Genomic DNA, 55,702 nt, shown 5'->3' with positions numbered 1-55,702 from the left:
GCCGCGACCCTGCGGCGACTTCGGCACGTTCACCCAGGTGTCCCGGGGGATCGAGATGAGCTGGGCGCTGGAGTGGTCCTTCGGAATGTGGGCCAGGATGATCGTGTCGGTACGGGAGCCCGCGTCGCTCTCCGGGTCCCGCGAGTCGCTGCCCAGGATCATGATGTTCAGGGCGCCCTTGGCCTTCTCGACCACCGGCGGGCGCTCGGCCTCCGGTACGCCGTCGAAGGCGTCCACACGCTCGATCCCGTTGTTCACCGAACGGTAGTAGAGCCCTCCGGCGAGCACGCCGCCCCCGGCGAGCAGCACCAGAACCGCAAGGGTGATCAGCAGGGCCTTCTTCCACCGGCGACGCTTCGGTGGCGCCTCAGGCGTCGGCTCCGATGGTGGCTGTGCCTCGATGAACTGGGTCTCGGGCTCCGCGTGCCCCTGGCGATACCGCATGAACTCCGATGCTACTGATCGCGGGTTACGCTCACGTACCCCAAAGGCGGTCCACATGGGTCCGTTTGACGACTGAAATCTTTTTCCGGCACGTGGTGCCCCGGAACTGGTATGAAACAGCCGTGGACCCATCGAAGCTGCGCCGGGCCATCGCCCGTACGCCTTTCGCGCCCGTCGCCGCCTTCCCCAAGCGGTTCGCCCGGGTCGCCCGCCACGACGCGCGCGTGCTCCGCGTCTCCGCCCGCTGGCTGGTGACGTCCCGCGAGCACCACAACTACACGTACGAGCTGACCAAGCTCAGCCGCCAGCACCTGGCCTGGTTCGTCAGCGTGGTCTGCGACCAGCCGGTCAAGCAGGTCCGCGCGTGGATCGACGAGATCGAGTCCGACCAGGCGCTGCGCGAGCACATCGAGCGGGCCACCGCAGGCGCCGCCCGCCGCGGCCTCGCCGACAGGCGCGTGCGCTACGCCCGCCGGGTCGGCTGGTACGCGATCGTCCGGGCCACCCGACCCGCGCACGTGGTCGAGACAGGCGTCGACAAGGGGCTGGGCACCTGCGTCCTGGCCGCCGCCCTGCTGCGCAACGCGCAGGAGGGCCACCCCGGTCGGGTCACCTCGCTGGACATCAACCCGGAGGCCGGCTACCTCGCCGCCGGCGCGCCCTGGTCCGAGGTCGTCGACCTGGTGATCGGCGACTCGATCACCTCGATCGGGGCACTCGACCGGCAGGTCGACCTGTTCCTGCACGACAGCGACCACAGCCGCGCCCACGAGAAGCGTGAGTTCGACGCGGTGGAACCGAAGCTCGCCTCCGGCGCGATCCTGCTCACCGACAACGTCACAAGCACCAACGTGCTCGCCGAGCACGCCGAGCGCACCGGCCGACGGTTCCTCGCCTACCGGGAGAGCCCGGCAGACCACTGGTATCCGGGCGACGGCATCGGCGTGGCATGGTAGCCGGGTGCGGCTGAGCTCGATCCACACGTACCCGGTCAAGGGTTGTCACCGGGTCGACCACGACGGCGCGTCGGTGCAGGCGTGGGGCCTGGCCGGCGACCGGCGCTGGATGGTGGTGGACGCCGACGGCGTCGGCGTCACCCAGCGGGAGACGACCCGGCTGGTCGACCTGCGCGCAGGCGTGCGCCCGGGTGGTCTGACGCTGCGCGCCGACGGGCGGCCCGACCTCGACGTGCCCGAGCCGGCCGGTGGCGAGCAGGTGCTGGTGCGGACCTTCCGCGGACGCGAGCTGTCCGTCCCCGCCGTGGCGGCTGGTCCGGTGGCCGACGCCTGGCTCGGCGCGCTGCTCGGCCGGCAGGTCCGGCTGGTCTGGCTGGCCCGACCGACCCGCCACCTGGCCGCCGGGAGCCGTGAGTACGACACCGGCGACCAGGTCAGCTTCGCCGACGCCTACCCGCTGCTGCTGACGAACACCGCCTCGCTCGACGCGCTCAACGGCTGGCTGGCCGAGGCGGGGGAGGAGCCGGTGCCGATGACCCGGTTCCGGCCCAACCTGGTGGTCGACGGAGCGCCGGCCTGGGCCGAGGACGGCTGGGCCGGCCTGTCGCTGCGCGTCGGCGGCCTGCTGATGCGCGCCGCCGGGCCGTGCGACCGCTGCGTGGTGACCACCACCGACCAGGAGACGGGGGTACGCGCGAAGGAGCCCCTGCGCACCCTCGCGCGCCACCGCAGAATCGACAAAAAGCTCCTGTTCGGACTGCACCTCGTGCCTGTCGACGGTGGACCACTGGCGGTGGGCGACCGGGTCGTCGTCGAGCCCTGACCGGCCGGCCTGTCGCCGCCGGCACGTCCCGGTCACCGTCCGTCGACGCTGTCTTAGCTTTGGCTTAGCCCGCTTGTCCGGCTGCTCACACCTCCGGCACCATCGCCGTCGTGACGGACGGAAGCGCTCCCGCGGTCGTCGACATCGACATCGACCTGGACCGGGTTCCCGACGACCGGCCCGCGACCTCGTCCGGTCCGCTGTCCTGGCTGGTCGCCACCGGCGTCACGGTCCTCGCGGCGACGCTCGGGCTCAGCCTGGCGCTGCGCTCCGGTTCGGCCCCGGCCTGCGCGGCCGGCCGCACACTCGGCGCCGCGCCGCCCACCGGCACCGCCACGCACAGCGGCAAGGCCACCTTCTACGACTCCAACGGCGCCGGCGGCAACTGCTCGAACCCGGCCGCGCCCGCCAACCGGCTCTACGTCGCGCTCGGCCCGAGCGAGTACGCGGCGGGTGCCGCCTGCGGCGGATTCCTCGACGTCACCGGCCCGAAGGGCACCGTCCGGGTGCTCGTCATGGACCAGTGCCCGGAGTGCGAACCCGGGCATCTCGACCTGTCCCGGGAGGCGTTCGCCCGGATCGCCAACCCGGTCCAGGGCCTCGTACCGGTCACCTACCGCGCGGTGGTCAACCCGCCGCTACCCGGCCCTCTCACCTTCCGGATCAAGGAGGGCGCGTCGCAGTTCTGGTTCGCCGTCCGGGTCGGCAACCACGGCAACCCGTTGCGTTCCGTCGAGGTCCGCCAGGGCGACAGCGGCCCGTGGCGGTCGACAGCCCGGCAGGACTACAACTACTGGCTGATTCCGTCAGGCGCCGGCGCCGGGCCGTTCAGCGTCCGGGTCAGCGACGTGTACGGCAACCGGGTCACCGCCTCGGGGATCCGGATGGCGCCCGGCCAGGTCCAGACGAGCGTGATCCGCATGTACGGGCCCGGCGCGCCGACCAGTTCGCGGAAGCCCGCCTCGGCCCGGCCGTCTGCCACCCGGGCCGGCGGCACGCCGACACCGGCCCGCCCGGTCGAGGTCGCGAGGGCGAGCGCACCGGCCGCCGCGACGCCCTCGGCCCGTCCGGCCGGCGCGACGGCCCGCTGGTGTGGCTGACCGGTCAGCCGGTCGGTGTCAGGTCGAGCCACATCAGGATTTCGTGCCGATCCGGGGGTATGCCGCGCCAGCAACCGCGCGACAGTGACGCGTCGACGACGGTCGCCGACCGAACTTGTGGTGGGGCCGGCGGGATTCGAACCCGCACTGGTACGGACCTAAACCGCATGCCTCCTGCCGTTGGGCTACGGCCCCATGAAGCTGTACTCCACAAGCATCCACGGCCATTCTTGCCGACGAGGCAGCCGTCTGCCTATTCGAAAGCCTGTGGGAGTAACCGCGTCAGGATCGTAGACCACCTCGGCGTCGACGCGGACAGGCCTTCGCTGCCCGGCGTACGTGGAGGTCTGGCTGTGGCAGTTGGGGCACAGCAGACGGAGATTGCGCGGTCGGTTGTCGAGAAAATCGCCGTTGATGTGGTCGACATGCAGCGTCAGCTTGGCCCCTTGCCATGTCGACCCGGTGCCGCACACCTCGCAGTTCTCGGGAAGGCCGATTGCTGCCAGGGCACGTTTGAGTCGAAGGCCTGGGATCCGACGGGAGTCGGCGGGCAGCACCACCAGCAGGTCTTCGGGGGATTTGCGCCGCCAACGTACGCCTCGGTTGTGCGCCTGCCCGGTGAAGTGCGACGTGTCGATGCCGAATCTCTTGAGCTGACGGCTGATGTGGGCGTGTGAGCCACCACTGACGCGTACGCCGGCAATCGCATCACCTCGGTGATGTTGCGTGCTGCGGCGGCCGCTTGCGCAAGCGACTCGGGCGTGTACTTGTACCGAACCATCAACGGACGGTAGCGGCCTGGTGTGACAGGTCAGTCCAGGCCGAGGTCGCGGCGGAGTTTGGCGACGTGGCCGGTGGCCTTGACGTTGTAGAGCGCCCGTTCGATCTTTCCGTCGCCGTCGATGACGAAGGTGGAGCGGATCACCCCGGTCACGGTCTTGCCGTAGAGCTGCTTCTCGCCGTACGCGCCGTACGCGGTGAGCACCGCCTTGTCGACGTCCGACACCAGCGGGAAGGTGATCGCGTCCCGGTCGCGGAACTTCGCAAGCTTCTCCGGCTTGTCCGGGGAGATGCCGACGACCTCGTAGCCGGCCGCCTGGAGGGAGGCGAGCGAGTCGCGGAAGTCGCACGCCTGCTTGGTGCAGCCGGGGGTCATGGCCGCCGGGTAGGCGTACAGGACGACCTTGCGGCCGCGCAGGTCGGCGAGGGAGAGCTGGTCGCCGGTGTCGGTGGGCAGGGTCCACTCGGGGGCGGGGTCACCGGGGGAGAGGCGGTCGGGCGTGGTCATGGCCCGACCCTACCGCCGGGGTCGGGCGGTGCCGTCGCCACCGGCGCGAGCGGCTGCGGCCCCGGGCAGCCCGAGGTGATCAACACCATGCCTTGTTGCCAGAGTCTGGCAACAACGAGGTTGGGGAAATAGGCTGACCCGGTCGGCCCCGCACGGGTCCGCTGACGCGTGGGAGGTCGCGTGGAAACACTGGCGATGCACATCTCGAACGGGATCATCGACGGTCCCGTCGCGGGGGTCTTCGCGGCACTCGCACTTGCCGCGCTCACCTTCTGTGTCCTGCGCGCCCGGCGCGACCTGGACGACCGGCTGGCACCGATGGCGGGCCTGGTGGCAGCGTTCATCTTCGCCGTCCAGATGCTCAACTTCCCGATCTTCACGGCCGGGGTCAGCGGTCACCTGCTCGGTGGCGCGCTCGCCGCCATGCTCGTCGGCCCGTGGGTCGGCGCGCTCTGCGTGGCAGTCGTCCTCGTCGTCCAGGCGCTGATCTTCGGCGACGGCGGCGTGGCGATGCTCGGCCTCAACATCACCAACATGGCGCTGCTCGGCACCGCGGCGGCGTACCTGCTCATCGCCCTGCTGCTGCGGGTGCTTCCCCGTACGCCCGCCGGCCTGGCGGTGACCGCCTTCGTCGCCGCCATGCTCAGCGTGGTCGTCGCGTCCCAGGGCTTCGTCGTGCAGTACTGGCTCGGCGGCACCACCGACCTCGGCGGCAACCTGGCCGGGCTGGCCGGCACGATGGCCGGCGTCCACCTGCTCATCGGCATCGGCGAGGGCCTGATCACCGCGACCACCGTGCTCACCGTCGCGAAGGTGCGCCCCGACCTGGTGTACGCGCTGCGCTCCCTGCGTACGCCCGCCGCTCCCGTCGTCCCGGTCGCCGGAGGTGTCCGATGAAGAACCGTTCCTGGGCCTTCCTGGCCGGCGGCCTGCTGGTCGCCCTGCTGCTCGCCGGAGTGGTGAGCAACTACGCCTCGTCCCACCCGGACGGGCTCGATTCGTCCCTGCTCAAGGGCTGCACGGTCGACGCCGACGACAACATCGTCGCCGGCAGCTGCCCCGCCCAGCAGGCGAAGGACCACGAGTTGGGGGACAGCCCGCTCGCCGACTACGGCGTACGCGGCGTGGAGAACAGCTTCCTCTCCACGGGCCTGTCCGGGGTCCTCGGTGTGCTGGTGACCTTCGCGATCGGCGGTGGCCTCTTCTGGCTGCTGCGCCGCCGGGGCGGCACGCCTACCGACGGCGACCCGACGCCCGCCGACGGCGACGCGACGGCGACCCGCGCCGAAGCGACGAACTGAGCAGGGGTACGCGGATGGGTGCCGGTCACGGGCACGTGCTGTACCGCGAGTCGGACTCGCCTGTGCACCGGCTCCCGCCCGAGGTCAAGATCGTGGCGATGGTGGTCTTCACCATCGCCGTGGTGGCCACCCCGCGCGAGGCGTTCTGGGCGTTCGGCGCGTACGCCCTGCTGGTGGCCCTGGTGGGGGCGCTGGCCCGGGTGGGGCCGCGGTGGCTGCTCAGCCGGGCGCTGATCGAGCTGCCGTTCGTGCTGTTCGCCGTGGCGCTGCCGTTCCTGGGCACCGGTGAGCGGGTCGAGGTGCTGGGCCTGCGGCTGTCCGAGGACGGGCTGCACGGCGCGTGGAACATCCTGGCCAAGGGCACTCTCGGCGTCCTCGCCTCGCTGCTGCTCGCCGCGACCACCACCACCCGCGACCTGATCGTGGGGCTGGACCGGCTGCACTGCCCGCAGGTGCTCACCCAGATCGCCACGTTCATGCTTCGCTACCTCGACGTGCTCGTCGGCGAGGCGCGGCGGATGCGGGTGGCCCGGATCTCCCGGGGCGACGACCCGCGTTTCCTGTGGCAGTTGCGCGGCTTCGCCGCCGGGATCGGCGCGTTGTTCCTGCGCGCCTTCGAGCGCGGGGAGCGGGTCTACCTGGCGATGCTGTCCCGGGGCTACACCGGGCGGATGCCGGCCGTGTGGCAGGGCGACGGCGCGGCGACCGCCGGTCAGTGGCTGGTCGCGGCAACAGTGCCTGTGGTGGCGGCCTCCATCGCCGCCACCGCCGTCGTGCTGACATGATCGGAGTCGTGCCTACCGCTGTCTCGCTGGACGTTCGTGGTGTCCGGTACGCGTACCCGGACGGGCACGTCGCCCTGCACGGCGTCGACCTGACGGTGCCGCGCGGCGACCGGGTGGCGCTGCTCGGGCCCAACGGCGCCGGCAAGACCACACTGGTGCTGCACCTCAACGGCATCCTCACGCCTACCGAGGGCAGCGTGAGCGTCGGCGGGCTGACCGTCACACCGGACCGGGCCACCCTGTCCGAGGTGCGCCGTCGGGTGGGCATCGTCTTTCAGGACCCGGACGACCAGCTGTTCCTGCCCACCGTGGCCGAGGATGTGGCGTTCGGGCCGGCCAACCTGGGCCTGCGCGGGGCGGAGCTGTCCGCCCGGGTCGACGAGGCACTGGCCGCGGTGGGGATGGGCGAGCACCGGGACCGGTCGCCGCAGCACCTCTCGTTCGGGCAGCGCCGCCGGGTGGCGGTGGCCACCGTCCTCGCCATGCACCCGGAGATCCTGGTGCTGGACGAGCCGTCGTCGAACCTGGATCCGGCGGCCCGCCGCGAGCTGGCCGAGATCCTGCACGGCCTGCCGGTGACGCTGCTGATGGTGACCCACGACCTGCCGTACGCGGCGGAACTGTGCGAACGCTCGGTGATCCTGGACGGTGGCCGGATCGTCGCCGACGCCCCCACCCGCGACCTGCTGGGCGATGAGACCCTGCTGGCGAAGCACCGCCTGGAACTCCCCCACGGCTTCACCCCGCCGGCGTAGCCCCAGCCCCAGCCCCAGCCCCAGCCCCAGCCCCGTCGATCTTGCAGTTTCTGCCCCGACAATTGGGGTCCAGAGCCGCAAAACACACTCAGAAACTGCAAGGTCGCGGTGGTCAGGGGGTGGGGGCCGGTGCGGCGGCGCGGGAGGTGGCGTGCAGGCGCAGGACGCCGGCGGCCGTCGCGCCGGCGCCGGTGATGAGCACCGCCGCGACCATCACGCGTGCTGCTTCGGGCGCCCACGGCACCGGGGCGATGGACCTGGCGAACACGGCGGCGTTCGCCGTGCCGGCGAGGAGGGCCAGGCAGGCCCCGCCCAGCGCGACCACGAAGTCGGCTCCCGGCCGGCGGGCCAGCGCGTACCAGCCGGCGGCGATCGCGCCGAGGCCGGTGAGCAGCGACCAGACCTGCCCGGACAGCAGCCCGACCAGCACGCCCCCGACACCGTGGGCGCCGGCGTCCAGCTCCCGGCCGACCGGGTACACCACGGCCACCGCCCCGCCGACGATCAGCAGCACACCGAGGGCGGACAGCGCCCGCGCGCCGGCGGGGGAGGCGGCCGCGAGCAGGCCGAGCGCCCCCACGGCGAGCAGTCCCACGATGGTCACCGCCCACCAGGTGTACGCGTCGGGCGGCGGCACCCAGTCCAACGTGCCGTCGATCCGCAGCGGGGCGGTGCCGTCGCGCAGCGGCACCGTCCAGTCCCGGACCCGGTGTTCGCGTTCCGGCGCGGCGCGTACCGCCTCCGGCGGAGCCGACTCCTGCCACAGGGCGCGCTGGTCGTGCCAGCGCGCCGTCTCCCCGTCGGCGATCCGCCGCCAGGACGCGGGCGCAGCCGGGTCGGCGTCGGCGGGGAGCGCCGTGTCCCCGGCGAGGGTGCGGTTCAGGTAGGTGGCCGGGGAGCGGCTGTTCTCGTACACCCCGTCCGGGCCGATCCGCAGGTACGGCTCACCTGAGTAGCCGAGCACCTCGATCGGGCGGCCGGTGCGGTTGGTCAGCTCCAGGCGGGCGCCCGCCTCGACGACGCGTACCTCAAGACCGGGCCGGGCCGGGGTGACGCCGGCGGCCCGGGTGCGGTAGTCGGTGCCGTTCGGGGCGTCCGCGCCGTGCGCGGAGGCGGGCGCCGCGGTGACCAGTGTGGCCACGCAGGCGGCGGCGGCGACCAGGCCGGCACGGGCCAGCAGGGTACGGATCACTTGCCGGCCGCCGCCACGGCCGCGGTGAGACCCTGCGGGCTGCGGTCGGCAAGCGGCTGGCCGTTGACCAGGATGGTCGGCGTGCCTGTGACGTCGCTGCGGCTTGCCTCGTCGGTGACGTGCGCGGTCCACGTCCGGTAGGTGCCGTCCTTGACGCAGCCCCCGAACGAGCCCCGGTCGAGCCCCACCCCGGCGCCGATGTCGATCAGCTCGTCGTTGCTGAGCCCGGCGCTGCCCTCCGGTGGCTGCTTCGCGAAGAGCGCCTTGGCGTACTCCCGGAACTTGCCGCCGGCCGCCGCGCAGCCGGAGGCGGCCGAAGAGCGGGTCGAGTACTCGGTGGTGGAGAAGCGGTTGAGGTACGCCACCGGGTGGTAGACCACCTTCGCCTTGTTCTCGGCCACCAACTGTTCCAGGGTGGGCCCGCTGGTCTGCTCGAACTGGTTGCAGGCCGGGCAGAGGAAGTCCTCGTAGACGTCGACGGTGACCGGCCCGCCGCCGGTGACGATGCCGGTGCCGTCGGCGTTCGCCCCGGGCGGGGTGGTGAAGGTGTCCGACTTCTGGCTGGACCAGACGCCCCAGCCGATCACGCCGGCGATGATCAGCACGGCGACGGCGGCGACGGACACCCAGATCGTGCGGCGGCGGCGCCGTTCGCGGGCCAGCTGCTCGCGGACCACCCGGGCGGCGTCCCGCTGCCCCTTGCGACTACTCATCCTCGTCCTCCACAGCGGGTTCGCCGGACAGCCACCCGTCCACCGATACGGGCGTACGCGGCCAGATCAGCAAAAATCCGGCCAGTACCAAGAATCCCAGGTCGCGCAGGATCTCCGGGAGGTAACTGGGTGCCTGTCCCTCGGCGAGCTGCCCGCCGCTGCCGAAGCAGCCGCAGTCGATGGAGAGGCCACGCGCCCACGCCGAGGCGATTCCCGCGATGAAGACCACCAGCAGCACGGCCGACACCCCCGCGCCGAGCCGGGTGGCCAATCCGAGCAGCAGGAGCACGCCGAGCGCCAGCTCGACGAAGGGCAGCGCGGCGCCGATCACCGTCGCCACGTCGTACGGCAGCACCTGGTACGCGTTGACGGCCCGCCCGGACGCGGCCAGGTCGCCGACCTTCGACGCGCCGGCGATCAGCCAGACGGCGGCGAGGCCGAGCCGGGCCGCGACGCCGAGCCAGGGGCGGACGACGGGCCAGCGGCCGGCCCGGGTGGGGGGTGCTGTCACGCTCATTTGTCGTCCTGTCTCCGCCGGAAGTTCCGCGTTCAGCCGGCCAGGGCGTCGCCGACCGCCTCGACCAGCTCGTCACGGGCGCGCGCGACCCGGGAACGGATGGTGCCCACCGGCACCCCCTCGATCGCGGCGGCCTCCGCGTACGACAGGCCGAGCAGTTGCGTCAGCACGAACGCGGCACGCCGCTCGGCGCTCAACCGACGAACCAGGTCGCTGGCGCCGAACTGCCCGGCCGGGTCGGGATGCGGCCTGTCGGTGTACGCGTTCGCCGTCAACCGCTCGTCGAGCCGGCGACGGCGTACCACTGTCCGCAGGTGGTCGGCACAGGCCCGCCGGGCGATGCCGAGCAGCCAGGTGCGGACGGTGGAGCGACCCTCGAACGCCGGCAGCGCCCGGAACGCCCGCAGGTAGGTCTCCTGGGTCAGATCGTCGGCGCTGTCGGTGTCGACCAGGGCCGCGGCGAAGCGCCAGACCTCGGCCTGGGTCAGCCGGACGAAGGCGGCCTGAGCGGCCGGATCACCGTCACGGGCGGTCAACGCCCACTCGGTCGCCGGATCCCGGACGGCGTCACCTGTCGGCTCGGTCGGACCGGAGGCGCCGGTGTCACGCGGGACAGGGATCACGACAACCCAGGTTACGCGGCGCCCGGCGGAGCGTCAGGGTCCTTCGGCCCTTGGATGGTCTGCGCCACGTCGGGAACTTTTCCCCGCGCCGCGCCGACTACCTGCTCATGACACGCGACCAGGTACGCGCGGCGCTGGTGGCTGGGCGCAGGTGAGCCGTTCACCCGCCTCGGGTCGCCGAGAGCCACGTCGGTCGGCGACCATGGCCGGCATGACTGTCGCCCCCCGCCGTTGGATCGCCCGGCTGGCCGCAGCCGCCGGTCTCCTGGTCACCGTCGTCGCCCTGTTGATCGCACCGGCCACCCCCGCCAGCGCCCACGCGGTGTTGTCGAGCAGCAGCCCGGCGGCCTCCGCGGTGGTGCCGAGCGGGCCGTCCGAGGTGGTCCTCACGTTCACCGAGTCGGTCCGCAAGGTCCCCGACAAGGTGCGGGTGATCGCGCCGGACGGTTCCCGGGCCGACCGGGGTGAGCCGTCGTTCGACGGCGCCGTGGTGACCATCCCGGTGGATCCGTCCGGCGGGCGCGGCACCTACCTGGTCACCTTCCGGGTGATCTCCGCCGACAGCCACCCGGTCTCCGGCGCCTTCACCTACTCGGTGGGCGCGCCCTCGACCCCGCCTGTCGACGCCGGCAACGACAGCCGCGCCAACCCGGTGGTGGTCAACGCGGTGAAGGTCGCCCGTTTCCTCGGCTACGCCGGCCTGGTGCTGCTGGTCGGGCCGGTGCTGGTGCTGGCCGCGCTGTGGCCGCGGCGGCTCTCCCGGCGGGGGCCGAGCCGGCTGGCCTGGACCGGCCTCGGGTTGGTGGCACTGGCCACCATCGCCGACCTGTGGTTGCAGGTGCCCTACACCGCAGGTGGTGGCATCTTCGCGGTGACCGGCGAGGGGTTCGGCAGCGTGTTCGGCAGTGCCTTCGGCGCCGCCCATCTGGTCCGGCTCGGCCTGCTGGCGGCCTCGGCGTTCCTGCTCCGGCCGATGCTGGCCCGCCCGGCCGGCCGCGCGGACGCCATCATCCTGGCCGTGCTGGGCGCGGCCGCGCTGCTGACCTGGCCGCTGGCCGGGCACCCGGCGGCGTCCCCGGCGCCGGCGGTGTCGGTGGTCGTCGACGCGGTCCACCTCGGCAGCATGGCGGTCTGGCTGGGCGGTCTGCTGATGCTCGCCGGTTTCCTGCTGCGCCAGGCCGACGAGCGGGAGCTGGGCGCGATCCTGCCGATCTGGTCCCGGTGGGCGGCGCTCGCCGTCTCGGCGCTGCTGCTGGCCGGCACCGTCCAGGCGTTGATCGAGGTGGCCACCCTCGACGCCCTGGTCAGCACCACCTACGGGCGCCTGCTGCTGGCCAAGATCGGACTGTTCGCGATCGTCATCGCCGTGGCCGCGTACTCCCGGCAGATGGTGCGTCGACGCGTCGCCGCGCAGCGGCCGGTGCCGGTGCGCCGGGCGGTCTGGGTGGAGTTGGCAGTCACCGCCGTGGTGCTGGGCCTGTCCGCGACGTTGGTGCAGACCACACCCGCCCGGACCGCCGTAGAGGAGCCCTCCGGCACCCAGGCCGGCCTGTTCACCACCACCCTGTCCAGCCCGCTCTACTCCCTGCGTGTCGAACTGGACCCGGCGCAGCGCGGCAACAACTCGATCCACCTGTACGCGTACGCCCCGGACAACCAGTCGCAGCCGCTGCCCGTCGCGGAGTGGAAGGCCACCGCGGCGCTGCCGTCGGCCGGGATCGAGCCGATCGACGTCCCGCTGCTGCCGCTCGTCGACAACCACGCGTACGGCGACGTCAGCCTGCCGGCAGCCGGCGACTGGCAGTTGAAGATCACTGTCCGGACGACGGACATCGACCAGGCCACGGTGACCGCCACCGTGCCCATCCGTTAGAGAGGTTCGCGAAACCCATGACCCGACTCCGGCGTACCGCAACCGCCGCTGCCGCCCTGGCGTTCACCGCCGTCGCTGTCCTCGGCTTCGCCGGGGCCGCGTCCGCCCACGTCACGGTGAACCCGAAGGAGGCCACCCAGGGCGGCTACGCCCGGGTGGCGTTCCGGGTGCCGAACGAGAGCGACACCGCGTCGACCACCAAGCTGGAGGTGGTGCTGCCGGAGAACGCCCCGGTCGGCTCGGTGTCGACGCAGCCGGTGCCCGGATGGACCGTGGCGGTGGAGAAGCGCAAGGTGGATCCGCCGATCGACGTGCACGGCAGCCAGATCACCGAGGCGGTCTCCAAGATCACCTGGACGGCCGCCGGGGACGCCGCGGTCAAGCCGGGCCAGTTCCAGGAGTTCGGGGTCTCGATGGGTCCGCTGCCGAAGGTCGAGTCGATGGTCTTCAAGACCCTCCAGACGTACTCCGACGGCAACGTGTCTCGGTGGATCGACGAGCCGCAGCCGGGCGGCGAGGAGCCGGAGAAGCCGGCGCCGGTGCTCACCCTGACGGCCGCCGCGCCGTCGGCGTCGGCCGCGCCGTCCGCCGCCGTGGCGTCGCGCGACGACGATGACGACGAGGAGAGCGACGGCCTCGCGGTCGGCCTCGCGATCGCCGGTCTCGTCGCCGGGCTGGCCGGTCTGGCGCTGGGCGGGCTGGCGTTCGCCCGGACCCGCCGGGAGCCGGTCGCCAGGTCCTGACCCACCGCGCAGCCACTGGCCCGCCGGACATCCGGCGGGCCAGTGCTTTCCGCTGCCGGGACTGGCCGTGCCGTGGATATCCCCTGATCAGACGGTCGACGTCGGTAAGGTCGGCCGGGTATCTGGCTACGGAGGGGGACGGTGCGAATGCGTTTCGTGCGGGTGATCGCCGGAGTGCTGCTGTTGGTCGTCGGGATTCCGGTGCTGTTCGCCGGTGGAGCGCTCTGGCTGGTGACCCGGCACGCCGACCCGGGCGGGTCCTTCGCCGCCCGCTTCGAGACGGTCCGGGCGCCCGGGCACGCCGTCGTCGTCGGCGATCTCGACAGGCTGCTGCGGCAGGAGGCGCCCTTCGCGCGTACCGCACAGACCCGGCTGCGGGTGGACGCCCGCACGCCGGACGGCCCGGCGTTCGTCGGCCTGGCGCCCACCGCCGAGGTGCGCCGCTGGCTGGAGTCGGTGCCGCACGCCACGGTCCGCCGCGTCGCGTTGGCCCGGGGTCCGCTGCCGGTCCGGCTGGACCCGGCCGGCCCGACCGTCGCGCCAAGCGCCGACGAAGCGGCCAGCCCGCTGGGCCGAACCTTCTGGGTACGCGAGGGGATCGGCTCGCTGGAGTGGACTGCCGACGACCTGGCCGGCGAGCCGATGAGCCTTGTGGTGATGCGCCCGGACGGCGGCGCCGACCTCGCGCTTGACCTGCGGGCGGAGTTGCGGGCAACGTGGACCGGCCCGGCGACCTGGGGTCTGCTCGCCCTCGGGGTGCTGCTGGTGGTGGGCGCGGTGCTGCTCCTGCTGCGACCACAGCGCCCCCGCGAGGTGGTCTTCGTGGTCGAACCGGACCAGGTGCCGGTGCTCGCCGGCCGCCTCGGAGTCACCTCGCTGAGTGGCCTCGGCGTCCGGGAGCCCGCTGCCCCGCCGCTTCCGGCGGTGCGGCAGCTCGCTCCGGTGGGCTCGGGTGAGCGACCCCGCTCGGCGATCGGCGCGGAGCCGGCCCGCCCGGCGACCCTGGCCGATCTGGACGCGCCGACGGAGCGGCCCTACCCGCCCGAGGTGACGTTGAGTCTGGCCTGGCCACCGGCCGGGGCCGAGCCGACGGCGCAACCGGTGGCGGTGGACGAGACGGCGAGCGGCCCTCCGCGCTGCCGACGCGGAGGGCCACTCTCACCGGGGGATCGGTGCTACCCGAGCGACGCTTGAGGTAGATGAGGCCAGATTAGCGCCGATAGCGGCTACTGGGGATGTCTGTCCATTTGGTGCGATTTTTCCTCGGACTGTGGCTGGTCGGCGTGTCGGCGGCGGACCGACCGCACCGGCAGGGCCGCCAGCAGCAGCAGACTGAGCAGCACGTAGCTGTTCTGCGTGACGAAGTCGACCGGGTCGTGGGTGCGGACCGGTGCCGTGCCCCACTTCTGGAACGTCACCACGCCGTAGACGATCACGGCGGTCGTCCCGAGGGCGAGCCCGGCCAACCATCGGCGCCGGGGTGCCTCGTCCGGACGCTCGGCACTCAACGCCGCGTCCGCGAGCAGCACCACCGCCGGCACGAACCAGTAGATGTGATGGGTCCACGTGATCGGGCTGACCAGGGCACCGACCAGGCCGGTCAACGTCAGGCCGGTCAGCAGGTCACCGGCCCGGGCCGCGCGGGCGGCCCGCCACAGTCCGTAGGCGACGACGGCGGCGACCACCAGCAGCCAGAGCAGCCGGTCCGGCTTCTCCGGCGCGGTGAACCTGCTGAGCAGACCGAAGAGCGACTGGTTGCCGACGTAGTCGGTGCGGCCCACCCGGTCGTTGTCCCACAGCTCCCGGGTCCAGAAACGCCACGAGTCCTCCGGCGCGATCGCCGCCGCGAGCAGCGTTGCCGCCGCCGCTGTCGCGCTCGCCACCACCGCGGCCCGCCACCGGCGGGTGGCCAGCAGGTACACGATGAAGATGCCGGGGAACAGCTTGAGCGCCGTGGCCAGCCCAACGCCGACCCCTGCCCACCGCCGCGCCCTCGGTACGGCGAACAGCAGGTCGGCCAGGATCAGCACCACCAGCAGCATGTTGATCTGCCCGAAGGTGATCGTCTCGCGGGTGCTCTCCACGGCCAGCACCAGCAGCACGGCGACGGTGAGCGTGAACACCCGGGGCAGGCCGTGCCTCTCGATCACCGGCGTCACCAGCCACCTGGTGGTCAGCACCACGGCCAGGATGGTGAGCACCGTGAAGATCGTCACTGTGGCACCGAGCCGCAGCAGTCCGAACGGCCACAGCAGAAGAGCGCTGAACGGCGGGTAGGTGAAGTACAGCTCGCCCTGCACCCGGTCCGGCTGGACGTAGTCGTAGAGCGGGTTGCCGGCCGTCCACCACCGCATGGCCGACATGTAGATCTTCAGGTCGAAGAAGTTGTGCATCAGCCCCGGCAGGTACAGCGCCGGCAGCACGGCGGCCAGGGCCACCACCGCGACCAACCGGCGGACCGTACGGCCGCCAGGGTCGTCCTCGGTGACGGCGGGCGGAGCGACGGGTTCTGCTGGCACTCCGAAACCCTAGCGGTCTGCCGCACCCGGAGCGCGCAGCCGCGGGGCGTGGGCTGCGCGTAGGCTGTGCCGGTGGCTGAACTCCTCGTCTGGATCGACTGTGAGATGACCGGTTTGGACCTCGGCAGCGACAAGCTGATCGAGGTCGCGGCACTCGTCACCGATCCCAATCTCAACGTGCTGGGTGACGGGGTCGACGTGGTGATCCACGCCGACGAGGCCGCGCTGGAGGCGATGCCGGAGATCGTCCAGACGATGCACGCCAAGTCCGGCCTCACCGAGGAGGTCCGCCGCTCGGCGGTCACCCTGGCCGAGGCCGAGGACCTGGTGCTGGAGTACGTCCGCACCTTCGTCAAGGATCCGCGTACGGCGCCGCTGTGCGGCAACTCGATCGCCACCGACCGGGGCTTCATCGCCCGGGACATGCCCCGCCTCGACGCGCACCTGCACTACCGCATGATCGACGTCTCCTCGATCAAGGAGCTGTGCCGCCGCTGGTACCCCCGCGTGTACTTCGGGCAGCCGCAGAAGGGCCTCGCGCACCGGGCGCTCGCCGACATCCGGGAGAGCATCCGGGAGCTGGAGTACTACCGGCGCACCATCTTCGTCCCGCTGCCCGGCCCCGACGTCGAGACCGCCAAGGGCATCGCCGCCGAACTCTGACCCCTCGGACACCGAGCCGGGAACCCGCTGGACGTGCCCGGCGGCGGTGTGGCTATTATTGGTCCGCACCCCGCCCGGGGCGAACGACCGGGCGACGGCGGCATGGTGGCTGTAGCTCAGTTGGCAGAGCACCGGGTTGTGGTCCCGGTTGTCGTGGGTTCAATTCCCATCAGTCACCCCACTTGTTTCACTACTCAGGCCCCCTCTTCGGAGGGGGCCTGAGTCGTTGCGAGGGCGATGCGAAAGCCCCCTCCGCGGAGGGGGCTTTCGTCGTTTCCGGTCGCTCAGGCGGTCGGGGTGGCCGTGGGCGTGACCGCGTCGTCCGGCGTCGGCGAGGTGTCCGGGTCGGCCGGCGGCTCGTACGGCAGGGCGCTGCCCTTGACGTACTCGTCCCAGCTCATGTTCCAGTCGGTCCAGCCGTTGCCGTTCTGGAGCTTGCGCTCGGTGCCCTTGACCGTGATCGGGTCACCGATCTGGGTGTTCCTGAACAGCCAGTCGCCGTTGGCCATCGACACGTTCACGCAGCCGTGCGAGACGTTCACGCTGCCCTGCTGGCCCTCGGACCAGGGCGCCGCGTGGATGAACTCGCCGCCCCAGGTGAGGCGCTGCGCGAAGTCAATCTTGGTGCGGTAGCCGTCCTCCGGGCCCAGCTCCTCGAACGTGTCGAAGACCGTCTTGCGCAGCTTCTCGATCACGACCATGGTCCCGCTGGACGACGGGGTGCTCTTCTTGCCCAGGCTGACCGGGATGGTCTTGATCACGGCGCCGTTGCGGGTGACAGTCATCCGCTTGGTCTTGTTGTCCACTGTCATGACCACAGCTGCGCCGATCTTGATGTCCACGGAGAGGTCCGCGCGGCCGTACCAGCCGGAACCCATCGGCAGGCCGCCTGCCTGCACGCGGTACGAGACCGTGCTGCCGGTCTTCCAGAACTCCTTCGGCCGGTACCGGACCTCGGTGGGGCTGACCCAGTGCCAGATGCCCTCCTGGGCCGGCGTGGACGTCACGGTCATCCGGCGCTGCACATCGTCGCGGTAGTCCTCCGGGATGGCCCGGTCGAACTTCACGATCAGCGGCATTCCGACGCCGACGACCTGGTTGTCGCCGAGGAAGCTGCTCACCCGGATCTGCTTGCCGGGCTTGGCCATCGTGGTGAAGGTGCTGGTCGCGGTGGCCGGGCGGCCGTCGTCCCCGGTGGCGGTCACGGTGGCCGTGTAGCTGGTGCCGTACTCCAGGGCACCGGCCGGAAGCCAGCTCTTGCCGTCCGCGGCGAGCTTGCCCTCGACCGCCTTGCCGGCCGCGTCCTTCAGCTCGACGGCCGTCTCCTCGGCGTCCTTCGTGGTGAAGGTGATGCCCGTGGACGCCGGTACGTCCTTGGCGTCGGCCGCCGGTTCGCTGATGGTCGCCGCGGCCTTGGGGGGCGGGCTCTCGCCGCCGCCCTGCCACGAGGACGGCTTGCCGCCGTCGTCGGTGCAGGCGGAGGTGAAGGCCAGCGCCACGGCGAGCAGCCCCGCCGCGAGCACGCGGCGTCGCCCCCGGGGCCGGATCAGCTGGTCCTGGCTAGCTCGCATGATGTCCTCACAGTCGTGGTCCCTGACCCATCGTCTCCTAAAGACGCGCCGGAACCGGCCCCGGTTGCCGAGGGTGAACCGGAACACGCCGATCATGATGCCGGAATTTTGCTACTATCCGGCGTTTCGTGATTCGGGCTCGTCTTCGTGTCAGGTCTGAGGGGTCGCCGCCGCCGTCGTCGCGTCGCGGGCAGTGCCAGGGTACGCGCCGGCCCGTGCCATCGGCAGGGCCGGCGCGTAGCGACCAGACGACTCAGAGCGCCGGGCCGGAGCCGCCCTTGGGCACCGGCAACGCGCTGCCCTTGATGAACTCCGACCAGCTCAGACTCCACGCCGTCCAGCCGTTGCCGGCGGCGATCCTGCGCTCGGTGCCCTTGATCGTGATCGGGTCACCGATCCGGGTCTTGTCGAACAGCCACTTGGCGTTCGCCATCGACACGTTCACGCAGCCGTGCGAGACGTTCTGCCGCCCCTGCACGTGCTCCGACCAGGGCGCGGCGTGGATGTACTCGCCGCCCCAGGTGAGCCGCTGGGCGAACTGGATGTCGGTGACGTAGCGGTTGGCCGGGTCCGGATCGTCACGGGTGTCGAAGACGGTGGCTTCCTTCTTCTCCATCACGACCATCGTGCCGCTCGACGACGGGGTGCTCTTCTTGCCCAGGCTCACCGGGATGGTGCGGAGCAACGCGCCGTTCTCGTAGACCAACATCTTCTTGTTGGCGTTGTCGACCTTCATCTCGAACGACCGGCCGATCTTGGCGGTGGCCTTGCGGTCGATGTCGCCGTACTTGCCGTTGCTCAGCGGCATCCCGCCCAGCGCGATCCGCACCGTGATCGTGGTGCCGGGCTTCCAGTACTGCGGTGCCCGGTAGTACGCCTGGGTGCCGTTGCTGACCCAGTGCCAGGCGCCCGGCTGCGGCGGGTCGGTCTTGACGAACATCCGCTTCTGCACCGCCGCGCGGTCCTTCTTCGGGATGCCCGGATGGAACTCGGTGACCACAGGCATGGCCACCCCATAACTCTTGTCGTCGAACAGGTACAGCCCGGACCCGATCGTCGACTTCGGCTTGGTCATCGTGGTGAAGCTGCTGGTGCCCTGACTGCTCGTGCCGTCGGGCGTGCTCGCCGTCACCGTGGCCGTGTACCGCGTCCCGTACTTCAGGGGCGCGGACGGCACCCAGGACGAGCCGTCGGCGCGCAGCTTGCCCTCTACCGCGCCACCACCGTCGGCCGTCAGGGTGACCGCCGAGACCTTCGCGCCGTCCGGGAGCTTGGCGCTGATCTCCGTACTCGCGGGCCTGTTCTTCGCGCCGTCCGCCGGGCTCAGCGTGAGCGCCGGCCCGCTCGGCGTCGCCGGAGCCGAGGGCGCGGCCGAGCCGGCATCGGCGCCCACGCTCGCCTCGGACGACGTCCCGCCCACGAATTCCGGCTTCTTCTGCTCGTCGCCGCACCCGGTCAGTGCCAGCGACGCCGCCAGGGTCAGAGCGCCCACCACCGCCCCGGCTCGCGTGAACCGTGCCATCCCCACCTCTGTTCTCGCGTACCTGGCGGACATCGTGCCGCATCAACGCCGCCACCCATGCCCCGGACTTCCGTACGCTGATGCCTTTGTGGCCATATGCCCGGTAAGCTCGTCCGAAGGGGGGAGCCGGGTAACCGGATTGGAGCCCGGCTGGACCGGGTGCTAATCTTCTCTCCGTTGCCGATCGAGCGCCGCTAGCTCAACTGGCAGAGCAGCGGACTCTTAATCCGCGGGTTCGGGGTTCGAGTCCCTGGCGGCGCACCAACGAACAAGACCCTGACCTGGCAGGCACCTGCCGGGGCGGGGTCTTTTTCGTCGTCACCGGAAGCTACGCCGGTACGCCTGCGGGCTGGTGCCGGTGATCCGCTTGAAGCGGTCCCGGAAGGCGGTGGTGGAGCCGAACCCGACCTGCGTCGCCACCCGGTCGACGGGATGGGCGGTGGTCTCCAGGAGGTGTTGTGCCTGGTGGACGCGGACCCGGTGCAGCCACCGCAGCGGTGTGGTGCCGGTCTGGTCGCGGAAGTGCCGGTTCAGCGTCCGGGTGCTCATGCCGGCGTGGCGGGCGATGTCGGTGAGGGTCAGCTCACGGCCGGCGTTGTCGCGCATCCAGGCCAGCAGCGGCTCCAGGGTCGCACCCTCGGGGGCCGGCGGTTCGTGGGTGATGAACTGCGCCTGCCCGCCCGCGCGTTCCAGCGGCATGACCGACAACCGGGCCGCGTCGGCGGCGACGGCGGCGCCGTGGTCGCGGCGGACCAGGTGCAGGCACAGGTCGAGGCCGGCGGCGGCACCGGCGGAGGTGAGGAACTGGCCGTTGTCCACGTAGAGCACGTTCGGGTCCACCTGGATCCGCGGATGCTGGGCGGCGAGCTGGCCGGTGGCGAGCCAGTGCGTGGTGGCGCGGTGTCCGTCGAGCAGGCCGGTGGCGGCCAGGGTGAACGCGCCGCCGCAGATCGAGGCGATCCGGGCGCCGTTCGCGGCTGCGGCGTGCAGCGCGTCGAGGACCGCCGGAGGTGTCGCGGCGGCGGGGTCGGAGACACCCGGGACGATGACGGTGTCGGCGTCGGCGAGGACGTCCAGGCCCCACGGCACCGCCATGCTGAACGCGCCCGCGGTGACCGTCGGCGTGGCGGCGCAGACGAGGACGCGGTAACCGGCGCGGCCGTCGGGCAGGCGGGTGCGCTGGAAGACCTCCATCGGCGTGGCCAGGTCGAACGGGACGACGCTGTCGAGGGCGAGCACGGCCACCGTGTGCATGGCGGAATTCAACCAGTCAGGACCGCGCGGTGACCGGCGGGTGCACATCGGCCGCCGGGCGAGCGACCCGGTCGTACAGGTCTCGGACCGACAGGCCACCGGCGAAGCACCAGAGCGCGATGACCGGATCGCAGAGGGCGCAGCCGAACGACGAGTCGTGCAGCGACGGGATGATCGGGGTGCCGCGCCTGTGGTGCAGGACGTCCCAGGCCGTGTGCAGGAGCCATCCGACGCCGATGAAGGTGTACGAGGTGAGCCCGGCGTAGCCGACCGCCAGCAGCAGCGCGCAGAAGGCCAACTCCCACAGCCCGAATCCACCACCGCTGATGTAGGCGGCCCCGGCGCCGGTGACGACGAGCGCGTTCAGGCGCCGCCGGTGCGGCTCCGGCACGAAAGAGTTGAGCCCGACGTAGACCAGCCCGATCACCACGGGCATGACGTAGCGAAGCACGATCCAGCCCCGTTTCCGTTCCTGTTGAAGCGTGTCGGGAAGGAGCCTAGGAAGGCCCGCCGCAGGGGACGAGAGGCGAAAATGCCAGGCTCCGCCGGATTCTCGCCACCCGTCCCCTGCGGGTGTCCCTCCTTCCCGAGCCGGTACGTGGGCGTGCTAACGTCTCGTCCCGTTGTCAGCGAGCGCCGCTAGCTCAACTGGCAGAGCAGCGGACTCTTAATCCGCGGGTTCGGGGTTCGAGTCCCTGGCGGCGCACAAACGTTCAAGGCCCGATCCGGTGGTACACATCGAGGTCGGGCCTCTTCGTCTCCGCTCGATCAGATGGTGAAGCCGCCGTCGACGTTGATCGTCGCGCCGGTGATGTAACGCCCGTCCGGGCTGGCGAGGAATGCCACCGCTGCGGCCACGTCGGCGGGCTCCGCGTAGTGGCCGAGCGCGGTGAACCCGTTGATCGTGTCGGCGTTGGGGCCGTCGGCGGGATTCAGTTCGGTGTCCGTGGCCCCTGGGTTCACGAGGTTCACGGTGATTGCTCTGCCACCGAGTTCGCGTCCGAGCGCCTTCGTCAGACCGATCAGGGCGGTCTTACTCATCGCGTACAGCGAGAAGCCCGGGAAGACCGCCCGCTCCGCGACGTTGCTGCCGATGTTGATGATCCGCCCGCCGGCGGACATGTGGCGCGCTGCGGCCTGCGACGCGACGAACGGTGCCCGGACATTGACCGCGACGGTCTGGTCGAACTCGTCGAGGCTCAGGTGCTCCAGCGGGCCGAGGAGGAACGCGCCGGCGTTGTTGACCAGGATGTCCAACCGACCCAGTTCACCTGCGGCCCGGTCCACTGCGTCGACCACTGCCGCCGGGTCGGCACTGTCGGCCTGCACGGCTATCGCCCGCCGGCCCGCGGCCTTGATCTGGTCCACGACGTCGTTGGCGCGTTGCTGGTTCTGCTGGAACGACAGGGCCACGTCGGCGCCCTCCTCGGCTAGGCGCAGGGCGACTGCGGCGCCGATGCCACGACCACCACCGGTAACGAGGGCCACCTTGCCAATTAGTGCTTTGTTCATGACACAGAGCCTGGTCGACCAGGGCCGGACCGTCTGGCGGTGATCGGACTCCGCGTTCGCGTGACTGGTACGTGCGGCCTGAGGTGTCCGGTGGCTACCGGGCCCAGAGGCCTACCCGAGCAGCGCCGCCGCCCCCGCCACTGTGGCCAGCGACAGCGTCGTGGTGACCACCACCGCCCGGTTGGCCACCTCCTCGCCGAGCCCGTACTCCTGGCCGTAGATGAACGTGTTCTGCGCTGTCGGCAGGCCCGCGCACACCACCACGGCGAGTAACTGGGGAGCGGACAGGTGCAGGGCCAGTCCGGCCGCGTACGCGATGACCGGTTGCGCGACGAGCTTCAGCGCGGTGATCACGGCCAGCTCGGTGGGGTCTGTCGGTTGTGCCCGCGACGGCGCGGTGCGGTGCAGCGACGCGCCGAGCGCGACCAGGGCGGCCGGGACGGCGGCGCCCGACAGCAGGGTGAGTGACGCGCCCACCGCCGACGGCGGGTGTACGCCGGCAGCGGAGCACGCGACACCGAGCAGCGACGCCAGGATCACCGGGTTGCGTACCGGTAGGGAGGCGATACGGCGGACCCGTACCCGCCCGGCCGGGTCGCTGTGCCGGTCCAGGGCGACCAGGATCACGGGCGTCACCACAAGCACCTGGAGCAGCACGACCTCCGCCAGGAACGACACGTCGCCGAGGATCTGCGTGGCGATGGGAATGCCGAGGTTCGCCGAGTTCACGTACCCGGCTGCCATGCCCCAGATCGGTCGCTCGCCGGGCGGGCGACCGAACAGCCTGCCCGCGCCGGCCCACCCGAACCCGACGACCGCGGCGGTGCTCACCGCGAAGGCGAGCAGCGGGCGGCCGGCGAACCCGGAGAGCGGCATTCGGGACAGGGCCAGGAACAGGGCGGCCGGCATCGCGAGGTGGAACACGAACCGGCCGAGCACCGACGCCGCCGTCTCGCCCAGCAGGCCCCAACGACAGGCCGCGTAGCCGAGGGCGGTGAGGATCCAGATCGGTACGAACGCCGACACCAAGCTCATCCGGTGGTCACCGCCGGACCGCCGGAGGTCGTCCAGATGTACGTCGGTCGGCAGCCACGCGGTGAGCCTGGCATCCCGGCGTGCACAGCGGGACGTCAGGGGCGGGGCGGCGACGTGCGGCGGATCGGGGTGTACGCCCGACCGCAGGTGACGGGTCTGGTCCGTCGGGGCGGCGGGGTCTAGGTTCTTCGCGGTTGGCATCGACGACGACGGGGGTACGGGATGGGCGACGAGAGGCTCGACGATGGAGGTTTCCGGGGCGGGTTCGACCTGCTCGTCACCCCGGACGTCAGGTACACGCGGTTGCTGCGACGGGATCTGCGGCGGATGAGTTGGCTGTTCGTCATCTCGGGTGTGCTGCTGTGCATCACGAGTCTCGGTACGTTCACGGCCGACGGTGGCTGGCTCTTCGCGGGGCTGTTCGGCCTCCCGTTCGGGGTGGTGTGGATCGTCGCCGGGCTGATCAACGGTTCGGCGTACCTGCGACGGCACGCCGAGTTGCGCGCGCCGGTGCGGTACGTGTTCACCGCGGAGGCCATCGAGTGGCACACCGCCCACGCGGCGTTGCGGCTGCCGTGGACGGCGATCAGGCACGCCGTTCGGTTGCGCGAGGCGTACCGCCTGGACTGCGCGGACCAGCAGCCGCGGTACCTGTGCCGGACGACGCTGACCCGGGCTGAGGACGCGCGGGTGGCCGCGTACCTCGATGAGCGGGTGGCCGCGCGGCTGGCCGCCGAGGCGTCCGTGCGGCCGATGCCACCTGTCGGGGGCGGGGCGTAGGCGGGCCGGCCCGGCGACGATGGTCGCCGGGCCGGAGAGCCTCAGTAGTCGATGTTGATGGCGGCGATCTGGCGGGTGCCGTTGAAGACGATGGCGGGGCCGGCGAAGCGGGAGCTGGCGTAGGTCAGTGCCGTCTTGTGGCCGGGACTGTTGAACCAGGCCTCGATCATCTGCTCGGGCGAGGAGTTGCCCGAGGACGCCCACAGGACCTCGTGCCCGCAGTGTTCGAAGGTGCCCGCGTCCAGGTTCTGCTTCACGCAGGTCTCCGCGGCGTTCTGCTCGTTGGTGCGCATCTTGACCTCGGGTAGCCCGAGCGCGCGGCGTCGCTCGTTGAGCAGCACCAGCAGGCGTTGTTCGGCGGCGGACACGCCGGCCGGCAGGGCGGCCGACTTGCTGGCCGACCTGGTCGGTGTCGGGGTGGGCTTCGGTGCTGTGGTTCGTGTCGCCGACCGGCTGGGGGTGGGGCTCGGCTGCGCGGTGGTCGGGGAGGGCTCGGGTGCCGTGGGGGAGGGTGACTCGGTCGCGGGGTCGTCGGTCTCGGCGGCGACGTCGGTGCTCGCGGTCGAGGGCTGGGCTTCGGCGACGCTCGCGGGCTGCTTCGTCGGCCCGTCGCCGTAGGTGGTGAGGAGGAGCCCGCCCCCTCCGAGCACGGCGACGGCGGCGACGGCGCCGACCAGGGTCTTGGGCAGGGCCAAAGCCGTGAGGTGGGCCTTGTGCACCAGCCCGGCCTTCGCGTGCCCGCCCACCGATGCGGCGGCCTGCGACGAGGAGACGAGGTGCACCTGGTGGGAGACGTCCGAGGCGAGGCGGTTCGGGACCGGTGTGAGCGCGAGGCCGGCGAGCAGCCGCTCGGCGGGAACGAGGTCCGATGTGGTGTTCGGGCAGTACGTGCAGTCGCGGATGTGCCGTGCGAGGCGCTTGCGCCACACCGGCGCCGGTTGGCCGTCCCAGTCGGAGGCCGTGTCGATGAGGCCGGCGCAGCCGGGCCGGGCGATGAGGGCCCGTACGACAAGCCGTGCAATGTCCAACTGTGCCTTCATCCGGGCCACGCGGACGGTCACGTGGTGGGGGTCGATCTGCAGCGCGTCGACGAGGTCGGCGCGGGTGAGGTGACCGGCCTCGACCAGCCACCACAGCGAGAGCAGGTGCCTGTGGTCGTCGTCCAGCCAGCGTGTGGCCAGGACCACCTCCCGGCGCTGGTCGGACAGGCGGAGCTGGGTCAGGGTCAGGTCTTCGAAGTCGGAACCCGGGGCGACCATGTTGTCGATGTCCTCCGGCGGCGTCGGTGTGGTGTGCCGGTGCTGCCGGTAGGCACGGACCTCGTTCATGGTGACGGCCACCAGCCAGGACCGGAAGAGTCGCGGATCGCGTACGCCCGCCAGGCCTCGTACGACGCTCAACATCGTGTTCTGCACCACGTCGTCGACGTCCGCGGATCGATTCAGTGCCCGGCCCACGATGTTGTACACAAGTGGCAGGTAGTGCGAGACCAACTCGTCCGTCGCGGCGTGGTCGCCGCGCCGGGCCGCGTCCACCACCGCCGTCAGGTCGGTTCTGTTCGGGTACGCGTGATAGGTCACGCTCACAACCTCGCCTTCACGGGACATCCTCGTACACCGTGGAGATGGGTTGACACCCGCACAGGTCACACAAACTGAGCTGTCACCTGTCGCTGTTGAGGCGGACGATGGCGCCGTTGAGCACGGTGGCGAAGAGTGTCCACGCGGCGTACGGGGCCAGTGCGGCAGCCGCGACGCGGTCGGCACGGGAGGCGCGGCGGACGAGCGCGAAGTTCGAGGCGTTGAGGGCGGCGATCTCGGCCAGCGCGGCGGTGGGCCGGCGGGCCTTGAAGAACAACGCGCTCCACCCGAAGTTGAGAGCGAGGTTGAGCGCGTAGGCGCGGGTGAACGCCGCACGCTCGGCGCCGCTGGTGCGGTCCAGTACGCGGGCGCCGGCCACCGCGATCAGCGCGTACAGCGGTGTCCACGCCAGCGGGAACGCCACGGGCGGTGGCTGCCAGCTCGGCTTGCGCAGCCTCCGGTACCAGCCGTCGGACGTGTCGTTCACCGCCGTACCGGCGGCGGCCGTAACGGTGACGGCCGCCGCGGTCTTGACCAGGGTTGGTAGTCGCATGGTGTTCAGCTACCCGGCCGGCGGCGGATCAAGCGCGGGCGGTCACCGGGACTCGGCGAAGGCGGGCGACCGCTACCCCCGCGATGCCTCAAGTAATGCTCAAATTACGTTGATCCGAGCCGATGTGACCGGTGTCGCGCATACGCTCACCGGACTCGCGCACGATCCCCGAAACTTCTCGCCACGCCGACCATCGCGATGCCCAGCTTGCGCGAGCGTCAACCATCCGTCCTATGTGGACTACTGCGAGTACGAAGGAGGGGAGTATGCGACGCACCCCACGACGCATCGCGTTCGTGGCGCTGCCCGCCCTGATGGCGGGTGTCCTCGTGTCGACCGGGCCCGCGGGCGCGGATCCCACGGGAACGAGCACCACTGTCGGCTCCGTGCGAGCCGAGCTGGAGACCCGGGACCAGGTCCGCCGCGTCCACGTCAAGCTGGCCGGCGCCGACATGCTGGACCGGGTTGTCGCCGCCGGCTTCGACCTCGACCACGGCCTCAAGCGCGTGCCGACCGGCATCGAGGGCGAGGCGGTGGTCACCGCCGAACAGATCGCCGAACTGACGGCGATGGGCGTCGAGGTCCTCGGCGACGACGAGGGCTTCGCCTGGAGTGACGAGGCCGACGGCGGCATCCAGGGCGCCGCCGCCCGCGCCGCGCAGCCGGCCAGCCACGACGCGACCGTGCGGATCGCCCGTGCCGACTGGTTCACCACCAAGGGCCAGGGCTTCCTGTACGTCGAGGCACGCACCACCGAGGGGCAGCAGGAGGAACCTGTCGTCGAGATGCAGCTCGAGAACGACTCGGGCAGGGGCACGTCCTTCGGCTTCCCCCGGACGATGAGCCGATTCGTCGACTCCGGGCAGTACATGTTCCACAGGAACCTGTTCAAGCTCGACGCCCGGCCGAACCAGATCCGGGTCACCAGCTCGACCGGCGGCGTCACCACCGGCAAGGTCTCCGACTGGCTGGAGGACGCCCCGCCGCCGCTGACGGCGAACCCGTCCTACAAGTCGGACTTCGTGGACGGCTACAAGCACCCGCAGCAGCTCTACAGCCGCGCGAAGGAGATAGCCCGCCAGTACCCGGACATCGCCGAGATCGTCTACCTGCCGAACCAGACAAACGGCTACCAGCGCAAGGCGCAGGCCACGATCGGCGGTACGGACCAGTCGGCGGTAGTGGTCAGCTCGGCGGCGTGGGGCCACGAGGGTGGCAACGACATCACAGTCGAGTTCGTGGGCCGGCCGGAGGCGGACCTCCCGCTCACCGTGGAGGTCGCCGGCAAGGCGGTCCGCGTCCTGCTCGCGACAGATGCCTCAGGTGCGCCGGCGAGTACCGCCACCCAGGTGGCGGACGCGCTGAAGGCCCGGTCCCAGGGCCTCATCGACCGGGCGCACCCGTACCGCACCAACGCGGGCACCGGAATCGTCGCGCCGACGGCCGGCCCGGTCGCGTTGACCGACTTCCTCGACCAGAAGCGCGTCGGAGCGCCGGAGGGTGAGGTGCCACGGGGCCCGGTCACCATTCCCGTCCTGCGGATCGGCAAGCACCGTGACGGCAAGAAGCCAGGCGTCCTGATCCAGGCCCAGGACCACGCCCGCGAGTGGGTGCCGGCGACGACCAGCCTGGAGTCGGCCGAGCGCCTGGTGCACAACTACCGGTCCGACCGGGAGACGAAGAAGATCGTCGACAACACCGATGTCTTCTTCATCCTCTCCAACAACCCCGACGGGGCGAACTACAGCTTCTACAACTTCGCCTCCCAGCGGAAGAACATGACGAACCACTGCCCGGACGCGACAGCCGATCCGGGGCAGCGGAACTCCTGGGGCGTCGACCTGAACCGGAACTACCGGGTCGGGTCGGGCCACGACGGCTACGCGGGCGGGTCGACCAACTGTGTCAGCGGCACGTACCAGGGGCCGGAGGAGCTGTCCGAGCCCGAGTCGAAGAACATCATCTGGCTTGTCGAGAAGTACTCGAACATCAAGTTCATGATGTCCGTGCACTCCAACGGCGGTCAGCTGTTCTGGCAACCCGGCGCGTACATCGCGGACGGGCGGATCACCACGCCGCGCCCGCCGCTCGGTGACGAGGCGTTCTACTGGCAGTCGGCGTCCCGGATCCTGTCGCAGGTCAAGGCCCACCGGGAGACCGTCGTGACGCCGGAGAACGTCGGCGGCTCGTCCGACGTCCTCTACTCCTCGGCCGGCAACGTGCGCGAGGACCTGTACTACACGTACGGGATCTACGCCTTCGGCTGGGAGGTCGGCGGCTCGGTCTACAACCCGGCTACCGGCGACTGGCAGGGCGGCTCGTTCCAGCCGGAGTGGGCGGGCAACCCCGAGCTGGTCAGCGGTCATGCCGAGACGATGGAGTACGCCAACGGGATCATGGAGATGTTCCGGGTCGCGGCGGACTGGGGCCGGGACCGGAAGGACCCGACGTCCGAGCTCGTTCCGGGCGGTGGGAAGTACCGTGGGCCGGTGGACGTGCGCTTCGAGACGAGCGAGCCGGCCACGATCTACTACACGACCGACGGCAGCCGTCCCACGCTCCAGTCGCCCCGTTATGCGGCCACCGAGTTCCGGGAGCCGGGGCAGGTGTTCCACGTGACCGAGACGACGACGTTCAAGTGGTTCTCGGTGGACAGCGCCGGCAACATCGAGAAGAACTATGACCCGACGAAGAACGACAGGCGCAACAACTACCGTACGGCGACGATCACGATCGCCAGGAGGTAGGACGCGTCGGACGATCGTGCCTCGCCGGTGGGCGTCACCCGCACCGGCGAGGCGCGGATCGTCCGGGTCCGCGTGCCTGTCAGCGCCGTGGATAGGTTCTCGTTCGGTGGGTAAGCGGCGCGCATGCCCGTGAGCGAGGATCCGGCCGCCGACCTGGCCCCGGCACCACACGGGCGGTCCCGCGTTGACCGGGTGTCCGCCAGACTGCGGGAGCGGGCGCGGCACACGTCACGCGTACGCGTCTGGCGGTTCCGGCTCTACGGTCTGCTCGCCGTGCAGGCCGCCTTCGCGGCGGGGCTCGCCTGGTTCGTCGCGTACCGGTTCCTCGGCAACTCGTCCCCCGTCTTCGCGCCCACCACCGCTGTCGGCATCACGGCCGCCGCGATGGGCTCCCGCCTGCGGCGCACCATCGAGCTGTTGGCCGGGGTGGTGCTCGGGCTCGCCGTGGGTGACCTGCTCATGCCGATCTTCGGCATCGGGCCCTGGCAGACCGGTGCGGTCGTCCTGCTGGCGATCATCGTGGCCATCCTGCTCAAGGGTGGTGGTTCCCTGCTCACCCAGGCCGGCGGTACGGCGGTACTCATCGCCACCCTCGAACCCCCGGTCCGTGAGCTGTCCATTCCCCGATTCGTGGACGCCGCGGTCGGAGGGCTGATCGGGCTGGCGGTCGGCCTGCTGGTGGTGCCCATCCACCCGCAGCGGACGCTGCACCGCCTGGCCGAACCCGTCGTCGGCCCTGCGGTGACCACCATGCACCATCTGGCTTCGGCGCTGCGTGGACGTGATCTCGCAGGGGTGGAGCGGTGCCTGCGCGATTTGCGGAACCTCGGCCCGCAGGTCCTCGCCTTACGCGAAGGGCTGGGCGCAGCCCAGGAGGTGGTACGACTGTCGCCTCTGCGCTGGCGTCAGCGTCACTACATGGCCTTTCACGCGGAGTCCATCAGGCATCTGGAGCGCACCCTGCACGCCTGCCGGTCAATGACGAGACGACTAGCGAGAGCCGTCAAGGACGACGAGCCGGTACCTGAGGAGTTCCCGGCCGCCATCGACCTGCTTGCCGACAGTGCGAAGGAGCTGCGCGGCGCGATCATCGCCCGAGATGAGCCACGGGAGCCGCGCGAGCGGATCCTGGCGGCTGTCGACATGGTCGGACGGGCACAGGGGGAGCGCGCCCGCGACCCCACCCGCCCGCACACCCACCGTCTGGGCTACTCGGGGATGTTCGCCGCGGGCGAATTCCGGACGGCGGCCTACGAAATGCTCATCGCCAGCGGGTTGGACTCCGAGAAGGCCGCCGCGCTGGTGCACTGGGCGGGAGGTCCGGACGGGCACGACTGACCGGCGGGCGGGGCCGGGGGTCAGCTGGACGCGCGCCTGGGGAGCAGCAGCTCCTCATGATCGAGTTCACGCTCCAGGACGCGCAGTTCCTCGTCGGGCAGCCGGCCGGAGTCGCGCCAGCGCACGAGTTCCTCCCGCTGAGCGTCGATTGCCGTCCGGCGGACCTGGAGCGCCGTCTCGTACTGCGGTGAGGTCGGCATCTCGGACGAGCCGCTCTGTTCGAGCAGGTCGAGCCGCCCGCGGTAGCGCGCCAGGCGGGCCAGCAGCTGCGTACGTGTGGTGTTGACGGCCACCGCGCTGTCCGGTTCCGCGGTGGCGACCTCGTCCAGGCGGGCCAGGGCGGCCTCGACAGCCGCCGAGCGGGCCTCGTTGCGGACGCGGGCCTGGTCTGTCTCGTTGGCGCGTAGGCCGAGCCTGCCCACGAGCGGCGCGAACGTCAGGCCCTGCCCGACGAGTGTCACGAGGACGACCACGAAGGTGCAGAACAGAAGCAGGTCCCGGTCGGGGAAGGGCGCGCCGCTGTTGGTGGTCAGCGGCAGGGTGAAGATCGCGGCCAGGCTGATGACCCCACGGGTGCCCGACCAGCTCAACGCGGTCACCTCGCGCAGGGACAGTCGCTGGGCGTTGCGGTCGGCGCGGGCGACCTGCCGGGCGCTGGCGGGCTCGTCGGGCTCGTCCTGCTCAGATATGCCGCCCAACCGGCTGTGGAGCGACCGGGGGAGGGACTGGGTCAGCACCAGCCAGGCCGGGCGCAGCAGCAGCACCACACCCACCGACACCGCGACGGCGATGACGATCGTCGACGTCTCGTACTGGCGCAGACCCTTGACGACCTCGGGAAGCTGCTGGCCGATCAGCAGGAAGACGAAGCCCTCGAGGAGGAAGTCGACAAGGCGCCACACGGCGCTTGTCTGCAACCGGGCCGCGCCGGACCCGAGCTGGGGTGTCTGGTGGCCGACGATCAGCCCGGCGATCACCACGGCGAGCACCCCGGAGACGTGCAGCTCCTCACCCAGCAGGTAGGCCACGAACGGTGTCGCGAGGGAGATGGCGTTCGACAGCAGCGGGTCCCTGGTGAGCGGTCGGGCCAGGCGCACCAGCCAGGCGACGGCCGCGCCCACGGCGATCCCGCCGACGGCCGCCAGCAGGAACTTCCCCACGGCCCCAGGGAACGAGAACTCACCGCCGACCGCGGCGGCCACCGCGACGCTGAGCATGGTCAGGGCGGTGGCGTCGTTCAGCAGCCCTTCGCCCTGGATGATGGTGACCATCTTCGGCGGCAGGTTGACCCGGCGGCCCACCGCGAGGGCGGCCACCGGGTCGGGGGGCGCGATGGCGGCGCCTACCGCGATCCCGGCGGCGAGTGTCGCGCCGGCGACGAACAGGTGGAACCCGACGCCGACGAGGACACCTGTGAGCAGCACCAGCATCACCGACAGGCTTACCACGATGCGCAGGTTGCGGCGGATGTCCAGCAGCGAGGAGTCCAGGGCGGCGCTGTAGAGCAACGGCGGCAGCACGACCATGAGGACGAGGTCGGGGTCCAGTCCGACGTTGGGGCCGGGGAGCAGCGCGTACGCGATGCCGATGAGCGGCAGCAGCGCCGCCGCCGGCAGTCCGGTGCGGGCAGCGACCCACCGCACGGCGACGATGACCGCGACGGCGGCGAGCACGAACAGCAACATCGAGTGGGTGCTCACCTGGTGACGTCCCCCTGGAGCGGCGCGAGCGGATTGGACTGCGGGGCCGCGACGCGGCGGCCAGCCGTACCCGTGACACCTGTCGGTGCCGCGAGGACAGCACGGTACGCAGCGGTAACAAGCCTACCCGGGTGATCAACCGGACCGCCCGGTCGACGGCCGGGCGGATCGTCCCGGCCCGGATCCGTCGGCGGCCACTGGTGCGGTTAATCGGCCCGCATCTATAGTTGCCGAAATCACCAGATCATGGCCGTGGTCCCTGCGGCCGGATCGTCGAAGCGCTTCGACGATCCGTCGTCCAGGCCCGTCAGCCGGGTGTCGAGCCTGGCCACGCCGGTCTCGGCGTCCCCGTGACGTCGGTCGTACGACATGAGGAGAAACCGCATGCGCAACAGGCGCCTTCGGCGCGGAATCACCGCGCTCGCGCTCGCCCTGCTGGCCCTGCCTGCCGTTCCCGGCACGGCGCTCGCCGAACCCACCTACCCCTTTCGAGATCCCCACCTGCCGGTGAACGCCCGGGTCGACGACCTGCTGGGGCGGCTCACGCTGGACGAGAAGATCTCCTGGCTGCACCAGTACCAGCCGGCCATCCCCCGGCTGGGCATCGGCCTGTTCAAGACCGGCACCGAGGCCCTGCACGGGGTTGCCTGGTCGACCGACATCGACAACAACGGGGCCGTCGTCAAGGCCCGCGGCACCTCGTTTCCCCAGCCGGTGGGCATGGCGAGCACCTGGGACACCGACCTGATCAACCGGGTCGGCTCGGCCGTCGGCGACGAGGCGCGCGGCTACCACGCGCAGAACCCACGGGTCTGGGGCCTCAACCTCTGGGCGCCTGTGGTCAACCTGCTCCGCGATCCCCGCTGGGGTCGCAACGAGGAGGGCTACTCCGAGGACCCGCTGCTCACCGCGGCCATCTCCACTGCATACGGCTCGGGGATGACAGGCGGTGACCCGGACCACCTCAAGAGCGCACCCACCCTGAAGCACTACCTGGCCTACAACAACGAGGTCCGGCGTGATGTGACCTCGTCGAACGTGCCCCCTCGGGTGCTCAACGAGTACGACCGCGCCGCCTTCAAACCGGCCCTTGCCGCCGACGCGGCGACCGGGGTGATGGCCGCGTACAACCTGGTCAACGGTCGACCCGCAACTGTCGATCCGGACCTCGCCACGGTGGTCCCCAGCTGGACCGACAGGCCGCTGATGAACGTCACAGACGCCTGGGCCCCGAACAACCTCGTCGCCTCCCAGGGGTACTACGCCACCCAGCCCGAGGCCAACGCGGCGATCATCAAGGCCGGGCTGAACAGTTTCATCACCGACGACACGAACGCCCAGCCGACAGTGACGGCCATCAAGCAGGCGCTGGCGGCCGGGCTGCTCACCGAGGGCGACATCGACGCCCGGATCCGGGAGATCCTCAGCGTCCGGTTCCGGCTGGGGGAGTTCGACCCGGGCGGCGGCCGGTACGGCGGCATCACCCCCGACGTCATCAACAGCCCGGAACACCAGCGGCTGGCCCGGCAGGCCGCCGGCGAAGCGATGGTGCTGCTGAAGAACTCCCGGCAGGCCCTGCCCCTGGACCCGACCCGTACCCGCAAGGTGGCCGTGCTCGGCCCGCTGGCCGACACCCTCTACTCCGACTGGTACGGCGGCGACCTGCCGTACGAGGTGACCGCGCTCGACGGCATCCGCGAACGCTTGGGTGACAGGGCCAGGGTGAGCGGGCTCGACGGGGCGGACCGGATAGCGCTGAAGGACACGGCGACCGGCAGGTACGTCTCGGCCACCGGCACCACCGACGCCGACCCCGTCCTCGGGACCGGCGCCACCCCGGCGCTCGTCGCCCAGTTCGACGTGGTGGACTGGGGCCAGGACGTGGTGACGCTGCGCAACGCCGCCAACGGCCGCTACCTCGGCTACAACTGGGGGCCGTTCGTCACCCGGGACGCGCAGCCCAACGGCTGGTACGTCCAGCAGCAGTTCAAGCTGGAGCCGCAGGCCGACGGAACAGTCGTGCTGCGCTACGCGGGCTACGAGACCAAGGAGAGCTGGTTCGGCCCCGACAGGTACGTGACTGTCGGTGCCGACGGCGCCCTGAAGCTCGGCGCAGCCACCCCGGCCGCGGCGACCCACTTCAGTCGCGAGGTGATCAGCAGCGGGATCGACAGGGCCGTGGCGGCGGCCAAGGCGGCCGACACCGCAGTCCTGGTCGTCGGCAGCAACCCGTTCATCAACGGACGCGAGGCGCACGACCGCACCTCTACCGCCTTGAGCACCGGCCAGGAGGCACTGGTCAAGGCCGTGACCACTGCCAATCCGCGTACGGTGCTGGTGCTCCAGACCAGCTACCCGGTCACCCTGACGTGGGAGCAGCAGCACGTTCCGGCAATCGTCTGGACCACCCACGCGGGCGCGGAGACCGGGCACGCCGTCGCCGACGTCCTGTTCGGTGACCGCAACCCGTCCGGCAGGCTCACCCAGACCTGGTACCGCTCGGACGGGCAACTGCCGCCGGACCTGCTGGAGTACGACATCATCTCGTCCGGGCAGACGTACCTGTACAGCACCGCGAGGCCGCTCTACCCGTTCGGCCACGGGCTGTCGTACACCCGGTTCCGCTACGGCCAGCCGCGCACCGGCGCGACCTCGGTCGGGGCCGACGGCACGATCTCGGTCAGTGTGGACGTCACCAACACCGGGAGCCGGGCCGGATCCGAGGTGGTGCAGCTCTACACCCACCAGCGCACCTCACGGGTCAGGACCCCGATCCGCCAGCTCAAGGCGTTCCAACGGGTGGACCTCGCGCCGGGGCAGACCCGTACCGTGATCCTGCGGCTGCCCGCCGCGGACCTGGCGCACTGGGACGTCACCCGCAGTCGGTGGGTGGTCGAGTCGTCGGTGCACGACCTGATGGTGGGCGCGTCCGCCGGGGACATCCGGGCGCGGACGCAGATCCGGGTACGCGGTGAGACGGTCCCGGACCGGGACCTGTCCCGGACCACCCGTGCGGAGAACTTCGACAGGTATTCAGGCGTCCGGCTGCTCGACGAGACCAAGGCCAGCGGCACTGTCGTGGGCGCGACCGGAGCCGGACAGTGGATCGCCTTCGCCGACGCCGCACTGCGTCCCGGCGCCCGGACCCTCACCGCGCGGGTCGCCCGGGCCGGGGCGGGCACCGGCACGATCCAGGTACGGCTGGGTTCGCCGACCGGCCGGCTGCTCGGCACGGTCACAGTGCCCAGCACCGGAGACGACTACCGGTACGTGAGCGTCGAGGCCGACCTGGCACGGGCCGCCGGCACCCACGACGTGTACCTGGTGTTCGACTCCCCGCTGCGGCTGGCCACGTTCAGCATCAGGTGAGCAGGCCCGGGCCGGGGCGGTGGCACGCCCCGGCCCGGGCGCAGCCATTCATCTGATGACCGGACGGTCGCGCTGAGACCGGTGGGCTGATCAGCGCCGGTCGCACATAGATGGACCGCGATCGACGGTTGCATTCATCACACGTGTGACCTACGCTTCGAAAAGATTTCGGGGCGATTACATCCGCACTCATCGCTCGATGCACACGGGGTTCCCTGTCGACGGCACGTGAGAGGAACGGGTCCGTGAGGTCAATCGTGTCAACCGCTCGAACGTCACTGCTGGCGGTGGCTGCTCTCGTCGCCGCCACGCTGCCGGGCGTGCTCGCCGACCCGTCGCCGGCCTCGGCGGCGGTCCAGGCGACCTACTACGTCGCCCCCGACGGCAACGACGCCAACCCCGGCACCCTGGCGTCTCCATTCCGGACGGTCCAACGCGCGCGGGACGTCGTACGGACGGTCAACGCGAGCATGACCGGCGACATCACCGTCTACCTGCGCGGTGGCAGGTATCCGGTAGGCAGCACCATCGAGTTCGGCGCCGGTGACTCCGGCACCAACGGCTTCCGGATCAGCTACGCCGCCTACGCGGGGGAGACACCGATCCTGGACGGCGGCGTTCAGGTGACCGGGTGGACCCAGCACAGCGGCAACATCTGGAAGGCCCCGCTGGACCGCTCCACCAAGCTGCGGGCGCTCTACGTCGACGACAAGCGCGCGTACATGGCGTCGAAGACGGTCGGCTCGGCGGGGTGTTACGGCACGTACACCGTCACGGCCGGTCAGGCCGACTGGGCCTGGGAGTCGGGCTCCCAGTGCGACGGCGCCAAGTACAACCTGGCCGACTTCCCCGCCATCGCCCGCAACCACGACGACATCGAGATCGAGACGGGGACGACCTGGACGACGGCGATCGTCGGCGTCCGCCAGGTGACCACGAGTTCCGACGGCGCGAACCGGGTGGCCCTGTTCCAGCAACCGGGTGCGGCGATCGCCCAGGGTGCGTTCAACGGCAACGCCCAGGTGGGCGGCACCCACAAGCTCATGAACGCGTACGAGTTCCTGGACGCCCCGGGCGAGTTCTACTTCGACAAGAGCAGCAGGACTGTCTACTACTACAAGTCCAGCAGCGAGAACATGGCGACGGCCGCGGTCTACGCGCCGAACAACGTGACCACCCTGCTGCGGGTCTCCGGCACCTCGACGAGCAGCCACGCGCGCAACATCACGTTCTCCGGCCTGACCGTGCAGCACTCCGACTGGAACCTGTTCTCAGTCGCCGGCTCGTCCTTCAAGCAGGCGCAGCAGGGCAACCTCGGCGCGCAGGCGTACGCGAAGGGCAACTTCCACGTCTACCACTACCGCAACGTCGACGTGACCCCCGGCATGATCCAGGTGCAGAACGCCGACGGGATCCTGCTGCACCGAAACCGGGTCCAGCACTCCGGCGCCGACGGCATCAGCCTCGTCAACGACGTACAGAACGCGCAGTTGATCGGAAACCACACAAACGACATCGCCGGCTCCGCCATCGACGTCGGCCACCCCCAGCACGTGTACATCGGAGACGGCACGTCGACCAACCGCGAGAAGTACTCCCCGCAGGTCGAGGGGCTGCCGAAGAACATCGACATCAAGAACAACTATGTGTACGACAGCGCGGTCCTCTTCAACGGGCACAGCCCGATCTCGGCGTACTTCGCCGACACCCTCACGATCCAGCACAACCGGATCGAGAAGAGCCCCTGGTCGGGCATCACCCTCGGCTGGGGCTGGTGGAACTTCGACGGATCATCGGGCTCGATCGTGCCCAACCGGCCGACCACGACGGCGCGGAACAACACCATCAGCTACAACCACATCATCGACACGGTGCAGCGCCTCAGCGACACGGCGCCCATCTACACGCTCGGCAGTCAGCCGGGGACCACGATCACCAACAACTATCTCCAGGGCGTTCCCTCAGGTCACAAGTACGGCCTGCACCCGGACGAGGGATCAGCGTTCATCACGTTCCGCGACAACGTCCTGAGCATCGACAAGAACGTCACCTGGATGATCAATTCCGACGACTTCGGACGCAAGCACGACCTGAGCATCACGCAGATCTACGGCCCCATCAACAAGGTCTCGAACAAGAACCTGCCGAACAGCACGATCGGTGACATCATCGTCTCCTCCGACTACGTCTGGCCGGCGGCGGCGTACGCCATCGCCGCGAACTCCGGCCTCGAGGACGCGTACCGGGACATCCTCCCGGCGAGCACCTTCTCGGCACCGAACTACGTGCTACCGGCCAGCACCTTCGTCACCAGCGCCACGGCGTCGATCCCGATCCGGAGCACGGGCGACGCCACCAGGTCGGTGTGGCTGGCCCCCTCCGGCACCACCACCTTCGTCGCCGGGCCGACGATGACCAGGGCGTCAGGCACCGCCACGACAATCGCCGTGCCGGCCTCGCAGGGGGAGTACCGGCTCTACGTCGTCGACGCCCAGGGCAACCGGTCGGCGGAGTCGACAGCCATCGTGCGGCAGCAGAGCGGCGGCGGCACCCAGCAGGGCGGCCAGCTCGTGGGCGGTCAGTCCGGCCGCTGCGCCGACGTGCCCAACTCCGCGACCACCAACGGCACCCAGGTGCAGCTCTGGGACTGCGGCGGTGGCACGAACCAGCGGTGGACGTCCACCAGCGGCAAGCAACTGACGGTGTACGGCACCAAGTGCCTGGACGCGTCCGGGGCGGGCACGGCCAACGGCACCGCGGTCATCATCTGGGACTGCCACGGCGGGCTCAACCAGCAGTGGAACGTCAACGCCAACGGCACCATCACGAACGGCCAGTCCGGGCTCTGCCTCGATGCCAACGGCGCCGCCACCGCCAACGGCACGAAGCTCATCCTCTGGTCGTGCAACGGTGGTGCCAACCAGCAGTGGAGCCTGCGCAACTAGGCAGGGCCGGAACGATCCAGCGGTAAGGCTCCGGCCTGGTGGTTCGTCCACCCGACCGGAGCCTTCGCCATCTCGCCGTCGACCGCTCGACGCGGTGTCGGTGGTCTGCGCTAGCTTCTGCGCCATGCCGATGATCACGATCGCCGATGAAGTGACCGGAGCGCCCTCGGGTCCCGAGTGGACGGTGGAGGTTTTCGAGGAATCCGTACGCCTCGACGAGTTGATTCGCCGACGCACACTTCTGGAGATCGCCGAGTCCGGCGCCGACGTCGACCCGGAGGAGCGGACCCGCGTGGCGCTCGAAGGGTTCGTCCGCAACCGCTTCGTGGTGCTGGTCGACGACCGGCAGGTGACAGCCCTGGACGACAAGGTGAACCTGCACGCGGGGTCCCGGATCACGTTCCTCAAGCTCGTCCCGCTGGTGGGTGGCTGATGGACACGTACGACCCGGAGCTGGCACTGCGCGACGTCGTCACCACAGTCAAGGGGTGGTGCGAGCGGGGCGGCGACAGCCTCAACGAGCACGGCCGGCGGGACTTCGTCGACCGGGTGGCCATGGTGTGCGGCTGGGCGCCGGCCGGCGAGGGCCGGCAGCTGCTGGCCCTGCTCAACGCGCCGAACGGCCCGTACGAGATGGCGTCGCCGCAGATCGAGCTGTTGCCGGAGGCCACGCGACGGGCCGAGGTGCTCGGCGCGGCCGTGGCCGACCTGGACGACGGCGACGCGGACCACGACCGCCTCGCCACCGCCGCCCTGACTGCTGTGGACAATCTGCCGAGGCTCGCGTACCGGGTGGAGACCCCGTGGGACGCGGCCCGCCGCGCGATCTGGGACCGCGCCCCGCAACTCCTTGCCGCGCAACCGGTTTCGGTGCGGCAGCGGGTGTTCGACGCGTTGACGGTGCCGGGGCAGGACAGCGACGGGCGGGTCAAGCTGGTCAAGGCCGTGCTCTCCGGCGGCGGGGTGGACGGCACCGCCTGGTTGGAGCGGCTGGGCGGTCAGGCCTGGCTGGGATTCGGCCACTGGAGTGGGTGGCTCGTGGGCTTCACCTGGGAGTCGATCCAGGCGGCGGAGGCGGCCGGTCGGACGAACCCGGCGGCGCTGGCGGCCTGGCGCAGGACCCGGATCGAGCGTTCCGTGACCGACATGGGTGCCGAGGCCGACCGGATGTGGCCGATCCCCAACGTCGGTGAGCAGTGGGCCGACCGTGCCGTCGCGGACATCGAGGCGATGCCCGCGGACCGCCGCAGCGCGTGGCAGGCGCTGCTTGTCCACTGCACGGTCGGCGCGGACAAGGCGAAGCCGACGACCGCCTGGCGCAAGCAGGCCCGGTTCCTGCTCGACGCGGTGGGCGTCGACGAGTTCACCGCCCGGCTCGACGAGTGGCTCCCGCTCGTCGGTCAGGCGCGAACCATGCCGCTGCGCATGACCGTGTGCTGTCCCGGCCACCTCACGGATGTTCCACCGCGGACGATCGATCGCCACAACGTCGGACTGCTGTGGGGGCTGATCTGGCTGCGGGTGATGTGCCCGCCCTCGGAGGAGACTCTGCGCAGCCTCGGCCAGATCGCCGAACGGGCCACGCGGAAGATCCCCGGCCACGGCCCGGCGAGCCCGAAGCTGGCGAACGTCGCTGTCGCGGCGCTCGTCGACACCGATCACCCAGCCGCCCTCGCGCACCTGGCCCGCCTCTCGTCCCGGCTGACCTACAAGAGCACGCTGCGGCTGGTCGAGAAGGGGCTGGCGGCGCACGCCGAGGCGCTCGGCGTCAGCCGCGAGGACGTCGAGGAGATGGCCCTGCCCGGCTTCGGGCTCCCGCTCGCCGACAAGCTGGGCGACTGCTCGTACGAGCTGGAGGTGCGCGGCGTCGACGCCGTCCTGGTGTGGCGCAACCCGGACGGCAAGGTGGTCAAGACCCCACCGGCGCAGGTGCGCAGCGACCACGGCGACGAGCTGAAGGAGCTGAAGGCGACGGTCACTGACGTCGCGGCGACGCTCATCGCCACCCGCGACCGCCTGGAGGGGCTGCTGCGGCGTGACCGGTCGTGGACCGTCGAGCAGTGGCGGGAGCGTTTCCTGGACCACCCGCTGGCCCGGACCCTGGCCCGGCGTCTCATCTGGACTGTCGACGGCGTGGCCTGCTGCTGGGGTGACGGTGCCCTGCGGACGGTGGACGACGCGGTGGTCGAGCCCGCCGACAGCGCCACGGTCCGGCTGTGGCACCCGGTCGACGACCCGGCAGCCGTCCGTCCCTGGCGGGACTTCCTGACCCGGCACGCGGTCACCCAGCCGTTCAAGCAGGCGCACCGGGAGCAGTACCTGCTCACCGACGCGGAGCGGGCCACCGGCACGTATTCCAACCGGTTCGCCGCGCACATCGTGCGACAGCACCGCCTCAACGCGCTGCTGTCCCGGCGTGGCTGGTCGTACGTCCAGCACCGCAACGACGGTGCCAGCTACGACCTGCCCTGGTTGGCCCTTCCCGACTGGGGTCTGCGCGCCCAGCTGAACGTCGCGGGCATCGAGGATCGAGGCGACGACCTGGTGTTCGACACGATGGCCACCGACCAGTTGTGGTTCGTCAGGGGTGAGCGCACCCCGATGCCACTGGAGGAGGTTCCGGCGGTCGTGCTGAGCGAGGTGATGCGCGACGTCGACCTGTTCGTGGCCACGGCCGGGGTGGGCGCCGACCCGAACTGGTACGACGGTGGCCCCCACGGCCGGTACCGCGACTACTGGTCGCAGAGCAGCTTCGGTGACCTCACCCCGACCGCCCGGACACGCCGGGAGGTGCTGGCGGAGCTGATCCCCCGGCTGGCGATCGCCGGCCGCTGCGCCGTCACCGACAAATTCGTCGAGGTACGCGGGGATCTGCACACGTACCGCATCCACTGCGGCTCGGGCAACATCCTGATCGCCCCGGACGACAGGTACCTGTGCATCATCCCGGACTCGGCGAAGGCGAAGGAGCCGGAGATGTTCCTGCCCTTCGAGGGCGACAGCCGACTCGCCGAGATCATCAGCAAGGCGCTCCTCCTGGCCGCCGACAAGAAGATCAAGGACCCGGTGATCCTGCGTCAACTCTGAGATGTGGGCAGAGCACGAGGCGGCCGGCGCTAACGCGGGGGCGAAATGTAGAGCCGGATCCCGCACCCCGTCTCGCCCGGCTCCAGCCAGGCGGGGTCGTACGCGGGCGATTCGATGGCCCCGCCGGCGGTGCGGACCAGCAGGAGGCATTCCCGTTCGGCGGGTACGCCCACCGCGGCGACGAGGGCGCCCTCGTGGGTGGCCGTGTCGACGGTGACGTACCGCTCGGGGAACGCCGCGCGCACCGCACCGGCGAGCGTGCTCGCTGTGGCGGTGCGCAGGGCCGCCGTGAGTCGGGCGCGCGCGTCGTCGGGCAGTGCCGGGACCGGCGCGGCGCTGGGCACCGGCGGTGTGGCCACGGCCGGGCAGTCGATCTCCTGGTGGGACGTGGCACTGTGGAGTTCGAGCCGGTAGCGGTAGCACCGCGTGGCCTGCCCGGCGGAGTGGCCGAGGTCGCCGAAGGAGGCCCCGTGGTCCTCCGTCACCGTCACGGCGATCCGCACGTCGATGATGGCCTGCTCGTGCGGCGCGGTCCGGCCCGACCAGGCCAACGCCTCGATCCGGACGGGGGAGCTGTCGCCGGCCGCCACCGGGGGGACACCTGTCGCGGCGATGTACTCGGCGTCCCGGATCCGGTCGCCGTACCCGAGGTCGGCGACGAGGCGTTCGGCTTCGGCGGCCGCCCTGTCCCGGGCCATCTCGTCGCCGTCGCCGTAGTCCGCGCATCCGCTCAGCAGCAGGCAGGCCACCACCGCCAGCGTGCCGATTCGGGAACGAGGTGCCATGGCGTCGAGCATGCCTGCCGGCGCCGGCAGCGGGATGAGTGTTCGTACTCATCCCGCCGCTTCTGTGGCAGCATCGACGGGCGGGGTCGGACCGTTCTACGGGAGTGGGCATGGCACTGGGACCTGTGCTGGTGGTCGGTCTCGATCCTCTGAAAATCCCGGGCTGGGACCCGGAGCCGGTCGTGGCGGCGATAGCCCGCGGTCAGGGCCGCTTCGCTGAGCACGGCATCGAGGCAGACCTGTGCCTGGTGGTGCCGGACGAGAGTGCCGAGGCGGCGATCGTCGCGGCGCTGACCCGCAGGGAGTACGTCTGCGTGGTGGTCGGCGGCGGTATCCGCAAGCACGAGCCGCTGCTTCCGCTCTTCGAGAAGGTGGTCAACCTGGTCCGGCAGCATGCCCCGGGCGCGGCCATCGCCTTCAACAGCAGCCCCGACGACACCGCCGACGCCGCGCTCCGGTGGCTGCCCGGCGATTCCCGGGAGCGCGGTGGCCACTGACGCCGTCCCGACCGGCAACCCGGACACGATCCTGATCTGCGTGCGGGGCAACTCCGGTTCGGGCAAGAGCAGCATCGGCCGGGAGCTGCGGCGTCGGCATGGCCGGGGGTGTGCGCTCGTCGAACAGGACTACCTGCGCCGCATTCTGCTGCGCGAGCGGGACCGGCCGGGCGGCGTGGCGCCGGCGTTGATCGGGCAGACCGTCCGGTTCGCTTTGGACCACGGCTACCACGTCGTGCTGGAGGGCATCCTGCACACAAGCCTCTACCGGACGATGTTGACGGGGCTGCGGGACGGCCACCGGGGCCTGTCGTTGTTCTGCTACCTCGACGTGTCCCTGCCCGAGACCCTGCGCCGGCACCTCACCCGACCCCAGGTCAACGAGTTCACCGCCGAGTACATGAGCGGGATCTACGACGCCCACGACGTCCTGGGCTGGCCCGGCGAACTCGTCCTACCGGAGAGCACCACGCTGGAGGGCGCCGTCGAGGCTATCGCCGAGGCCGCCGGGCTACCCCAGTCCGGGCGTGGGGACGACCTCCCGGTCGTCCCCTGAGCACGCTGACGTGTCAGCGACGTCGAAGGGCCGGGTCGAGCAGGGCGGGCGGGGTGTCGAACTTCTCCTGCGGGGCGAGGTCGACGCCCGGAGCGACGATCCCGTCGATCGCGTCGAGCACGTCTGCGGAGAGGACGGTGTCCGCGGCGTCGAGCTGGGAACGCAGATGCTCCATGGTGCGGGGGCCGATGATCGCGCTGGTCACCGCCGGGTGGGCGGTGACGAATCCGAGCGCGAGCTGGATCATGGTGAGGCCGGCCTCGTCGGCGACCGCGGCCAGCTTCTCGACGGCTTCGAGCCGGGCCTGGTTGGCGGGGATGGTGGTGTCGAAGCGTTGCGGCAGCACCGTCGAGCGGTTGGTGGTGATCTCCCGACCCGCGCGGATCGCGCCGGACAGCCAGCCCGAGGCAAGCGGGCTCCACGCCAGAACGCCGAGCCCGTACTGCTCGGTGACGGGCAGGACGTGCGTCTCCACCCCGCGTTGCAGGATCGAGTAGCTGGGCTGCTCGGTGACGTAACGGCTCAGGTGGCGGTCCTGGGCGGTCCACTCGGCCTGCACGATGCGGTACGCGGGGAACGTCGACGAGCCGAAGTAGCGGATCTTCCCGGCGCGCTGGAGGTCGGTCAGGGCGGACAGCGTCTCCTCGTCGCTGGTGCGCGGGTCCCAGCGGTGGATCTGGTAGAGGTCGACGTGGTCGACACCGAGGCGGCGCAGGCTGTTGTCCAGCTCGGTCACCAACCAGCGCCGCGAGCTGCCCTGGTGGTTGCGTTCGTCGCCCATCGGCATGCCGGCCTTGGTGGCCAGCACGATGTCGTCGCGGCGGCCCACGATGGCCTTGCCGACGATCTCCTCCGACTCGCCCTGGCTGTACATGTCGGCGGTGTCGACGAGGTTGACGCCGGCGTCGAGGGCGGCGCCGACCAGGGCGGTGGCCTCGTCCTGGGTGACGCGTCCCAGGCTGCCGAAGTTCATCGCGCCGAGCGCGAGGGTGCTGACCTGTACGCCGGTGCGGCCCAGGGTGCGGTACTGCATGACTGTCCTCCACGATAGGTTGGCTGGCGGCTAAGTGGATCGCCGTTCCGTTAACCACTGTACGGAACATTGTTCCGGTTGCCAACCGGACCCCTCTGATGTGGCACGATTTGGGCCGTGACCAGCACACCTGCCGAGGAGCAGCGGCTGCGCGATCTCGCGCGGCTGCGCCGCGTCCGGGACCGGATCGATCGGGAGTACGCCCAACCACTTGACGTCGAGGCGCTCGCCCGGGGCGAGCACATGTCGTCGGGGCACCTCAGCCGGGAGTTCCGGCAGGCGTACGGGGAGTCCCCGTACAGCTATCTCATGACGCGACGCATCGAGCGGGCGATGGCCCTGCTGCGCCGCGGTGACCTGAGCGTCACAGATATCTGCTTCGCTGTCGGTTGTTCCTCACTGGGCACCTTCAGCACCCGCTTCACCGAGTTGGTGGGTGTCCCGCCGAGCGTCTACCGACGCGAGGCGGTACGCGCGACGGACGGGATACCGTCCTGCGTGGCGAAGCAGGTGACCAGACCGATCAGGAATCGAGAAGCCGCGCACGTCCAGCCGCACCTAGCCTGAGTGACATGGACATCAGCATTCACTCGAGCTTCCTTCCGCACAGCGACCCGGACGCCTCGCTGGGCTTCTACCGTGACATCCTCGGTTTCGAGGTGCGCAACGACGTCGGACACCAGGGCATGCGCTGGATCACCGTCGGCCCCGTCGGGCAGCCCGACACGTCGATCGTCCTGCACCCGCCGGCCGCCACGCCCGGCCTGACCGACGACGAGCGTCGCACCATCGCCGAGATGATGGCCAAGGGCAGCTACTTCGGTGTGAACCTGGCCGCCACCGACCTGGACGAGACGTTCGGGACGCTGGAGCGTAGCGGCGCCGAGGTGGTCCAGGAGCCGACCGACCAGCCGTACGGCGTGCGGGACTGCGCCTTCCGCGACCCCGCTGGCAACATGGTCCGCATTCAGGAGAAGCGCTGAGCGGTCGGCGGGGCCGGGCGGCAGATGGAGACACGATGAAGAAGGCGTCCGGGCCGCACGCGGCCGACAGTCACGACCTGATCCGCGTGCAGGGCGCGCGCGTCAACAACCTCCGGGACGTCAGTGTCGAGATCCCGAAGCGCCGCCTCACGGTGTTCACGGGAGTCTCCGGCTCGGGCAAGAGTTCCCTCGTGTTCGGCACCATCGCCGCCGAGTCGCAGCGGATGATCAACGAGACGTACAGCTCGTTCGTGCAGGGTTTCATGCCGACCCTGGCCCGCCCGGACGTCGACCTGCTGGACGGCCTGACGACGGCGATCATCGTGGACCAGGAGCGGATGGGAGCGAACTCCCGCTCGACCGTCGGCACCGCCACCGACGCGAACGCGATGCTGCGGATCCTCTTCAGTCGGCTCGGGAAGCCGCACATCGGCTCGCCCAACGCGTACTCCTTCAATGTCCCTTCGGTGAAGGCCAGCGGTGCGATCACCGTCGAGCGGGGCGCGGGCCGGACGAAGACCGAGAAGGCGACCTTCACCCGCCTGGGCGGGATGTGTCCGCGCTGTGAGGGCATGGGCTCGGTCACCGACATCGACAGGTCCGCGCTGTACGACGACAGCCTGTCGCTCAACGAGAGCGCGATCACGATCCCCGGTTACAGCATGGAGGGCTGGTACGGCCGCATCTTCCGCGGCTGCGGCTACTTCGACCCGGACAAGCCGATCGCGAAGTACACCAAGCGGGAGCTGGACGACCTGCTGCACCGGGAGCCGACCAAGATCAAGGTCGACGGCATCAACCTGACGTACGCCGGCCTGATCCCCTCGATCCAGAAGTCGTTCCTGTCCAAGGACATCGACGCGTTGCAGCCGCACATCCGCGCCTTCGTGGAGCGGGCGGTGACGTTCACGACCTGCCCCGACTGCGGCGGGACCCGGCTCAGCCAGGCGGCCCTGTCCTCGAAGATCAAGGGCAGGAACATCGCCGATGTCTGCGCGATGCAGATCAGCGACCTGGCCGCCTGGGTGCGGGGCCTCGACGAGCCGTCGGTGGCGCCACTCATCAAGGGGCTGCAACACCTCCTCGACTCGTTCGAGGAGATCGGGTTGGGCTACCTCTCGCTCGACCGCCCGTCCGGCACGCTCTCCGGTGGTGAGGCGCAGCGCACCAAGATGATCCGCCATCTCGGGTCGTCGCTCACCGACGTCACCTACGTCTTCGACGAGCCGACTATCGGGCTGCACCCGCACGACATCGCGAGGATGAACGAGCTGCTGTTGCAGTTGCGCGACAAGGGCAACACCGTGCTGGTCGTGGAGCACAAGCCGGAGGCGATCGCGATCGCCGACCACGTCGTCGACCTCGGTCCCGGCGCCGGCACGGGGGGCGGCACCGTCTGCTACGAGGGCAGCGTCGAAGGGCTGCGGAGCAGCGGCACCATCACCGGCCGCCACCTCGACGACCGGGCCCAGCTCAAGCCGGCGGTGCGCAAGCCCACCGGGGCGTTGGAGGTCCGCGGTGCCAACGCCCACAACCTCCGTGACGTCGACGTCGACATTCCACTGGGGGTGCTCTGTGTCGTCACCGGCGTCGCCGGGTCCGGCAAGAGTTCGCTGATCCACGGCTCGATCCCGGCCGGTGCGGGAGTGGTGTCGATCGACCAGGGCGCGATCCGCGGCTCGCGGCGGAGCAACCCGGCCACGTACACGGGTCTGCTCGACCCGATCCGTAAGGCGTTCGCCAAGGCCAACGGCGTGAAGCCGGCGCTGTTCAGCGCCAACTCCGAGGGCGCCTGCCCGACCTGCAACGGCGCCGGGGTCATCTACACCGACCTGGCGATGATGGCCGGCGTCGCCACCACCTGCGAGGACTGCGAGGGCAAGCGGTTCCAGGCCTCGGTGCTGGAATACCACCTCGGCGGTCGTGACATCAGCGAGGTCCTCGCGATGTCGGTTTCGGAGGCCGAGAAGTTCTTCGGCGCGGGCGACGCGCGTACGCCCGCCGCGCACGCCATCCTCGACCGGCTCGCGGACGTGGGGCTCGGCTACCTCAGCCTCGGCCAGCCGCTCACGACACTGTCCGGTGGCGAGCGCCAGCGGCTCAAGCTGGCCACCCACATGGCCGACAAGGGCGGCGTCTACGTCCTCGACGAGCCGACAACTGGCCTGCACCTGGCCGACGTCGAGCAACTGCTCGGTCTGCTGGACCGGCTCGTCGACTCGGGCAAGTCGGTAATCGTCGTCGAGCACCACCAGGCGGTCATGGCGCACGCGGACTGGATCATCGACCTCGGTCCGGGCGCCGGGCACGACGGCGGCCGGATCGTCTTCGAGGGCACCCCCGCCGACCTCGTGGCCGCCCGCTCCACCCTCACCGGAGAGCACCTGGCGGCGTACGTCGGCTCCTGAGCCCCACGGCGTCGGGGCCGGGGACCACCCGTCCCCGCCCCGGCACGGTGTGAGACGCCGATTCCCGGTAGTCGCCGCCGTCGGATCTAGCGGCGGAACTGCTCGACAAGCGCCGCTGTCCCTAGAAGAGGGTGAGCGGTCCGACAGGTATCGGATCGGGCAGCGGGTCGAGCCCGGGCACCCGCGCCCGTACCTCGTCGTGGAAACGGCGGGCGAGCACCGGCGCGTCGGCGTTGTCCGGGGTGTGGACGAACACCGTCGGGGAACGCCCCTCGCGCAACCAGTCGACTGTGACGTCGACCCAGCGCCGCCACCCCTCGACGGTCCGCGCGGTGTCGTCACGACCGAGGTAGCGGACGATCGGCCGGTCGGTCAGCGCCGCCGTCCGCAGCGGCACGCGCGGCTTCTTCACCCAGGCGTCCCGCTCCGCGTCGCTTGTCGGCGGGGTGGTGAAGAACGCGGTGGTGTCGAACGGGATCCACTCGGCGTCAGTGTCGGCGAGGGTCTGTTCGAGGAGCCGGATCGCGCCTGCGTCGGTGAAGAACGCCGGATGGCGGACCTCAACGGCGTACCTGTGGGATCGGGGAAGCTGGTCCAGGAACCGGCCCAGGGTCGGCACGTCGGCGGGGGAGAACGAGCCGGGCAACTGGACCCAGAGGGCGTGGGTACGCGGGCCGAGCGGTTCGATCGCGTCCAGGAACGCATGCAGCGGCCCGCCGGTGTCGGTGAGCCTGTTCTCGTGCGTGATGACCTTGGGAAGTTTGAGGACGAAGCGGAAGCTGGGATCGGTCTGCGCGGCCCACGACGCCACCGTCTCCCGGGCTGGAGTCGCGTAGAACGTCGTGTTTCCCTCGGCGGCGTCGCACCAGCCCGCGTAGTGCCGCAGCCGCTCCTGCGGCGGAAGCGGATGTTCCAGCAGCCGGCCCTGCCATGCCCGGTGGGTCCACATCGCGCATCCCACGGCAAGCCGCACGACCGCCTCCCTCCGCCGCACCGCGCCCGACCGGAGCCCACGGTATACGCGCGTCGACGCGACGGGGCCGACAGGTGTGGCGGGTAGGGTCCGACGCCATGCGTCTGCTGTTCGCCAGCCTCGCCTCCGTCGGCCACACCTACCCGCTGATCCCACTGGCGGTCGCCGCCCGGGACGCCGGCCACGAGGTGCACTTCGCCACAGGTACGGCGGTGCACGAGCCGCTTGCCGCGAACGGCCTGCGACCGTTCCGCCCCGGCGACGCCTTCTACGAGGTGTACGCCGAGGATCTCGAACCGGAGCTGGCCCGGCTGCGCCCGGATCTGGTGGTGCACGAGTGGGGGCTGCCCGGGGCGGCCGTCGCGGCCCGGCGGGCCGGTATCCCCGGCATCTGGCACGGGTTCGGCCGGATGTTCCCCGACGGCATCGGGCTCGAACGGCCGACCGGGAACGCGGAGGTCGTCGGCCGCCCGCACGTCGACATCTGCCCGCCCTCGCTCCAGGACAGGGACTTCATCGCCACGCAACGGCGGATCGAGCTGCGGCCGGTCCCGTTCTCGCCACCGGGCCCGCTGCCCGACGTCGCCGGTCGCCAGAGCTCCCGACCGCTGGTCTACCTGACGCTCGGTACGGCGTTCGGCACGCCGGAGCTGTTGACCACTGCCATCGCGGGGCTGGCGACGCTCGGCGTCGAGGTGGTGGTCGCCGCCGGCCGGGTGGTGCCGGAGGAGCTTGGCGACGTTCCCGACGGCGTCACGGTGGGTCGATGGCTGCCGCAGGCGGAGCTGCTGTCGCACGTGGACCTCGTGGTGCACCACGGCGGCAGCGGCACGACCCTCGGCGCGCTCGCGGTGGGCGTACCGCAGCTCATGCTGCCGCAGGGCGCCGACCAGTTCGCCAACGCCGACGCGGTAAGCGCCGCTGGTGCCGCCCTGCGCCTGCTTCCGCACGAGGTGGACGTGGCCGCCGTCGCCGAGCAGGCCGGCAGGCTGCTGCCGCGGCACGGCGGGAGCGAGCACCACGACGCGGCCCGCGCGCTCGCCGGGGAGATCGCCGCCATGCCCTCGCCGGCGACCGTCGCGCGACACCTGCCGGAGTACGCCGCGACCGCCTGAAGCGTCAGGGACCGTTGGTCGTCAACTTTCGGTTGACGGAAGGATGCCGTCAACCTATGGTTGACGCATGACGGATCCCATCCAGATGAGCAACACGGTCAAGCTCGACGACCTCATCCAGGCCATCAAGAAGGCGCACACCGACGCGCTCGACCAACTCACCGACGCGGTCATCGCGGCCGACCACCTCGGCGAGGTCGCCGACCACCTGATCGGGCACTTCGTCGACCAGGCGCGACGCTCGGGCGCCTCCTGGACCGACATCGGCCGCAGCATGGGGGTCACCAAGCAGGCGGCGCAGAAGCGTTTCGTGCCGAAGGCCACCGACGCGGCGGCGCTCGACCCGAACGCCGGCTTCGGCCGGTTCACCACACGGGCCCGCAACGTGGTGGTGGCCTCGCAGGAGGAGGCCCGGGCCAGCGGTCATGCCGAGATCGGGCCGGAGCACCTGGTGCTGGGCCTGCTGGCCGAGCCGGAGGGGCTGGCCGCCCGGGCCATGGCCGGTCGCGGGGCCACCCCCGAGGGGGTACGCCAGGCGGTCGGCGCCGCCCTCCCGCCACCGGCCGACCAGGTCCCGGACCTCATCCCGTACGACGCGCGCGCAAAGAAGGCGCTGGAACTGACCTTCCGGGAGGCGCTGCGCCTCGGGCACAACTACATCGGCACCGAGCACATCCTGCTCGCCCTGTTGGAGCAGGAGGACGGCTCCGGCGTGCTCAGCGACCTCGGCCTGGAGAAGTCGGCGGTCGAGGCCGACCTCTCCGCCGCGCTCGCCGCCGCCGTCGCGCAGAAGTGACAGGCCCCGGTCAGGAGACGTCGGGGAAGCCGTAGCGCAGGGCGTGCTCCGGATCGGCAGGGTCGATCTGGCGTACGCCCGCGTCGGCGAGGCGCTTGTTGACCTCGTCGAGCCGCTCGCGCACCAGGCGGGCCTCCTCCTCGGTGACCCGTCCCCGGTGCGGCTTGCCGGCGTGCTCCAGCGTGCCGTAGTCGATCTTCTCGGCGCTCTTGCGGGCCTTGGGTGGGCGGACACGCTCGGCGGTCTTCAGCAACTGCGCCATCGGCACGTCGGTCGCCATCGCGTCGAACTCGCTGGCGGTAAGCACCACCCGGCGGGGTTCGCCGCCACCGTGCCGGTCGTGGATCTCGACCACGGCGACGTCCAGGGCGGCGTCGTCGATGTTCTCCACCTCGGCGGGGGTGGCGTCCAACTGCACGGGCCCGGCGACCAGGTCCGGGTGCTCCAGGACGACGACGCGCACCGCCTCGTCGTCCTGCTGCAGAACGGTGCCGGTGAAGTCGGAGACGTGGATCGTCTTCTTGCCCATGCGCGGAGCTTCTCCTGTCGTAGGCCGGTGCCGGACCACAAGAAATTACCCGACAGGTGTGCGAAAGCCGCCGCTGGACCTCCACCGGTGTGTCGTTCGGCGCCCGCTGGCCGCCACCACGTCAAGCACGAGCGTGGTGGGTCAGTGCGTGTTCAGGCCGTGCCTGCTGGAGCTGCCGACGCGCAGTCGGTTCAGTTCACCCCACGACATGCCGCCCGTCGTATGCCACCCGTGGTGACGGGGTTGGACCGGAAGGTGTTCCAGCGCCTCCGCTGGCCACCAGAGTCGCTCCGGGTCCTGGTGGTGGCTGTCGTTCGGCTGATTCGGCATGGCCATACCGTCCCAAACAAAGGTGTCCATGTATGGAAATACCTATGACGGTCAATAGTTGCGGTCGGTTCCCGGATCTCCGGCCCGGGGTGGTCCCGGTCACTGGCGAAATACCCCCGGGGGGTATAGCGTGCCGGGCATGGAGAACACGAATCCGACCCGACTGGCCATCGCCGCGACCCTGCACTGCCTGACCGGCTGCGCCATCGGCGAGGTGCTCGGCATGGTCATCGGCACCGCTCTCGGCTGGTCCGACCTGGCCACCATCGCCCTCGCCGTCGTGCTGGCCTTCGTCTTCGGCTACGCGTTGACGATCCGTCCGGTGCTCCGCTCGGGCCTGCCGCTCGCCCGGGCGATCCGGGTGGCCCTCGTCGCCGACACGGTGAGCATCGCGGTCATGGAGCTGGTCGACAACGGCGTCATGCTCGCCGTGCCGGGCGCCATGCGAGCCGGCCTCGCCGACCCGCTGTTCTGGGGCAGCCTGGCCGGCGCGCTGGCGGTGGCCTTCGCGGTGACCGTGCCGGTGAACCGCGCCCTGATCGTGCGGGGACGGGGGCACGCGGTGGTGCACCAGCACCACCACGGCGGCCACCACCCCAGCGCACCGACGGCGTCGTGACCCCCGCCCGGCGGCCCGGGGGATCGCCCGCCGGGCGGCCCCGCCCGGCGTACGGTGATCCACGACGGGCCGGGTGACGGGGAGGTGCTTCATGCTCGACCGGCGGCTCCACCTGCACCTGGCCACCTGGCTCGGACAGTGGCCGGCTGGGCCGGGCCTGCACGTGGTCGGTTCGTACCGGCGGGCCCTGCCGGCCTGGGACGGTCGACTGCGTCCGGCGCTCGCCGTCGACACCGGGCGCAGCGCCGTGCTCTCCGTGGCGCCGGACCGGGTGGACGCGGTCCGCACGCTGGCCCACGGGACGCCGGGCCGGCTCCTGGGCGCCCTGCCGCAGGCGGTCGGGCTACCGCAGTGGTGCGTGCACGACGGCCCGTTCCGGTGGAGCCTCGCTCCCGCGCCGCTTCCCGACGTGGGGGAGTGGACCGCACCCACCGCCCCCGGGCTGCCGCAGTGGCTGCGGCTGTTCGACAGGCAGGTGCTCGTGGTCCGCGACGCCGACGGCACCTACCTGGCCGGGTTGGGGATCAAGCGGCACGACGCGTACGGGCGGGAGTTGGCAGTCGGCACCGTGCCCGCAGCCCGGGGTCGCGGCCTCGCCCGTCGGTTGGTCGCGCAGGCGGCGCGGCGGGTGCTCGACGAGGGTGCGGTGCCCACCTACCTGCATGAGCGGGACAATCTCGCCTCCGCCCGGGTCGCCGACGCCGCCGGTTTCCCGGACCGGGGCTGGCGTGCGTACGGGGTCTACCCGCGCTGACGTCGCTCGGGCGCGGACCGTGGATCCCGGGCCGGATCCACGGTCCGCGACCTCCCCCCAGGTCCCGGTTCGGGCGACCGCCCTCGCGCGCGGGGCGGGGCCGGTCCGTGCCGATCACGCTACGTATCGAGCACGCTCGGTGCAAGGCGTGAGCTGTCGGTTCGGAGTGTCGAATAGTGGACTTGACCTGCGGCTCGACCGTGCCGAGGGTACGCACCGGGTCAGTGACGTAGCGTGCGGATCAGGTCGAGCACCTGCCGGGTCACGGGACGCAGGACCCGGAGCCGGGACAGCGCCGTGAGCCGGTCGATCAGCGGAACGACGCCGTCGATCAACTGCCTGGTCTTGGTCTGCCCGGGCGACCGGTCGTGCACCCAGTAGAGGACCACGCCCATGTACGCCAGCCAGAGCAGCTCGGGCAACTGCGGACGCAGGTCGGCGTCGACCTTGGCTGTCGAGCCGTCCAGCACCTCGGCGAAGAGGGCGATCGCCGCCTCCCGGGGGCCGGAGGACTCCGCGGAGAAGGGGCTGAGCGGGGAGGTCGGCTCCGCCGCCGTCTTGAAGAAGGTCGCCGCGAACTCGTGCGACGGCGTCAGCACATCGATCCCCGCGTGCAGCACCCCGCCCAGCCGGGCGCCGAACGACTCCTCCCGGTCGAGCACGGGCTGCGCGGCGGCCCGGTGCTCGACCTGGGACTGGGCGTAGAACTCCTGGATCAGGTGGTCCTTGGAGCCGAAGTAGTAGTAGGCGTTCCCGACCGCCACGCCTGCCTCCTGCGCGATGGCCCGCATGGTGGTCTGGGCGTAACCGCGTTCGCGGAACAGCCGCATCGCGGTGTCCCGGATCAGCTGCCGGGTCTGCTCGCCACGGGCGGTGGCAGGATCACCCGCAGTGGTCGTCGGCGCAGGCTGCTCGGTCATCGGGGCCACCGTATCCCGCCAGCTCGTCGGTCGGCTCGACCCGCGGGTCGCGGACCCGCTCCCGGATCGCCGAGGCGGCGGCCACCACCTGCCGGGCGAGCGGCATCAGGTGGGGGCGGGCCAACCGTTCGGCGGTGGACCGGTGGTCGGCCAGTGCCCAGAGGCAGGCGAACCAGGCGCCGTCGCCCGCGTACACCTCGCCGGTGTCGGCGACAACGGTGAGGTCGCGCAGGGTGGCGTCGTGGTCCAGGCCGGGGAAGCGCCGCCGGGCCTCGACCGACCCGGCCGCGACGAACTCCAGGGGTACGAGTTGGGCGCGCGACGCGAGCCACCGGCGGGCGGCGCGGCAGAGCGGGCAGGACGCGTCGAACAGGACCGTGAACCCCCGGATTCCACCGCCCCCGTGCGCGGTGGAATCCGGGGGCCGGCCGGTGCCGTCGGTCGATGGCCCGGTCATCGGGTCGGCGGTGGACCGGCCGGCCCGCCGCCCGGCTTCGGAGTGGTCGGGTGCGGACCGGCCGGGTGGGGGGCGACGGGGTACGGGCTGTGCGGTCCGGTCTGCACGGGAAGCCTGCCGATCGGTGCGACGGGCGGGTGGGTGGCGAGCTGGCGGAGCCGGTTACGGCGGTAGCGGCCAAGCGCGAACACGTTGAAGAAGTGCAGTGCCCCGAGTACCAGCAGCACCAGCCCGATCTTGAGGGACAGCTCCTCCATGGCCTGGCTGGTCGAGAGCACCGGGTCGTCGTGCTTCATCGCCACCGTGACGTAGCCGAGGTTGAGCAGGTAGAAGCCGACCACCAGGAGGCTGTTGACCGCTCGGGCCAGTCGTTCGTCGGAGAACACCTCCTCCAGGAAGACCTGCCCGTTGCGCGACAGGGACCGGGCCACCCAGATCGTCAGGCCGACGCTGACCGTGAGGTAGACCAGGTACATCCAGACCTTGGTGTCCATGGGGGACGCTCCTCTTGAACGCGTTCAACTACCGACGCCATCAGCGTAGGTGAGTTCTTGAACATGTTCAAGAGTGTCGGCCGGTGGACGGCTCAGCCGGCGAGCCCCAACGCCTCGGCCGCCGCCCGCCCGTTGGCGTGGCTCGCGCCGTACGTGGTGACGAACGCCCGGACGCCGTCCGGACGCCACTGTGCCGGCCAGCCCATCTCCACAACTGTCACCGGATGCCCGGCGGCCAGGCCGGCGATCAGCTCCGGCCCCCCGGGCAGGCGGTGCAGGTGACGACCGACAAGCACGATCGGCCGGTCACCGGCAAGCCCCCGCAGCGTCGCCGGATCGGTCTCGGCCGCCACCACCCGGATCTCCTCGATCCCGTCCAGGTGTGGGCCGAGACCCCACGGCACCCGCCCCTCGGCGATTGTGGACTCGGTGTGCAGTTGCACCACGAGAGGGTGGCCCAGGCCGGTGAGGACCCCGTCCACCTGCACCGCACGGCGTGCCGCCGCGTACCCCAGATCGGTGTCGACGGTGAGCGGCGCGGCGCCCGCGGTCCGGGTCCAGGCGGCGAGCGCGGCGGCGCGGCCGGCCGCCTCCTCGACCCGGGCGGTCGCCAACCGGCCGTCGCCGAGCGCGTCGACGATCTCCGCGGCCACCCGTTCGACGAGGTCCGCGTCGACGGTCGCGCCGATGCAGAGCAGGTCGGCGCCGGCGGCCAGGGCCCGCACCGCGGCCGGCCCGACCCCACCTGCCGCCACCGCCGCGCCCTTCATCTCCAGTGCGTCGGTGATGATGGTGCCGGTGAAGCCGTACTCGGTGCGTAGCAGGTCGACAAGCACGGCCCGGCTGAAGGTGGCCGGCCCGTCGCCGGTCAGCGCCGGCACCCGGATGTGCGCGGTCATCACGGCGCGCGCCCCGGCGGCGATCACCGCGGCGAACGGCGGCAGGTCCCGCTGCCGCAGCAGACCCGGCGGGACGTCCACGGTGGGCAGCTCGTGGTGCGAGTCGGTGACTGTCGCGCCGTGACCGGGGAAGTGCTTGGCGCAGGCGGCCACTCCGGCGGCCTGGAGGCCGGCCACGGCGGCGGCCGAGTGGGCGGCCACCCGCACCGGGTCGGCGCCGAACGAGCGGGTGCCGATCACCGGGTTGTCGTCGGCGGTGTTCACGT

53 protein-coding genes, 4 tRNA genes and 1 pseudogene (2 of these 58 running past the window's edge) are annotated in these 55,702 nt (G+C 71.0%); 31 read left to right on the top strand and 27 right to left on the bottom strand.

What is annotated here, in order from left to right; genetic code table 11:
- On the bottom strand, window positions 1–444 hold the start of the coding sequence (locus tag AB0N27_RS12115; protein ID WP_364367312.1) for an LCP family protein. 624 nt of this gene lie to the left of the window's left edge; the window shows 444 of its 1,068 coding nt (coding positions 1–444); it begins with the start codon at window positions 442–444; its stop codon lies off the left edge, out of view.
- 122 nt (window positions 445–566) lie between these two features.
- Between AB0N27_RS12115 and AB0N27_RS12110 the strand changes: the two genes are divergently transcribed.
- From AB0N27_RS12110 to AB0N27_RS12100, 3 genes are all read left to right on the top strand, one after another.
- Window positions 567–1,400: a class I SAM-dependent methyltransferase gene (locus tag AB0N27_RS12110; RefSeq protein WP_364367309.1), complete on the top strand. Its 834-nt coding sequence runs from the start codon at window positions 567–569 to the stop codon at window positions 1,398–1,400.
- Between the two features lie 4 nt (window positions 1,401–1,404).
- Window positions 1,405–2,223 (top strand): MOSC N-terminal beta barrel domain-containing protein, encoded by an 819-nt coding sequence (locus AB0N27_RS12105; RefSeq protein ID WP_364367306.1) that lies wholly within the window; start codon window positions 1,405–1,407, stop codon window positions 2,221–2,223.
- Window positions 2,224–2,333: 110 nt separating this feature from the next.
- A complete protein-coding gene (locus AB0N27_RS12100; RefSeq protein ID WP_364367303.1) occupies window positions 2,334–3,323 on the top strand; it encodes an expansin EXLX1 family cellulose-binding protein in 990 nt (329 codons plus the stop codon).
- A 118-nt stretch (window positions 3,324–3,441) separates the two neighbouring features.
- Here the strand turns inward: AB0N27_RS12100 and AB0N27_RS12095 are convergent.
- Window positions 3,442–3,518 (bottom strand) — tRNA-Leu (locus AB0N27_RS12095).
- Window positions 3,509–3,796 carry an HNH endonuclease gene (locus AB0N27_RS12090; RefSeq protein WP_364370643.1) on the bottom strand — a complete coding sequence of 96 codons (288 nt, stop codon included), beginning with the start codon at window positions 3,794–3,796 and terminating at the stop codon, window positions 3,509–3,511. The genes AB0N27_RS12095 and AB0N27_RS12090 overlap by 10 nt, the downstream gene beginning before the upstream one ends.
- Between AB0N27_RS12090 and AB0N27_RS12085 the strand changes: the two genes are divergently transcribed.
- On the top strand, window positions 3,677–4,000 hold the full coding sequence (locus AB0N27_RS12085; RefSeq protein WP_364370853.1) for a hypothetical protein: 324 nt from the start codon (window positions 3,677–3,679) through the stop codon (window positions 3,998–4,000). The two genes, AB0N27_RS12090 and AB0N27_RS12085, sit on opposite strands and share 120 nt — an antisense overlap.
- A 134-nt stretch (window positions 4,001–4,134) precedes the next feature.
- On the opposite strand, the gene bcp is transcribed toward AB0N27_RS12085, so the two are convergent.
- The gene (bcp, locus tag AB0N27_RS12080) at window positions 4,135–4,611 is read right to left on the bottom strand and encodes a thioredoxin-dependent thiol peroxidase (RefSeq protein ID WP_364367299.1); all 477 of its coding nucleotides are present in this window, start codon (window positions 4,609–4,611) and stop codon (window positions 4,135–4,137) included.
- 180 nt (window positions 4,612–4,791) lie between these two features.
- Between bcp and AB0N27_RS12075 the strand changes: the two genes are divergently transcribed.
- From AB0N27_RS12075 to AB0N27_RS12060, 4 genes are read left to right on the top strand one after another with little or no spacing between them, the layout of a single operon-like run.
- The gene (locus AB0N27_RS12075) at window positions 4,792–5,508 is read left to right on the top strand and encodes an energy-coupling factor ABC transporter permease (protein WP_364367296.1); all 717 of its coding nucleotides are present in this window, start codon (window positions 4,792–4,794) and stop codon (window positions 5,506–5,508) included.
- Window positions 5,505–5,912: a PDGLE domain-containing protein gene (locus AB0N27_RS12070; RefSeq protein WP_364367293.1), complete on the top strand. Its 408-nt coding sequence runs from the start codon at window positions 5,505–5,507 to the stop codon at window positions 5,910–5,912. The genes AB0N27_RS12075 and AB0N27_RS12070 overlap by 4 nt, the downstream gene beginning before the upstream one ends.
- Before the next feature lie 14 nt (window positions 5,913–5,926).
- Window positions 5,927–6,697: a cobalt ECF transporter T component CbiQ gene (gene cbiQ / locus AB0N27_RS12065; protein ID WP_364367289.1), complete on the top strand. Its 771-nt coding sequence runs from the start codon at window positions 5,927–5,929 to the stop codon at window positions 6,695–6,697.
- On the top strand, window positions 6,694–7,452 hold the full coding sequence (locus tag AB0N27_RS12060) for an ABC transporter ATP-binding protein (RefSeq protein WP_364367286.1): 759 nt from the start codon (window positions 6,694–6,696) through the stop codon (window positions 7,450–7,452). The genes cbiQ and AB0N27_RS12060 overlap by 4 nt, the downstream gene beginning before the upstream one ends.
- A gap of 112 nt (window positions 7,453–7,564) precedes the next feature.
- On the opposite strand, the gene AB0N27_RS12055 is transcribed toward AB0N27_RS12060, so the two are convergent.
- The 4 genes from AB0N27_RS12055 to AB0N27_RS12040 are packed head-to-tail and all read right to left on the bottom strand — an operon-like array spanning window position 7,565 to window position 10,497.
- Window positions 7,565–8,644 carry a hypothetical protein gene (locus AB0N27_RS12055; protein ID WP_364367283.1) on the bottom strand — a complete coding sequence of 360 codons (1,080 nt, stop codon included), beginning with the start codon at window positions 8,642–8,644 and terminating at the stop codon, window positions 7,565–7,567.
- On the bottom strand, window positions 8,641–9,357 hold the full coding sequence (locus tag AB0N27_RS12050) for a thioredoxin domain-containing protein (protein WP_364367280.1): 717 nt from the start codon (window positions 9,355–9,357) through the stop codon (window positions 8,641–8,643). Before AB0N27_RS12050 ends, AB0N27_RS12055 begins: the two co-directional genes overlap by 4 nt.
- Complete coding sequence (locus tag AB0N27_RS12045) at window positions 9,350–9,874, bottom strand: MauE/DoxX family redox-associated membrane protein (RefSeq protein ID WP_364367278.1); 525 nt, start codon at window positions 9,872–9,874, stop codon at window positions 9,350–9,352. The genes AB0N27_RS12050 and AB0N27_RS12045 overlap by 8 nt, the downstream gene beginning before the upstream one ends.
- A 32-nt stretch (window positions 9,875–9,906) precedes the next feature.
- A complete protein-coding gene (locus AB0N27_RS12040; protein WP_364367275.1) occupies window positions 9,907–10,497 on the bottom strand; it encodes a sigma-70 family RNA polymerase sigma factor in 591 nt (196 codons plus the stop codon).
- 202 nt (window positions 10,498–10,699) lie between these two features.
- Between AB0N27_RS12040 and AB0N27_RS12035 the strand changes: the two genes are divergently transcribed.
- From AB0N27_RS12035 to AB0N27_RS12025, 3 genes and pseudogenes are all read left to right on the top strand, one after another.
- The gene (locus tag AB0N27_RS12035; RefSeq protein ID WP_364367272.1) at window positions 10,700–12,370 is read left to right on the top strand and encodes a copper resistance protein CopC; all 1,671 of its coding nucleotides are present in this window, start codon (window positions 10,700–10,702) and stop codon (window positions 12,368–12,370) included.
- A 17-nt stretch (window positions 12,371–12,387) separates the two neighbouring features.
- Entirely contained in the window at window positions 12,388–13,113 is a 726-nt protein-coding gene (locus tag AB0N27_RS12030) for a YcnI family protein (protein WP_364367269.1), read from the top strand.
- A gap of 672 nt (window positions 13,114–13,785) precedes the next feature.
- Window positions 13,786–14,079, top strand: a pseudogene (locus AB0N27_RS12025) (hypothetical protein); the annotation flags it as partial.
- A gap of 260 nt (window positions 14,080–14,339) precedes the next feature.
- On the opposite strand, the gene AB0N27_RS12020 reads toward AB0N27_RS12025, so the two are convergent.
- Window positions 14,340–15,632 (bottom strand): glycosyltransferase family 87 protein, encoded by a 1,293-nt coding sequence (locus AB0N27_RS12020; RefSeq protein WP_364367266.1) that lies wholly within the window; start codon window positions 15,630–15,632, stop codon window positions 14,340–14,342.
- 66 nt (window positions 15,633–15,698) lie between these two features.
- On the opposite strand from AB0N27_RS12020, the gene orn reads away from it, so the two are divergent.
- Window positions 15,699–16,295, top strand: a complete 597-nt coding sequence (gene orn / locus AB0N27_RS12015; protein WP_364367263.1) for an oligoribonuclease — start codon at window positions 15,699–15,701, stop codon at window positions 16,293–16,295.
- A 105-nt stretch (window positions 16,296–16,400) separates the two neighbouring features.
- Window positions 16,401–16,476, top strand: a tRNA-His gene (locus AB0N27_RS12010).
- A 103-nt stretch (window positions 16,477–16,579) separates the two neighbouring features.
- On the opposite strand, the gene AB0N27_RS12005 is transcribed toward AB0N27_RS12010, so the two are convergent.
- Together AB0N27_RS12005 and AB0N27_RS12000 are read right to left on the bottom strand one after the other, a co-directional pair.
- Window positions 16,580–17,866 (bottom strand): Ig-like domain-containing protein, encoded by a 1,287-nt coding sequence (locus AB0N27_RS12005; protein ID WP_364370640.1) that lies wholly within the window; start codon window positions 17,864–17,866, stop codon window positions 16,580–16,582.
- A 253-nt stretch (window positions 17,867–18,119) separates the two neighbouring features.
- The gene (locus tag AB0N27_RS12000; protein ID WP_364367260.1) at window positions 18,120–19,388 is read right to left on the bottom strand and encodes an Ig-like domain-containing protein; all 1,269 of its coding nucleotides are present in this window, start codon (window positions 19,386–19,388) and stop codon (window positions 18,120–18,122) included.
- A 188-nt stretch (window positions 19,389–19,576) separates the two neighbouring features.
- On the opposite strand from AB0N27_RS12000, the gene AB0N27_RS11995 reads away from it, so the two are divergent.
- Window positions 19,577–19,652, top strand: a tRNA-Lys gene (locus tag AB0N27_RS11995).
- Window positions 19,653–19,706: 54 nt separating this feature from the next.
- Here AB0N27_RS11995 and AB0N27_RS11990 read toward each other — a convergent pair.
- On the bottom strand, window positions 19,707–20,642 hold the full coding sequence (locus AB0N27_RS11990; RefSeq protein WP_364367257.1) for a helix-turn-helix domain-containing protein: 936 nt from the start codon (window positions 20,640–20,642) through the stop codon (window positions 19,707–19,709).
- Between the two features lie 16 nt (window positions 20,643–20,658).
- Window positions 20,659–21,093: a DUF6010 family protein gene (locus tag AB0N27_RS11985; RefSeq protein ID WP_364367254.1), complete on the bottom strand. Its 435-nt coding sequence runs from the start codon at window positions 21,091–21,093 to the stop codon at window positions 20,659–20,661.
- 182 nt (window positions 21,094–21,275) lie between these two features.
- Between AB0N27_RS11985 and AB0N27_RS11980 the strand changes: the two genes are divergently transcribed.
- Window positions 21,276–21,348: transfer RNA gene (locus tag AB0N27_RS11980), tRNA-Lys, on the top strand.
- A 62-nt stretch (window positions 21,349–21,410) separates the two neighbouring features.
- On the opposite strand, the gene AB0N27_RS11975 is transcribed toward AB0N27_RS11980, so the two are convergent.
- The gene (locus tag AB0N27_RS11975) at window positions 21,411–22,154 is read right to left on the bottom strand and encodes a 3-oxoacyl-ACP reductase family protein (protein ID WP_364367251.1); all 744 of its coding nucleotides are present in this window, start codon (window positions 22,152–22,154) and stop codon (window positions 21,411–21,413) included.
- 111 nt (window positions 22,155–22,265) lie between these two features.
- Window positions 22,266–23,189: an AEC family transporter gene (locus AB0N27_RS11970; protein WP_364367247.1), complete on the bottom strand. Its 924-nt coding sequence runs from the start codon at window positions 23,187–23,189 to the stop codon at window positions 22,266–22,268.
- 222 nt (window positions 23,190–23,411) lie between these two features.
- Here AB0N27_RS11970 and AB0N27_RS11965 point away from each other — a divergent pair, with 222 nt between their 5' ends.
- On the top strand, window positions 23,412–23,969 hold the full coding sequence (locus tag AB0N27_RS11965; RefSeq protein WP_364367244.1) for a hypothetical protein: 558 nt from the start codon (window positions 23,412–23,414) through the stop codon (window positions 23,967–23,969).
- 41 nt (window positions 23,970–24,010) lie between these two features.
- Here the strand turns inward: AB0N27_RS11965 and AB0N27_RS11960 are convergent, their stop codons facing one another.
- Window positions 24,011–25,549: a sigma-70 family RNA polymerase sigma factor gene (locus AB0N27_RS11960; RefSeq protein ID WP_364367241.1), complete on the bottom strand. Its 1,539-nt coding sequence runs from the start codon at window positions 25,547–25,549 to the stop codon at window positions 24,011–24,013.
- Window positions 25,550–25,631: 82 nt separating this feature from the next.
- Window positions 25,632–26,102, bottom strand: coding sequence for a TspO/MBR family protein (locus tag AB0N27_RS11955; RefSeq protein ID WP_364367239.1), 471 nt, complete (start codon window positions 26,100–26,102; stop codon window positions 25,632–25,634).
- Window positions 26,103–26,368: 266 nt separating this feature from the next.
- Here AB0N27_RS11955 and AB0N27_RS11950 point away from each other — a divergent pair, with 266 nt between their 5' ends.
- Together AB0N27_RS11950 and AB0N27_RS11945 are read left to right on the top strand one after the other, a co-directional pair.
- The gene (locus AB0N27_RS11950; RefSeq protein WP_364367236.1) at window positions 26,369–28,849 is read left to right on the top strand and encodes a M14 family metallopeptidase; all 2,481 of its coding nucleotides are present in this window, start codon (window positions 26,369–26,371) and stop codon (window positions 28,847–28,849) included.
- A 192-nt stretch (window positions 28,850–29,041) separates the two neighbouring features.
- Window positions 29,042–30,187: an FUSC family protein gene (locus AB0N27_RS11945; RefSeq protein WP_364367233.1), complete on the top strand. Its 1,146-nt coding sequence runs from the start codon at window positions 29,042–29,044 to the stop codon at window positions 30,185–30,187.
- Between the two features lie 20 nt (window positions 30,188–30,207).
- Here AB0N27_RS11945 and AB0N27_RS11940 read toward each other — a convergent pair whose 3' ends face one another.
- Both AB0N27_RS11940 and AB0N27_RS11935 read right to left on the bottom strand, forming a co-directional pair.
- Window positions 30,208–31,872 carry a Na+/H+ antiporter gene (locus AB0N27_RS11940; protein WP_364370637.1) on the bottom strand — a complete coding sequence of 555 codons (1,665 nt, stop codon included), beginning with the start codon at window positions 31,870–31,872 and terminating at the stop codon, window positions 30,208–30,210.
- A 251-nt stretch (window positions 31,873–32,123) separates the two neighbouring features.
- A complete protein-coding gene (locus AB0N27_RS11935; protein WP_354818367.1) occupies window positions 32,124–32,273 on the bottom strand; it encodes a hypothetical protein in 150 nt (49 codons plus the stop codon).
- On the opposite strand from AB0N27_RS11935, the gene AB0N27_RS11930 reads away from it, so the two are divergent.
- The 4 genes from AB0N27_RS11930 to AB0N27_RS11915 all read left to right on the top strand — a co-directional run bounded on the left by AB0N27_RS11930 (window position 32,272) and on the right by AB0N27_RS11915 (window position 41,288).
- On the top strand, window positions 32,272–35,256 hold the full coding sequence (locus AB0N27_RS11930) for a glycoside hydrolase family 3 C-terminal domain-containing protein (protein WP_364367229.1): 2,985 nt from the start codon (window positions 32,272–32,274) through the stop codon (window positions 35,254–35,256). The two genes, AB0N27_RS11935 and AB0N27_RS11930, sit on opposite strands and share 2 nt — an antisense overlap.
- A 245-nt stretch (window positions 35,257–35,501) precedes the next feature.
- Window positions 35,502–38,201: an RICIN domain-containing protein gene (locus tag AB0N27_RS11925; RefSeq protein ID WP_364367226.1), complete on the top strand. Its 2,700-nt coding sequence runs from the start codon at window positions 35,502–35,504 to the stop codon at window positions 38,199–38,201.
- A gap of 124 nt (window positions 38,202–38,325) precedes the next feature.
- On the top strand, window positions 38,326–38,634 hold the full coding sequence (locus tag AB0N27_RS11920; RefSeq protein ID WP_364367223.1) for a hypothetical protein: 309 nt from the start codon (window positions 38,326–38,328) through the stop codon (window positions 38,632–38,634).
- Window positions 38,634–41,288 carry a DUF4132 domain-containing protein gene (locus AB0N27_RS11915; RefSeq protein WP_364367220.1) on the top strand — a complete coding sequence of 885 codons (2,655 nt, stop codon included), beginning with the start codon at window positions 38,634–38,636 and terminating at the stop codon, window positions 41,286–41,288. Before AB0N27_RS11920 ends, AB0N27_RS11915 begins: the two co-directional genes overlap by 1 nt.
- Before the next feature lie 29 nt (window positions 41,289–41,317).
- Here the strand turns inward: AB0N27_RS11915 and AB0N27_RS11910 are convergent, their stop codons facing one another.
- Window positions 41,318–42,073, bottom strand: a complete 756-nt coding sequence (locus tag AB0N27_RS11910) for a hypothetical protein (RefSeq protein WP_364367217.1) — start codon at window positions 42,071–42,073, stop codon at window positions 41,318–41,320.
- Between the two features lie 110 nt (window positions 42,074–42,183).
- Between AB0N27_RS11910 and AB0N27_RS11905 the strand changes: the two genes are divergently transcribed.
- Complete coding sequence (locus AB0N27_RS11905; protein ID WP_364367214.1) at window positions 42,184–42,570, top strand: hypothetical protein; 387 nt, start codon at window positions 42,184–42,186, stop codon at window positions 42,568–42,570.
- Entirely contained in the window at window positions 42,560–43,126 is a 567-nt protein-coding gene (locus tag AB0N27_RS11900) for a kinase (RefSeq protein WP_364367211.1), read from the top strand. Before AB0N27_RS11905 ends, AB0N27_RS11900 begins: the two co-directional genes overlap by 11 nt.
- Window positions 43,127–43,139: 13 nt before the next feature.
- On the opposite strand, the gene AB0N27_RS11895 is transcribed toward AB0N27_RS11900, so the two are convergent.
- A complete protein-coding gene (locus AB0N27_RS11895) occupies window positions 43,140–44,159 on the bottom strand; it encodes an aldo/keto reductase (protein WP_364367208.1) in 1,020 nt (339 codons plus the stop codon).
- A 117-nt stretch (window positions 44,160–44,276) separates the two neighbouring features.
- On the opposite strand from AB0N27_RS11895, the gene AB0N27_RS11890 reads away from it, so the two are divergent.
- From AB0N27_RS11890 to AB0N27_RS11880, 3 genes are read left to right on the top strand one after another with little or no spacing between them, the layout of a single operon-like run.
- Window positions 44,277–44,726 carry a helix-turn-helix transcriptional regulator gene (locus AB0N27_RS11890; RefSeq protein ID WP_364367204.1) on the top strand — a complete coding sequence of 150 codons (450 nt, stop codon included), beginning with the start codon at window positions 44,277–44,279 and terminating at the stop codon, window positions 44,724–44,726.
- Between the two features lie 5 nt (window positions 44,727–44,731).
- Window positions 44,732–45,142, top strand: a complete 411-nt coding sequence (locus AB0N27_RS11885) for a VOC family protein (protein WP_364367201.1) — start codon at window positions 44,732–44,734, stop codon at window positions 45,140–45,142.
- Window positions 45,143–45,177: 35 nt separating this feature from the next.
- A complete protein-coding gene (locus AB0N27_RS11880; protein ID WP_364367198.1) occupies window positions 45,178–47,550 on the top strand; it encodes an excinuclease ABC subunit UvrA in 2,373 nt (790 codons plus the stop codon).
- Between the two features lie 121 nt (window positions 47,551–47,671).
- On the opposite strand, the gene AB0N27_RS11875 is transcribed toward AB0N27_RS11880, so the two are convergent.
- Entirely contained in the window at window positions 47,672–48,499 is an 828-nt protein-coding gene (locus AB0N27_RS11875) for a DUF72 domain-containing protein (RefSeq protein WP_364370634.1), read from the bottom strand.
- Window positions 48,500–48,621: 122 nt separating this feature from the next.
- Here AB0N27_RS11875 and AB0N27_RS11870 point away from each other — a divergent pair, with 122 nt between their 5' ends.
- Entirely contained in the window at window positions 48,622–49,638 is a 1,017-nt protein-coding gene (locus AB0N27_RS11870) for a glycosyltransferase (protein WP_364367195.1), read from the top strand.
- A 67-nt stretch (window positions 49,639–49,705) separates the two neighbouring features.
- Entirely contained in the window at window positions 49,706–50,434 is a 729-nt protein-coding gene (locus AB0N27_RS11865) for a Clp protease N-terminal domain-containing protein (protein WP_364367192.1), read from the top strand.
- Window positions 50,435–50,444: 10 nt separating this feature from the next.
- Here AB0N27_RS11865 and AB0N27_RS11860 read toward each other — a convergent pair whose 3' ends face one another.
- Window positions 50,445–50,963, bottom strand: coding sequence for a hypothetical protein (locus AB0N27_RS11860; RefSeq protein WP_364367189.1), 519 nt, complete (start codon window positions 50,961–50,963; stop codon window positions 50,445–50,447).
- A 469-nt stretch (window positions 50,964–51,432) separates the two neighbouring features.
- Here AB0N27_RS11860 and AB0N27_RS11855 point away from each other — a divergent pair, with 469 nt between their 5' ends.
- Both AB0N27_RS11855 and AB0N27_RS11850 read left to right on the top strand, forming a co-directional pair.
- Window positions 51,433–51,912, top strand: a complete 480-nt coding sequence (locus AB0N27_RS11855) for a DUF4396 domain-containing protein (protein ID WP_364367186.1) — start codon at window positions 51,433–51,435, stop codon at window positions 51,910–51,912.
- A gap of 91 nt (window positions 51,913–52,003) precedes the next feature.
- Window positions 52,004–52,666 carry a GNAT family N-acetyltransferase gene (locus AB0N27_RS11850; protein ID WP_364367185.1) on the top strand — a complete coding sequence of 221 codons (663 nt, stop codon included), beginning with the start codon at window positions 52,004–52,006 and terminating at the stop codon, window positions 52,664–52,666.
- Window positions 52,667–52,887: 221 nt separating this feature from the next.
- Here AB0N27_RS11850 and AB0N27_RS11845 read toward each other — a convergent pair whose 3' ends face one another.
- From AB0N27_RS11845 to AB0N27_RS11830, 4 genes are all read right to left on the bottom strand, one after another.
- Entirely contained in the window at window positions 52,888–53,586 is a 699-nt protein-coding gene (locus tag AB0N27_RS11845) for a TetR family transcriptional regulator (RefSeq protein ID WP_364367183.1), read from the bottom strand.
- Window positions 53,549–54,043 carry a DCC1-like thiol-disulfide oxidoreductase family protein gene (locus tag AB0N27_RS11840; RefSeq protein WP_364367181.1) on the bottom strand — a complete coding sequence of 165 codons (495 nt, stop codon included), beginning with the start codon at window positions 54,041–54,043 and terminating at the stop codon, window positions 53,549–53,551. Before AB0N27_RS11840 ends, AB0N27_RS11845 begins: the two co-directional genes overlap by 38 nt.
- Entirely contained in the window at window positions 54,040–54,537 is a 498-nt protein-coding gene (locus AB0N27_RS11835) for a hypothetical protein (protein WP_364367178.1), read from the bottom strand. Before AB0N27_RS11835 ends, AB0N27_RS11840 begins: the two co-directional genes overlap by 4 nt.
- Window positions 54,538–54,629: 92 nt before the next feature.
- Window positions 54,630–55,702, bottom strand: the 3' portion of a protein-coding gene (locus AB0N27_RS11830) for a glycoside hydrolase family 3 N-terminal domain-containing protein (RefSeq protein WP_364367175.1). The gene runs 382 nt beyond the window's last position; only the last 1,073 of its 1,455 coding nucleotides appear in the window; its start codon lies off the right edge, out of view; its stop codon occupies window positions 54,630–54,632.

Source organism: Micromonospora sp. NPDC093244 (assembly GCF_040683695.1).
Taxonomy (GTDB): domain Bacteria; phylum Actinomycetota; class Actinomycetes; order Mycobacteriales; family Micromonosporaceae; genus Micromonospora.
Note: the sequence above shows the minus strand (reverse complement) of the source record. Positions and strands in the feature narration are given on the sequence as shown.

Bases quoted from the DNA above. Each gene is read 5' to 3' on its own strand.
- AB0N27_RS11885 (WP_364367201.1), top strand. From the start codon at position 44,732: ATGGACATCAGCATTCACTCGAGCTTCCTTCCGCACAGCGACCCGGAC.
- bcp (WP_364367299.1), bottom strand. From the start codon at position 4,611: ATGACCACGCCCGACCGCCTCTCCCCCGGTGACCCCGCCCCCGAGTGG.
- AB0N27_RS11860 (WP_364367189.1), bottom strand. From the start codon at position 50,963: ATGGGCAAGAAGACGATCCACGTCTCCGACTTCACCGGCACCGTTCTG.
- AB0N27_RS11835 (WP_364367178.1), bottom strand. From the start codon at position 54,537: ATGGACACCAAGGTCTGGATGTACCTGGTCTACCTCACGGTCAGCGTC.
- AB0N27_RS12070 (WP_364367293.1), top strand. From the start codon at position 5,505: ATGAAGAACCGTTCCTGGGCCTTCCTGGCCGGCGGCCTGCTGGTCGCC.
- AB0N27_RS11915 (WP_364367220.1), top strand. From the start codon at position 38,634: ATGGACACGTACGACCCGGAGCTGGCACTGCGCGACGTCGTCACCACA.
- AB0N27_RS12000 (WP_364367260.1), bottom strand. From the start codon at position 19,388: ATGGCACGGTTCACGCGAGCCGGGGCGGTGGTGGGCGCTCTGACCCTG.
- AB0N27_RS11935 (WP_354818367.1), bottom strand. From the start codon at position 32,273: ATGCGGTTTCTCCTCATGTCGTACGACCGACGTCACGGGGACGCCGAG.
- AB0N27_RS11975 (WP_364367251.1), bottom strand. From the start codon at position 22,154: ATGAACAAAGCACTAATTGGCAAGGTGGCCCTCGTTACCGGTGGTGGT.
- AB0N27_RS11965 (WP_364367244.1), top strand. From the start codon at position 23,412: ATGGGCGACGAGAGGCTCGACGATGGAGGTTTCCGGGGCGGGTTCGAC.
- AB0N27_RS11875 (WP_364370634.1), bottom strand. From the start codon at position 48,499: ATGTGGACCCACCGGGCATGGCAGGGCCGGCTGCTGGAACATCCGCTT.
- AB0N27_RS11840 (WP_364367181.1), bottom strand. From the start codon at position 54,043: ATGACCGGGCCATCGACCGACGGCACCGGCCGGCCCCCGGATTCCACC.
- AB0N27_RS12005 (WP_364370640.1), bottom strand. From the start codon at position 17,866: ATGCGAGCTAGCCAGGACCAGCTGATCCGGCCCCGGGGGCGACGCCGC.
- AB0N27_RS11930 (WP_364367229.1), top strand. From the start codon at position 32,272: ATGCGCAACAGGCGCCTTCGGCGCGGAATCACCGCGCTCGCGCTCGCC.
- AB0N27_RS12035 (WP_364367272.1), top strand. From the start codon at position 10,700: ATGGCCGGCATGACTGTCGCCCCCCGCCGTTGGATCGCCCGGCTGGCC.
- AB0N27_RS11845 (WP_364367183.1), bottom strand. From the start codon at position 53,586: ATGACCGAGCAGCCTGCGCCGACGACCACTGCGGGTGATCCTGCCACC.
- cbiQ (WP_364367289.1), top strand. From the start codon at position 5,927: ATGGGTGCCGGTCACGGGCACGTGCTGTACCGCGAGTCGGACTCGCCT.
- AB0N27_RS11990 (WP_364367257.1), bottom strand. From the start codon at position 20,642: ATGCACACGGTGGCCGTGCTCGCCCTCGACAGCGTCGTCCCGTTCGAC.
- AB0N27_RS11850 (WP_364367185.1), top strand. From the start codon at position 52,004: ATGCTCGACCGGCGGCTCCACCTGCACCTGGCCACCTGGCTCGGACAG.
- AB0N27_RS11920 (WP_364367223.1), top strand. From the start codon at position 38,326: ATGCCGATGATCACGATCGCCGATGAAGTGACCGGAGCGCCCTCGGGT.
- AB0N27_RS11910 (WP_364367217.1), bottom strand. From the start codon at position 42,073: ATGGCACCTCGTTCCCGAATCGGCACGCTGGCGGTGGTGGCCTGCCTG.
- AB0N27_RS11940 (WP_364370637.1), bottom strand. From the start codon at position 31,872: ATGTTGCTGTTCGTGCTCGCCGCCGTCGCGGTCATCGTCGCCGTGCGG.
- AB0N27_RS11950 (WP_364367236.1), top strand. From the start codon at position 26,369: ATGCGACGCACCCCACGACGCATCGCGTTCGTGGCGCTGCCCGCCCTG.
- AB0N27_RS11955 (WP_364367239.1), bottom strand. From the start codon at position 26,102: ATGCGACTACCAACCCTGGTCAAGACCGCGGCGGCCGTCACCGTTACG.
- AB0N27_RS12030 (WP_364367269.1), top strand. From the start codon at position 12,388: ATGACCCGACTCCGGCGTACCGCAACCGCCGCTGCCGCCCTGGCGTTC.
- AB0N27_RS11855 (WP_364367186.1), top strand. From the start codon at position 51,433: ATGGAGAACACGAATCCGACCCGACTGGCCATCGCCGCGACCCTGCAC.
- AB0N27_RS11865 (WP_364367192.1), top strand. From the start codon at position 49,706: ATGACGGATCCCATCCAGATGAGCAACACGGTCAAGCTCGACGACCTC.
- AB0N27_RS11895 (WP_364367208.1), bottom strand. From the start codon at position 44,159: ATGCAGTACCGCACCCTGGGCCGCACCGGCGTACAGGTCAGCACCCTC.
- AB0N27_RS11970 (WP_364367247.1), bottom strand. From the start codon at position 23,189: ATGAGCTTGGTGTCGGCGTTCGTACCGATCTGGATCCTCACCGCCCTC.
- AB0N27_RS11880 (WP_364367198.1), top strand. From the start codon at position 45,178: ATGAAGAAGGCGTCCGGGCCGCACGCGGCCGACAGTCACGACCTGATC.
- AB0N27_RS11870 (WP_364367195.1), top strand. From the start codon at position 48,622: ATGCGTCTGCTGTTCGCCAGCCTCGCCTCCGTCGGCCACACCTACCCG.
- AB0N27_RS12050 (WP_364367280.1), bottom strand. From the start codon at position 9,357: ATGAGTAGTCGCAAGGGGCAGCGGGACGCCGCCCGGGTGGTCCGCGAG.
- AB0N27_RS11905 (WP_364367214.1), top strand. From the start codon at position 42,184: ATGGCACTGGGACCTGTGCTGGTGGTCGGTCTCGATCCTCTGAAAATC.
- AB0N27_RS12060 (WP_364367286.1), top strand. From the start codon at position 6,694: ATGATCGGAGTCGTGCCTACCGCTGTCTCGCTGGACGTTCGTGGTGTC.
- AB0N27_RS12045 (WP_364367278.1), bottom strand. From the start codon at position 9,874: ATGAGCGTGACAGCACCCCCCACCCGGGCCGGCCGCTGGCCCGTCGTC.